The sequence below is a fragment of the Cupriavidus basilensis genome, assembly GCF_029335485.1.
In the GTDB taxonomy this organism is placed as follows: domain Bacteria; phylum Pseudomonadota; class Gammaproteobacteria; order Burkholderiales; family Burkholderiaceae; genus Cupriavidus; species Cupriavidus basilensis_E.
The window spans coordinates 1-40,998 of record NZ_JARJLM010000234.1; the positions used below are offsets into that span (position 1 = coordinate 1).

Genomic DNA, 40,998 nt, shown 5'->3' on the forward strand with positions numbered 1-40,998 from the left:
CGACAGGCCTGCGAACAAGCCGTGCGGCGGCTCGCGCACGCGCCGAAATCTGTTTTGACGCATGGCAATGTTATGCTTTGGGCCTCAATAACTCCTGCGCGCACAGGGCGCGCACCCTGATGGAAATTGCCATATTACTGGCGCTGATCCTGATCAACGGCTTGTTCGCGATGTCCGAGATCGCCTTGATGACGGCCCGCAAGGCCCGCCTTCAGCGACGCATCGAGGATGGCGACCGCGGCGCCATCGAGGCGATGAAGCTGGGCGAAGACCCCACACGCTTTCTGTCGACCGTGCAGATTGGCATTACCTCGATCGGGGTGCTCAACGGTGTGGTTGGCGAATCCACCCTCGCCCAGCCCTTCGGCGTGTGGCTGCAGGGCTTTGGCCTGCAGGCAACCACCGCCGGCTACGTGGCGACCACCATCGTGGTCGCAGGACTGACCTACTTTTCCATCGTATTGGGCGAACTGGTGCCCAAGCGTCTCGGCCAGATGGCGCCCGAATCCATCGCGCGCCTGGTATCGCGCCCGATTTCCTTCCTGGCGCTGGCCTCCACCCCCTTCGTCAAGCTGCTCTCCAGTTCGACCCGGCTGGTGCTGCGCATGCTGGGCGTGAAGAGCGGCCGCGGCCCGGCCGTGACCGAAGAAGAGATCCATGCGCTGCTGGTGGAAGGCTCGGAAGCCGGCGTCATCGAGCAGCACGAGCACACCATGGTGCGCAATGTATTCCGCCTCGATGACCGTCAGCTCACCTCGCTGATGGTGCCGCGCGGCGACGTCGTCTGCCTGGATGTGGAAGTCCCGCTCGAAGAAAACCTGCGCCGCATCGAGGAGTCCGATCACTCGCGTTTCCCGGTGGTGCGCGGCGGCATGCACGACATGCTCGGCGTGGTGAGCGCGCGGCAGTTGCTGGCGCGCCGCCTGCGCGGCGAGCCCACCGACCTGACCGCCGTGCTGCAGACCCCGGTATTCGTGCCGGAGAGCGTGACCGGCATGGAGTTGCTGGAGAACTTCCGCGCCTCCGGCGGCCAGATCGCCTTTGTGATCGACGAGTACGGCGAGGTGCTGGGCCTGGTGACGCTGCAGGACCTGATCGAAGCCATTACCGGTGAGTTCAAGGCCGATGGGGCCGGCGAGGAATGGGCGGTACAGCGTGAAGACGGCTCATGGCTGCTCGATGGCCTGATCCCCATCCCGGAGCTGAAGGATCGCATCGGCCTGCGCCACGTCCCGGAGGAAGACAAGGAGCGCTACCACACGCTGTCCGGCATGCTGCTCCTGCTGCTCGGCAGGCTTCCGCAGACCGGCGACACCGTGCGCTGGGGCGACTGGAAGTTCGAGATCGTCGATATGGACGGCAAGCGCATCGACAAGGTGCTGGCCGCCCGCGTCCCCCCCGAGGATGGCGCCGACGCCGAGACCACCGGCTGACGGGCAAGGGTACGCACGGCGGTTGCCGCGCCCGCGGCGCCGCCGGTTCAGGATTCTTGATCTCCGGCACGCGCCTGCAAATCCGCACTATCCCTGTATCCGCCCTGCTTCGGGCGGCGCCCGCCGTGCCGTATCATCGTGACTGTGCCGTGACATCCCTGAGGCCGGCTGGAGGGTGTACCCCTCCAGCCCCGCAAGGAAGCCACGGCGGTTGCCACGGCCACGGCGTCGCCGGACCGCGGCGCCCATGCTAGCGCGCGGCAAACCACCGCCGCCCACAGGGACCCCTCATGCAGCCTGACGCAGACGGCACTGTCCGCCAGCCAGAGGCGGACTCGCAGGACACAAACGATTTTGCCGCCATGCTGGCGGCGCACCGTCAACAACCCGCCGCCACGCCTCATCTCGTCGTGCTGGTGATTCATCTCGACCGCTTCACGCACGCAAACGAGACGCTCGGCGCGCAGCCGGCCTTGCGCCTGCGCGCGCAAGCGGCGGCACGCATCGCCGCACTGGCGCATCCGGCCGAAATCGCCTGGCTGGGCCAGGCCGACATCGGCGTCATCGTGGCGCTGCCGCCTGGCGGAGCGCCTCCCATGGAAGCCGCGTTGCGCCTGGGGCGTAGCGTGGGCGCCGGCCTGGCGCGACCGTTCCAGCAGGATGGTTTCGAACTGTTCCTCTCCAGCAGTATCGGCGTGGCCATGGACGACCCGGTCAAGCCCGCCGAACGCTGCCTGCATGAAGCGTATGACGCGATGCTGCGCGTGCGCAAACGCGGCGGCGACGGCGTAGCCGGCGACACGGCTGCCGCGTCCCCGCCCCTCGCCACGCCCTTGCTGGCAGCCCTGCCGTACGCCCTCGCCCGCGGGCAGCTCTCGCTGAACCTGCAGGCCCGGGCGTCGCTCGCCACAGCCTGCGTGACCGGCTACACCGTCAGGCTGCGCTGGCAGAGCCCCGAGTTGGGGCGGGTTGCGCCCCAGGACTTCCTGCCTGCACTGGAAGCGCTGGGCCTGATGGGCGATGTCGCCCATTGGCTGATGGAAAATGCCCTGCCCATGCTGGGCTGCACGGGCATCCCCAGCCCGGTGGCGCTGTCTTTTCCGGTTTCCAGCGCGCAATTGCACGGCACCCCCATGATCGACACCCTGCTGCGCACGCTGGAGCAAGAGCAGTTCGACCCCGCCAGGGTCTGCCTGGAGATCCCCGCCGCGGCACTGCCCGCAGGCGATCGGGAGGCCGCCGGCAAGCTGGCGAGGCTGCGGCGCGCTGGACTGCGGTTCGCCTTGAGCGATTTCGCCGAGGCGCCGGACGGCACAGCGACACTGGAGCGGCTGCAACCCGACCTGCTCACGTTCAACGCACGCAGCATCGGCAACGCCGATCAGGCAGGGCCGCCAGGCCAGCGCAATGCCGCCGTGGCCCGGCTGCAGGCGGCTTGCGAGCAGGCGCAGCGCCTTGCTCTGCCGGTTTGCGCCAGGGGGATCGAAACACGCCTTCAGCTTGGTGTGGTGCGCCAGTGGGGGTGCAGCGATATGCAAGGCTACCTGCTGGCCCAACCCTTCCCGGTCCACTGGCTCGCCCAGACGCATGCCGCCATCTGCGCGCGTGCGCGCGAATTGCTTGGCTAGACGGTGTCCTGAGTCTGAATCGGGACACCAGCCCACCTTTGCCTGGCACGAGTGGTTACAAATTGGCGCGCGCCATGCTTCAATAGAGCACGGCCGCAACGGTAGAATTGCGGCGAGATTATTGACCCAAAGGAGTCTGGCGTGAAAAAAGGATGGATCTTCTGCGTTCTGTTTGCCACCTTGCTGGCTGGCTGCAATACCATGGCCGGCCTCGGCCAGGATATCCAAAAGGGCGGGCAGAAGCTCGAAGGCGCTGCCGACCGCAGCAAGTAGCCGCGGCAGCCAGGAAATGCCGGCGGCCATGGGCCCGGCATCGCGCCGGCGGCCCGTCGGCCTGCGCAACCCCGCCGGCAGCAAGGCTGGCTTCGGCAACGGAGCCGCCGCTACAACAGTTCCTCCGGCGTAAACGGCGCCAGCAAGTCGATCCCCAGGCGCCTGGACCATGTCGTGTCCGGCTCGGTGTCCAGCACCACCGCCCTATCCCCCTTGCCATCCACCCACTGCACCGCGCCCCGATCGGACAGGCGCAGCAGGTAGCTGTTGTCGTCGATTGCCCCCGCGAATAGCTGCGCAACCCGGTAGCGCCGGTAGCCGACATGGACGATGGGCGCATCGGTCGCCGCCAGCGGATTGGTCGGCACCCGCAGCTTGACCCCTTGCCTGACCAGCTTCGCCATCCATGCCACCCCCCGGTCGCCCGGGACAAAATACGGGGAGATCAGGATGATCTCCTGGTGCGCATCGCTCGGCATCCGGCCCAGCTCCGCGATCGTGGTATCGATACCCTCCGGCGCCTTGTCGGGCGACGCCTTGTCCGGCGTATCCACCATGCAAGGCGGGATGCACGCGGAGGGGTCCCGCGCCCGGCGTCAGGCCGACTTGCGCAGCGCGGCGGCCTCCTGCGCCAGCGTGCGGATCCGCGCCCAGTCGCCCTTTGCCACGGCGTCCTTTGGTACAACCCACGAGCCGCCCACGCACACTACGTTGGGCAGCGCCAGGTAGGACGGGGCACGGGCCACGTCGATGCCGCCGGTAGGGCAGAAGCGGAGCTGCGCGAAAGGGCCATACAGCGACTTCAGCATCGGCACCCCGCCGGAGGCTTCCGCCGGGAAGAACTTCAGGAACTTGAAGCCGGCCTCCATCGCGGCCATTGCCTCGCTGGCGGTGGCCACCCCGGGCAGCAGCGCCACACCCGCACCCTGCGCGGCCACAGCCAGTGCCGGCGTGAGCCCCGGCGAGACCGCGAACTGCGCGCCGGCGTTGCCGACGGCTTGCAGGTCCGCCGCTGTCAACACCGTGCCTGCCCCAACGCAAGCCTGCGGGAAAGCGGCGGCCACGGCCTTGATGGCATCCAGCGCCACGGGCGTGCGCAGCGTGATTTCCAGCACCGGCAGACCGCCGCCGATCAATGCTTCGGACACATGCAGGGCTTCGTCGACGGAGGAGAACTCAAGTACCGGGATCACCGGCACATTGACAAGGCGTTCGATCAGCGAGGGAGATTGAGTTTGCATGGCAGTTTGTGTTCGGTGAGATCGATGGGTCGATGGGGTCGGGAAAACGTAAGGCTTCAGTTTGCAGGCCAGCATGCGCGGCGGCCCGAGGCCGCCCCGGGCATCAGGCAATACCGTCGCTATCAGGCAATCACGGAAACCGTCTGGGCCATTCGCGCCAGCACGGTTTCGATAAACGGGATCGGAGCCACGGCGCCGTAGCCGGTGGTGGACAGCGCCGCGGCCACGTTGGCATAGCGCGCAGCCTCGAAGGGATCGTCGCCGGCCGCGAGGCGCGCCACGAAGCTGCCGCCGAAGCAATCGCCGGCGCCGGTGGCGTCGAGCGGGTGCACCGGATACGGCGGCACCAGCGAACGGGCTTCCGGGGTCGCCACGTACGCGCCCTCCGCGCCCAGTTTCAGCGCTACCAGGCCGATGCCGCAGTCCAGCAGGTAGTCGGCAATGGCATCGCGGTCATTGAGGCCGGTCAGCACGGTGATGTCGTCCCAGCTCGGCAGGCACACGTCGGTCAGCGCAAAGGCTTCGCGCATGATGCCGCGTGCCCGCGCCAGCGTCCACAGCCGCAGGCGCAGGTTGGTGTCGAGCGTGACCTTGACGCCGGCCTTGCGCGCATGCTCCATCGCCGCCAGGCCCGCATCGCAGGCGCTGGTGCTGATGGCCAGGCTGATGCCGGACACATGCAGGTAGCGCGCCTCGGCGATGGCATGGTGCGGCAGGTTCTCGTGGCTGTAATGACTGGCCGCGGAACCGCTGCGCAGGTAGTCGAAGCGGTGGCCATGCGCGTCGTGGGTGACGAAGTAGACGCCGGTCGGGGCGCCGGCATCGATGCGCACGTGACGGGTATCGACCCGTTCCTGCGTCCACAGCGCCAGCAGCCGTTCGCCGAAGGTGTCCTCGCCCACCGCGCTGATATAGCCGGCGCGCGCGCCTTGCCGCGCAGCGGCGATGCAGAAATTGGAAGTGTCGCCGCCGAACCCCTGCAGGTAGCGGGTGGGATCGTCGGGCTGCTGGTTGAATTCAACCAGCGCTTCGCCGAACGCGAGAATGTCGATGCTCATGGTGCAAGCGCCCCCAGTTGTAGCCGTTGCTGTCATTGCTGTTGCTGCCATTGTCGCTGTCTTCGCCTTGCCGTTGCGCGGCTCAGAAGAACGTCTGCACGAGGTCGATCACGCGCAGGTCCGCGTCGAGCACCGGGATGTGGCGCCACTTGTCGAAGGTCAGGCAGGGATGCGAGATATCGAAGGCGATCATATTGCCCACCTTGACGTCATCGCCCGGGCGGATCTGCAGGTAGGCATGCTGGTCCATCATGCCGGTCACTTCCCAGTGGGCAGGCACCGCCACCGGCGCAGGCGCACCGGGCCGGTACGACTGCGCGGGGATGGGCATGCCGGCATCAAAGGCGGCATCGCGCTTGCCCATGCCGATGATGGCGCGGTCGGGCTCCGGAATCGACTGCACATAGGCCCACAGCTGCAATGCCGGCAACAGCCCCTCGCGCATCTTCTGCGCGACCGGGTTGCTGGCCAGGATGCGTTGCTGCGCGGCGCGGTAGATACCCACATCGTGCGTGAGGTAGCAGCCGGGACGCAGCACGATATCGATCGGCGCGCCGATCTCGGTACGGGCGAACTCCTCCGCCACCACGTCGTACCACGCCGAACCCGCACCCGACATCACCACCGGGCTGCGGCCAAACCGGCCCGCCGCGAAGAGCTCGCGCGTCACCGCCACCGTGCGCCGCAGGAAGTCGCGGATGTCGGCCTCCTCCTTCAACACACCTTCATAGATTTCCACACCCGCCAGGGACAGCACGCCAGGCCAGCGCGCCAATGCCGCCAGCACCGCCGCCTGCTGCGCCGCGTCGCGCACGCCGGTGCGGCCACCGGCCACGCCCAGCTCCAGCAAGACCTGCAGCCGCTGCCCGCGGCCGCTGAAATAGGCGCCGAGCAGGTCCACCAGTTCGGGCGAATCCACCAGGGTGAAGAACTCGAAATCAGGATCGCGCAACAGGTCGGCCACGATCTCCATATTGCGCCGGCCCACCAGTTGGTTGGCCATCAGCACGCGCCGCACGCCATGCGCGTACGCGGCGGCGGTCTGGTGGGCGGTGGCCAGGGTGATGCCCCATGCGCCGGCCGCCAGCTGGCGGGCGAACAGCTTGGGCGCCATGGTGGTCTTGCCGTGCGGCGCCAGCTGCACGCCGTACTCGCCCATGAAGCGGCGCATCCATTCGAGGTTGTGCGCCAGGCGTTCTTCATACAGTACGGCGGCCGGCAGGCTCAGGTCTTCCGCCAGCAGTTGCCAGCCCACCTGGCCGGCGGCATCGGGAGCCAGCGGGGCATCGAGCTTGCCCAACGCCTTGTTGAGCGGATCGATCGTGCCGGTTTGGTACTTTGTTTCACGCATGCTGTCATCACCCTGCAAAAATTCCGATTGACGTAATGATAGCCTTGAATTTACGATATTTCATCCTTGTTATAAAGTAACAATTCTAGCCAAGCACGGGCCACATGCCGATCGGCCCGGGCTGGCGGGGAAACGATGCGAACGGCGGATATCGAGAGGCCGACATCGCCGTTGCGCCCGCCCCTCCCCTTCAAGCCGCCACCCCAGTCCGCCACTCGCCAACCATGTCCGCGCCCTTCGACATCCTGACCCGCATCGCCGAGCGTGGCCCCACGCTGCGCCTGGCCGAGCAGAAAGTCGCCCAGGTGATCCTGCAGGACCTGGCCGGCGCCGCGGCCACCAGCATCAACGAACTGGCACGCCAGGCCGGGGTGAGCGAGGCCAGCGTGACCCGTTTCGCCAAGGCCATCGGCTGCCGCGACGTGCGCGACCTCAAGCTGCGCCTGGCGCAGGCCACCGCGGTAGGCCAGCGTTTCCTGCATGCGCAGAGCGCCCGGACGGCGGAGCCGGCGCCGGCCACGCTGGCCGACAGCATCCACGCGGATATCCTGGACTCTCTTGAGATCAACCGCAAGCTGATCGACCCCGACCATATCGAGCACGCCGCACGCCTGTTGCTGGAGGCGCGCATGGTCTACGCTTTTGGCATGGGTGGCGGCTCGTCCTTCATGGCCGACGAGGCGCGCTACCGGCTGGCCCGCCTGGGCCGTCCCGTGGCCAGCTACCAGGATGCGCTGCTGCAGAAGATGGTGGCGGCCACCTTGCACAAGGACGATGTCGTGCTTGCCTTCTCCGCCACAGGCAACGTGCCCGAGATGCTCGCCAGCTGCGATATCGCCCGCGAATATGGCGCCAGGCTGGTCGCGGTGACCGCGCTGGGCTCGCCGCTGGCGGGCCGTGCCGACGTGCTGCTTCCGGTGCGCACGCTGGAGACCGATTTTATTTTCAAGCCTTCGGCCTCACGCTACGCCATGTTGCTGGTGGTGGACGTGCTGGCCACCCAGCTCGCCCTGCTGCAGCAGGACCAGAGCCAGGACCGGCTGCGCCGGCTCAAATACGTGCTCGACGCGCACCGGGGCAACACGGCCGGACCGGATAGCCCGGACAACCGCCAGCCGCTCGGAGACTGACCATGCCTGAACTGTTCGACACCCTGATCCGCGGCGCGACCGTGCTTGACGGCTCCGGCGCCGAAGCGCGCCTGGCCGACGTCGCGCTGCGCGCCGGCCGTATCGCCCGCATTGCCATGCTGGAGGACGACGCGGAGCGCATCGACCCCGGCAGCGCCGGGCATGTCGTGCAAGGCGAAGGGCTGGTGCTGGCCCCCGGCTTTATCGACGTGCACACCCACGACGACACCAATGTGGTCCGGCAGCCCGAGATGACGCCCAAGCTCTCGCAGGGCGTCACCACCGTGATCGTCGGCAACTGCGGCATCAGCGCCGCGCCGGTGACGCTGCACGGCGAGCCGCCGGACCCGATGAACCTGCTGGGCACCGCCGACGCCTTCCGCTATCCGGACTTCGGCGCCTACGCGGAGGCCGTGCGGGCCGCGCAGCCGGCTGTCAACGTGGCGGCCCTGGTGGGCCATACCGCACTGCGCAGCAATCATATGGACCGGCTGGACCGCACCGCCACCCCGGCCGAGATCGCCGCCATGCGCGCGCAGCTGGAAGAAGCGCTGGATCATGGCGCGCTTGGCCTGTCCACCGGCCTTGCCTATGCCAATGCCTTTTCGGCCAGCACGGACGAAGTGCTGGCGCTGGCCGAACCCCTGGCCCGCGCCGGCGCGCTCTATGCCACGCACCTGCGCAGCGAGTTCGCCGAAATCCTGGAGGCCATGGACGAAGCCTTCCGCATCGGCCGCCACGCCCGCGTGCCGGTGGTGATCTCGCACCTGAAGTGCGCCGGCGTGGACAACTGGGGCCGCAGCGGCGAAGTGCTGGACGCGCTCGAGCGCGCCGAGCGCTGGCAACCCATCGGCTGCGACTGCTATCCGTACACCGCCAGCTCCTCCACGCTGGATATCAAGCAGGTCACCAGCGATTTCGACATCATGGTGACCTGGTCCGAGTCCCACCCGGAGATGGGCGGCCGGCTGCTGGCCGATATCGCGGCCGACTGGGCGCTCGGGCTGGAGGACGCCGCGCGCCGCCTGCAGCCGGCCGGCGCCGTCTACCACTGCATGGAAGACGCGGACGTGGACCGCATCCTCAGCCACCCGGCTACGGTGGTGGGTTCGGACGGCCTGCCCAACGACCCGTTGCCACACCCCCGGCTGTGGGGCGCCTTTCCACGTGTGCTGGGCCATTACGCCCGCGACCGCGAACTATTTCCGCTGGCCGTGGCGGTCAACAAGATGACCGGCCTGTCGGCGGAGCGCTTCGGACTGGCCGAACGCGGCTTCGTGCGCGAAGGCTATTGGGCGGACCTGGTCTTGTTCGATGCCGCCACCATCCGCGACGCCGCCAGCTTCACCGACCCCATGCAGCCAGCCGAAGGCATCGCCGCGGTGTGGGTCAACGGCGAGCTGTCGTGGCGCCAGCGCAAGCCGACCGGCGCGCGCGCGGGCCGTTTCCTCGCCCGCGGCAGGCCCGCCGGCGCGAACGCCGCAGCGTCTGCGCAATAGGGTAACCCGCATCCGGCAACGCGCAGGCAGCCCCGCGCATCCGGCAACAACGCATCTGCAATCTCTTTCAGGAACAGGAGTCCCCATGGATATCAAACGATTTGGCGTGGAAGGCGGTGCCGGCACCGGCGGCCAGCACATGCCCTTTGCCCGTGCCGTACAAGCCGACGGCTGGCTCTACGTGTCCGGCCAGGTGCCGATGGTCGCCGGCGAGGTGATCGACGGCGGCATCGTGCCCCAGACCCACCAGGCCATCAAGAACGTGCTGGCCATCCTGGCCGAAGCCGGCTACGGCACCGAACATATCGTGCGCTGCGGCGTGTGGCTGGACGACGCGCGCGACTTTGCCTCTTTCAACAAGATATTCAAGGAATACTTCGGCGCCAACCCGCCCGCGCGCGCCTGCGTGCAGTCGAGCATGGTGGTCGACTGCAAGGTGGAAGTCGACTGCATCGCCTACAAGAAGCCGGTGGCCTGAGCCATGGCCGGCCAGTCCCGCGGGACAGCCGGCCTGCCAACAATTCCAAAACCGGCCGCCGCCAGCGCGGCCCTTTTCATAGCGGACGCGGGGGAGCCCCGCCGGATTGCCGGCGGACCCCGCACAAAGGAGACAATATGGGCGCCGTAACAGGAACCACACTCTTGCTGTACGCGCTGATCGCCGTGATCGCACTGGTCGTGCTGATCGCGCGCTTCAAGCTCAATCCCTTCATCACCCTGGTGGTGGTTTCCGTGCTGCTCGGCTTTGCCGTCGGCATGCCGATGGGCGACATCGTCAAGTCCTTCGAAGCCGGCGTGGGCGGCACCCTTGGCCATATCGCGCTGGTGGTGGGCCTGGGCACCATGCTGGGCAAGATGATGGCAGAATCCGGCGGCGCCGAGCGCATCGCGCGCACCCTGATCGATTTCTTCGGCGAGAAGAACGTGCACTGGGCCATGGTCACCATTGCCTTTATCGTCGGCCTGCCGGTGTTCTTCGAGGTAGGCTTCGTGCTGCTGGTGCCGATCGCCTTCAACGTGGCCAAGCGCACGGGCACCTCCATGGTGCTGGTGGGTATCCCCATGGTGGCCGGCCTGTCGGTGGTGCACGGCCTGATTCCGCCGCACCCCGCCGCCCTGCTGGCGGTGACCGCGTACAAGGCGGATATCGGCAAGACCATCATGTACGCGCTGATCGTCGGCATCCCGACCGCCGCCATCGCCGGCCCGCTGTTCGCCAAGCTGATGGACCGCTACGTGAAGCTGCCGGACATCAATCCGCTGGCCGCGCAGTTCACCGAAGAAGACGAAAGCGTCAAGGCATCGCACCAGTTGCCCGGCTTCGGCATTACGCTGTTCACCATTCTGCTGCCCGTGTTCCTGATGCTGATCGGCAGCTGGGCTGACGTGATCAGCACGCCCAAGACCTTCCTCAACGACTTTCTCAAGCTGATCGGCAACTCGGTCATCGCCCTGCTGATCGCGGCGCTGGTGAGCTTCTACACCTTCGGCAAGGCGCGCGGCTTCACCCGCGAGAACATCCTCAAGTTCACCAACGAATGCGTGGCGCCCACCGCCATCATCACGCTGGTGGTCGGCGCGGGCGGCGGCTTTGGCCGCGTGCTGCGCGACTCGGGCATCTCCAACGCCATTGTCGATGTGGCCACGGGCGCGCATGTGTCGGTACTGCTGCTGGGCTGGCTGGTGGCCGTGCTGATCCGCATCGCCACCGGTTCCGCCACCGTCGCCATGACCACCGCGGCCGGCATCGTCGCCCCGATCGCCGCCAGCGTGCCGGGCACCCGGCCGGAACTGCTGGTGCTGACCACCGGCGCCGGCTCGCTGATCCTGTCGCACGTGAATGACGGCGGCTTCTGGCTGGTCAAGGAGTATTTCAATATGACCGTGGCCCAGACGTTCAAGACCTGGTCGGTCTGCGAAACGCTGATCTCGGTGATCGCCCTGCTGCTGACGCTGGCGCTCGCCACTGTGGTCTGATCGTCCGGCGGGTTGATCCGTCCGTTCGTCCGCAAAGCGTCGCTGGACGCCTGCCTGGGGGGAGGAGGCACTCGCAGTGCCCCTCCCTTTTTTGCGCATTTCCTTGTGTCGACTACCGGGCGTCATCGTGACCCGTGGTGCTCTTCCGGCCGAGATTGTGCCGAGATGTGCTAATGTGTGCACCGCAACAATCGCTGTTGTCACGCCAGCCGGCAGCCCCGACGCTATCGGGCCGGGTCTCTGGCATGCCTTGTCATCCCGTCCGCGGCCCATGACATGTCACAATTCTTTCTTATTGGGAAGCAGGTAAGGCTTCCCCCCTCAGCGATAGAATCGAGCCCTAACCGGAGGAAAAAAACTATGCCGAAAAAGCCAAGGAAAACCGAGGAAGCCATCCCGGCCACCACCACGGCGCAAGGCCTGATCGCCCTGCTCGACCATATAGCCAACGCCACCGCGCAAGGCCAGCTGGATCCCGAGTTCTCCCGCAAGCTGGGCAAGCGTACCCGCAAGGAAGCCGACAGCCTGATCGAAGCCGAGGCGTTCTCCACCGCGCACGCCGCTGCGGTCAAGGCTGCCCTGGCTACGCTGGAAGAAGCCGTATCGAATAGCGAAGGCGGCCTGCTGGGCAAAGCCGTGAAGCGCCTGCGCGACGCCGACAGGCGCACGGAGGAAGCCGCCAAGTAAGCCACCCCGCCCCCTGGGCGCGGGAACGTTGCACTGCCCCATGCGCTGTGGCTCCACATGCGTGGCACGCACGAATTGCCTCCTATCCGGGGCACATAGCCGGACGCGGTCCGGGCCTTGTGGGGATAGGGGGCGGACAATGGCATCCATCCTTGCGCCGGCAGGTGCGGCAAGAGAGGGAGCGGGCCGTGCACACGGCTCGGTGCGAAGTCAGGGAGCCGTGTCCTGGACAGCGCCGTTCCGGGCCTCACGGCACCAGTTGGATATCGCCCGGAGCCTGCGGCGGCAGCTTGATCGCGAGGACCTTGAACTCGCCGCTGGCCGGTACGGAACCCGCATGGACGGTGCCTTTGGGGATAATGATCAGGTCGCCGGCGTGGATCTGCCGCTGCTCGTTCCCCAGCCAGAATGTGCCGCTCCCCGAAATGACATACTGGATTTCATCGGAGCCCGCATGGGTATGCTTGGGCACATTGCCGGACTGCACCGCGATGGTCCCCGATGGCGTCGCGACCAGGCCCTTTGAACACAGCGTCCCCAAGTTCGGGACCTGTGCGCCGATATCGGCATCGGTCATGGCCGCCACGTCGATGATCTGCGCCGATAACGTCGGAGGCGGCGTCTGCGCCACTGCCGGCGTGGCCAGGCGGGACACAAGAAAACCGCAAGCAAATGCGGCCGGAATGGCAGCAAGAGTGGCAAAGCGACGCATGCTCGTTTCTCCTTTCGTTGTCTGCTGGTGTTGTGCGGTGCAATAGCGGCATGATGGCGCTGCGTTGCCATCGGATTGTCGCACCGGCGAACAGCTTGCCTGAGACCGGGAGAAACCCTGAACGAGAACGGGGGCAGGGCCGCCCCACCCTCGATCCGTCGGGTGAAGCGCTCGGGGGGCGCCGCCTCATTTACAATGCCGGACGTTTCTCGTGTCCTAACCTAGTCTCGGCATCTCAAAAGCAGGGTCTCCATGATCATCAAACCACGCGTGCGCGGCTTCATCTGCGTTACTACCCATCCGGCTGGCTGCGAAGCCAACGTCAAGGAACAGATCGAGTACGTCACCGCAGGCGGACCTATCGCCAACGGGCCCAAGAAAGTGCTGGTGATCGGCGCATCGACCGGCTACGGACTTGCCGCCCGCATCGCAGCCGCATTTGGTTCCGGTGCCGATACCCTCGGTGTGTTCTTCGAACGTCCCGGCAGCGACAGCAAACCGGGTACGCCTGGCTGGTACAACACGGCCGCTTTCGATAAGTTTGCCACGGCGAAAGGCCTGTACGCGAAGAGCATCAACGGGGATGGTTTTTCGGACGAGATCAAGCAGAAGACGATCGACGTCATCAGGCAGGATCTCGGACAGGTCGACCTGGTTGTCTATAGCCTCGCCGCGCCGAGAAGGACGCACCCGAAGACCGGCGAGGTTTTCAACTCGACGCTGAAACCCATCGGCAAGGCAGTCAGCCTGCGCGGCCTCGATACCGACAAGGAAATCGTCAAAGAGTCCGTCCTGGAACCGGCCACGCAAAGCGAGATCGACAACACGGTTGCGGTGATGGGCGGCGAAGACTGGCAGATGTGGATCGACGCGCTACTCGAGGCGGGCGTCCTCGCCGACGGCGCGAAGACTACCGCTTTCACCTACCTCGGCGAAAAGATAACGCACGACATCTACTGGAACGGATCCATCGGCGCAGCCAAGAAAGACCTGGATCAAAAGGTCCTCGGTATCCGCGGCCGCCTGTCCGCCACCGGCGGCGATGCCCGCGTCTCCGTATTGAAAGCCGTGGTCACGCAGGCAAGCTCCGCCATTCCGATGATGTCGCTTTACCTGTCGCTGCTGTTCAAGGTCATGAAGGAGCAAGGCACGCACGAGGGCTGCATCGAGCAGGTCTACGGACTCTACAAGGACAGCCTGTACGGCGAGGCTCCGTGCCTGGATCAGGAGGGGCGCCTGCGCGCGGATTACAAGGAACTGCATCCGGATGTCCAGAGCCGCGTACAGCAACTCTGGAATCAGGTCACCAGCGATAACATCTATGAGCTAACCGATTTTGCCGGGTACAAGAAGGAATTCCTGCGCCTCTTCGGCTTCGAGATCGATGGCGTGAACTATGAGGCCGACGTGAATCCAGACGTGGCGATTCCCAATCTCGTCTAGGTTCAGCCAAACGGCTTGGAGAAATCACACTCCAAGCCGTTTTATTGCCGATGCTCACGGGGCCTTCGCGCAAGCCGGAAGGGCTTCACCCGATGTCCCGTCCCACCAGGGCTGCCGGCGCGCCGGAATCACTTGCTGCGATCGTGGCCGTCGCCGCCCAGCGGATCGACGATGATCATGGTGCGATCCAGTACCCCGCGGTCGTCAAAGTAAGCGCTGAAGTGCGCCGGCTGGTAGGCGCCCACATAGAGCCGGTAGGACCATGCCTCGCGCTTCATGAGCGGATAGTACTGGACTGGCTCGCGCGGCAGGCCAAAACGCTCTGCCACGTCATGCTTGGTCCAGATGCCCGGCCGTGCCTCGTAGATCTCCTTCTCCGTCAGCATCTGACGGAATCTGACCAGGTTTCCGGCGGCGTCGAAATCCGCCGCGTAGACGTCGAATCCGAGCGGCTGCTTCGAGTAGATCCAGCGGCTGGTGCCGCCGGCGAGTTGATAAGTCTCCGTGGGCGCGCCGAAGGTGCCGCGCACGGCGCTTTCCGGGCTGCCTATCATTTTCTGCGCGGTCTGGACTGGCTCCAGGGACGCACAGGCACACAGCGCGGCCGCGGCCAGCGCCGCGCCCATCCATCTGGCTAAGTGATATTGCATGACCATCCTCCAGCATCGACGCGGATCGCGTTCTCGGGGCCAGGAACCCTTTCAGCATAGTTCACGCACGTGCACCTGCCTGCGCGCCCTGCCCCTGAGTAAACGCTTTGGGAGGGGAGAATATTCCATCGCACGGAAACAAGCAGTGCAGGCGCCGCTTGGTGCGCGGAGCAGCAAGCGAACATCGGGCGGCGGCGCAATGTGTTCAGTAGTGTTCGTTTACGTTGCGGAAGGGGCCAAACTTGGCGCGCTGGTATGCCCGTGGTGACTGACCGGCGAAGTGCTCGGGGATGGCAAAACCCTGTGGACGCAATGCCGCATCGGGGTAAAGCTTGGCACGATTCGGGTTATGCCTGCGTGGCGTGGCGTCGTCGTTCACATAAGCAGCGATATCGAGCGCCTCCGCGGCAGTGAGTTGCGGCTTGTCATGGCTGGCTCCCAAGGGCATGGATGCACGGATGTATCGTGCCAGCAACGGCACAGCAAACATATGGCCGGCGTTGTCATAGGTGTCGTCGCCTGTCAGCGGGGGAAACAGGTAGCCACCACCATTGTTGAAATCGGCCTTGCGCTGGCCAGTGGCATCCGCACCATGGCAGGCCTGGCATTTTGTGGCAAACAGCTTTTGGCCGCGCAGTGGGTCGGCAGCGCGCGGCATGGCGTCCATCGGCATCAGCCCTGCCCCGTCCATGGCAGCACCTGGCCGGGTGTCCCGGGCCAGCCAGCGCAAGTAGGCCATGATGGACTGGAACTCAGGGGTATCGGCCAGGATGGGCACGCTGCCCGCGCCAAACATGCCCAATGCCCGTTGCTCCAGCGAGATGATTTTTCCCGACTTGATGTCGAACTTCGGGTAGTCATTGACCGCGTTGACCAGAGGCAGCGCGAACTTCTTGCTGCCGGGCAAGCCCGATGGACCGGCCTGATGGCAGTTGACGCAGTTCAGGCTATTCCAGTTCATGCGCTTGGTTTCATCGGGAGCCAGTTTGCCCACGCGGCGCGAAGTGTTCCGCAGCAGGTCGATGCCGTCGCGGATCTGGTCGCCTTCGGGGCCAGCAGGGATGCGCGCCTCGTCGGGTTCGCGCCATGGCTGCTGCGGCCGTGCGGCATAGCGCGCCAGCAGGACCCGGGCTTCGCTCGCGGGCAAGCTGTCGCCCACGCGATACGGGGTGATATCGAAAGCCTGGGCGAGTCCGCAGGCGCACCAGAACAGCAGAGGCAAAGCTCGGCCCATGTGCTTACTCCGTGAAGTCGTGACAATCGGGGTTGCGTTGGCGCGCGAGCCAAAACAACTTGTCCGGCGCCGGCTCGCTCACCTGAAAGCCAGATTCCTCTGCTCCTCCACCCGCCCTTCCCGGCGCATGAGCTCACCGCGAACCATCCCGCATTCGCCGGCGCGAGATCGATGTCGAGCGCTGGGTCCCTGTTACCCGCCATCGTCGTGAGCGCAGGCGCGCTCAGGTGCCACAATGGCCACGCGATATCTATCGAGCCACGCGGCAATGGGTCAGCTTGATGCTGGGCACAATTGCGCCGGGCAGATAGCCTTCGTTCAAACAGTCGATCAGGAATTCGTTGGACGATTTGAACGCAACGATTTCCTTGTTTGCAAATTTTGACTTCAATGCCTCGCGCGCCTCTACATCAAAGGACGTATCAAATTTGTGCCCATCCGCGGTATAAGCACCGAAATAAGTGGTGGTAGGCGAGGATCCCATGGCGATGACACGGCCGGTAAACGCGATGCGCTTGTGATCAAATCGCTTGGCCGCCGCGACAGGATCCGCCGTATAGGCAGCAATGATCTCGGAAAATTCCATCTTCAATACGGGTGCGTTCAGCTTGCCTTCCGCCTGCGATTGCGCCGGATAAACGGTGAAAAGAAATGCCGCCAGGAGCGCGGAGGTCAGCGCGGAATTTTTGCGTGTCATCGGCTTGAATACCATCATTGTTAAAAAAGACAATATCATATGCCACATTGCTTTTGCTATTTCATTGTCTCGCGGCTACATCCCCTTTATTCGCGCACAACCCTGCTACGCAGCCCCGCCAGGATCAACGATGCCGCCACCCTGGCATCAACGAGCGCCGAATCGATAACAACCCGATTCGTCTTCCATGGCTCATATTCGTGGCGGAGTACCGACGCCCAGGTCGGCAGGACGTGCCCGGGAATATCGGCGCTGCGCCCTTCCACGCGCCTTCGATGTTCCGCCGCATCCGAGCATACGATTTCCACCTCGATCAAGCCCGAAGACGTGCTGGCAGCGACGTCCCGCCATGCCTCGCGAGTGACCGCCAGCGGATTGACGGAGTCCGCCACCACCGTCAGGCCAAGCGCGAGATTGGACCTGGCCAGCTCGTAGGCAACGAGGTAGCCCAGCGGGCCAACCTCCCCGGCAAGCGCGTTTGACGAGTGGAGGGCCTGCTCGATGGTGTCGATGCGTAGATAAACCGCGGAACAATGCGCAACCAGCTCGCGCGCTATAGTGGTCTTGCCCGTGCCTGGCAGACCGCCGAGAACAATCAGCATATTCGTCCTTTGGGTCGTCAAACAACGCCATGAGGGACCTGACGCCCGATCCCCTCATGTGAATCCTAGCCGAACGGCCGTTTGCGGCCGGGCCACGGCAGCGGGGTCAGGGCGGCGCGTGTCCGGCGCGCGGGCCAACCGCCAGCATCGCGCCCACGGTGTGCGCTGCGCCTGCGGCTCCTCGACCAGCAGGTCCTCGAGGCCGGCCGCTGTGGCCTGGGGGCTTGGGGGCATTTCGGATAACCGGTGTGTGGCGCGCTTCAGGTTGCGGCAAAGATCACCGGGACCAAAATGGTGTCGTTGATCAGCGCGCCCTGCCAGACCGCCGGCGAGTAGCGCCAATTCCTTGCGGCATCCAGCGCCGCCTGGTCCAGTGCGCGGCGTCCGCTGGACGTGGCTACCTTGATCCGGATGGGATCGCCGGCGGCATCCAGCCTGATTTCCAGTTCGACCACGCCAGCGGCCTGCGGCTCCAGCTCACTCGCATAGCGCGCCGGATGGCGCTGCTGCGATACCGGGTCCACGCTGGCGCCGCGGTTGGCCACGGGTGGCAGTTCGGCCAGCTTCGCAGCCAGTTCCTCCGCAGCGTGGTTGGCGCCCTCCCAGCGCTTCTGGTCCGACATGAGGCGAAGGCGCAGCCTGGGCAGGAAAACATTCAGTGCGCCCGCATCGTCCATCGTCGTCCGCCAGCGGGCGATCGCAAAGCACGCAACCGCCTCTTTGTCGCGCTGTGCGCGCAGCGCTACCGCACCCAACCCGTCCCAGCCGACGGCACCGCCTGGATTGCCCCACACCGCCTGCTCGAAATACAGGCGCGCAGCCACCGGTTCCTTGTGGAGCAGATGGTACTCCCCAAGTTCAGCGGCCACGAAGGACGCACCGGGATCGCTCGCCAGCAGGTCGCGGTGCTGATCGTAATGCTTTTCGAGTTCAGCCTCCGCGGCGAGGGTTCCGCCCTGCGCTCTCGCCACTGCCATGCGCGCCTCGCGCAGCGTGTTCCGGTAGCTGGCCTGGTCGCGCTTGTATTCCATCAAGCTGCCAGGGGCGCTGACGGGCACCTGCGCTTTCAGGCGCAGCAGATCGAACTGGATGGTATCCAAGCGCCCTGCGGCGACAGCCTCGATGATCCCCCGGATCTCGGCCCGCCCGCTGGCCAGCGATGACGAACGCTCGGCGCGCGCATCGCGGCTCCATTCAAGCGGCAGCGCTGCTTCTGCGGCATCGGGCGCCACAGGCGTGCTCTTGCTGCTGTCCAGGCGCCCGGAAAGCACCAGTGCGCCCACCATGATAAAGATGGAGACCGCGATAACGGCCCCCACGCCCGCGCCGCCGCGGGTCGGCGTGTTAGCGGCGGATGGCGCGACCGGCGCCTGGGCCTGGCCCATCGTTGCCTGGATGGCTTGCGCCAAGGGCTGCGGTACCTGTTGCAGACCTTGTTGCCGGGTGGCGGCCTGCCGTCCGCGCTTGCCCCGGCCAGCCTTGCGCCTGGCGCCAGCCTGCGCGGCAGTGGCAGCCGCTGCTGCGCTGGCGGCCCCGGCGATCAACGCGCCGCGCGCGCAAGCCGCGCAGGCCAGGCCCGCAAAATGCTGGTGCGACGGGTCGGCCCCGCATACCTGCAGGCGCTGGCTGGTGCGCAGCGCATACTCGCACAGAACCCGCGCCCATTCGGCCGGCGCAGGCCGCGTGCCCGGCTGACCGGCGAAGGCGCTGTCGAACATCTGGCGCAACTCCGCCGGCATCTGCGCGTGGCCGCTCACCGGGTTGGGCGAGATCGCCTTGTGCGCGCGCAGGCCGTAGGCATAGTAGCGGCCGCGGATGCGTCCGGGCAGATCGGTGGGAACCTGCGCATTGGCGGGCCGTCCGCTGAACGGATGGATGCCGAAGTTCAGCAACTGGAAGATCACCACCGCCAGTGCGAAGCGGTCCTGTGCTTCCTCGCCCGCGGCGGTCAGCCCGCCGCCCTGCAGTTCCGGCGCCAGGTAGTCGACGGTGAACTGCTGCGCCGGGAAGCGCTCCGACTCGCCCTGGATGCTGAAGCCATCGCAATCCAGCATCGCGATATAGAGCGAATCGCGATAGAAGCGCAGGTTGACCGGCTTCAGGTCCACCACATAGTGATGCTGCTGGTGCAGGGCGGCGATGACCCCGCTCAGGTTGGCGGCCAGCGTGATCTTGGCGCCCAGCCCGGTGGGCAGGCCGGCAGCGCGCGCCTGGCGCTCCTGCAGGATTTCCTCCAGCTCGGCCGTCTGCTGGATATCCAGCGTCGGCATGGCGAAGCCGATAAAGCGGCCGCGGGCGTCCTGCAGCGGCGCCTGCGGCCAGGCGATCTGCACATAGCGCCTGCCGCTCTCGATCTGGTCGGGCAGCTCCGGCGACAGGCGCAGCATCGCGTCGATCTTGCGCCGGTAGCTGGCCAGGTCCATGTGCGCGTGATAGAGCTTGGCCACCTGGGCCGGCGACTCGGCCAACAGGTACACGCTGCCGGCGCCGCCGCTCTTGATCAGCCGCGCCAGCGTCAGGTTGCGCTGGCGGTCCAGCCAGACCTTGCCGCCGCTGCGTGCGCTCATGCGCGCAGCGCGATCAGCAAGGTCTTGTCATCGCCAGTGATGTGGTGCGTGCGCGGATCGTCCAGCGTGGCCGCCAGCGCACGGTTGCCTTCGTCCTCGCCGGCCACCCCGAGCAGATAGCGCTCGACCGGGGTCATGAAGGGCGGGTAGAGCCCCGCATTGCCTTTGCTCATGGCGAATGGCATGGCGCCATCCGACATCAGCACCACACCGCGCAGCGGCTGCCGGATAGGCAGCACCTTGAGCCGTTCGCGCCAGTGCGGCCCGGTCACGAAGTAGGTCTCGTTTGCGTACTCGCCGTTGGCAGGCAGCGAAATATCCGGCACTGCCGTGGTATCGCATGGCTGGGCCACGCCCACCCCGTCGCCGATATGGAAAAAGCTGCCTCGCTCCGGCGTGGCCACCACACCGACCAGCGTGCTGGCATAGTCCGCCAGGCCGGCCCCCGCGGCACGCGCCACTTCCTGCAGCGCATTGCGCGCCAGCCCGATCACACTCGCCACGGCCTGCTCGAACTGATCGCCGGACAGCTCGGGCAACTCCTCGCCCTGCCCCACCCGCGTGGACAGCGCATGCACCACCGACCTGGCAATAAACTCCGCGCCCGCCTGGCTGTAGCGCGCCGAGCCCGCGCCATCGCAAACCACCGCGATCAGCACGTCGCCCACCAGCGCATGCGCGAAAGCGTCCTGGCACGGCACGCCGCGGTCGGCGTGCGACTTGCCCGTCGCCGAAGCGGCAAATATCCGCCAGCTCGTCATTCAGATGGAAACCGTCGACCAGCTGTCGGTGGAAGGCAGTTGCGCCTGTCCGCCCGGCGTGGACTGCGATACGACCTGCATGCTGGCGCTGAGCCAGAGGAACAACTCGCGGAACTGCAAGCCTTTGAGCTGCTTCACGCCACCGGCACCCCGGTTGCTGAACTGCTGGAGTACATCGGCGCTGGCGCCGGCGCCCACCGCGATCGGGAACACCGCCACCTTGTTGGCCTGCTCGGCCCGGCGCGCCTGCGTGGCGCTCGGCTCCCACTGGTCGGTGGGCGCTCCATCCGACATCAGGAACAGCCATGGGCGTGTATAGGCCACGCCGGCCTGGCGGAAACGCAGCTTTTCCTGCTCGATCTCCGCCAGCGCCAGTTCGATGGCCTGGCCAGTGGGTGTCGTGCCGTCGGCCCGCAATTGCGGCGCGCTGAAATCCATTGCGTCGCACCAGTCGCCGGCGATCTCGGCGCTGTCGTAGCCGCCGAACTTCACCACCAGGATGCGGACCCGCTTGCTTGCGATCACATCGGACTTCAGTTCCTGCTCCAGCAGCTTCAGTCCTTCGTTGAGTTGCTGGATCGGCTCGCCGTCCATGCTGCCGGAGCAATCCAGCACAAGCACGAGGGGCGTGCGTTGCTCGGTGTTATCGATCAAGGCAACGTCGGGAATGATCGTTTTCGACATCTTGTTTCCTGCGGCGTTTTCGGCGAATTTTGCATTTTACCAGCCTTATTCGCCACATCGGAAAATGCGGCGGCGGGATGGCCGGCAGCAAGGCCACCAGACCGGGTCACGGTGCCCGGTTCCCCCTGCTCGCACAGGGCTTGCGGCGCGCCCCCGACCAAAGCAGCGCCGGCAGGCCAGACGATGGCAACATGCGGTCGCCAGCTCGCACCTCCGATGGCAAGGCATGCCACGCGGTGTTCGGATTACGATGATGCTGCAGGTGGAAGTTGATGTGATATGGCCAGATGAAAAGCCGCCCAAGCCATCCCACGCGCCACGAATAGGTCCAGTCGCCCCAGCCGGGCGTGACATCCGGTCCGCCGCTGTGCTCTGCAAAGCTGCGAATCTTCTGCAGCAGGACACCGGTGGTGAAGAGCGGCCCGAACCATAGCGCGGCAAGCAGCGCCAGCGTCTGCGCGGAACACAGGCAGGCCAGCATCGCGACGATGGCGCCCCACGCTATCGCCGCGGCCAGCAGCGGGCCGGTCGGCCGGACGAATTGCCCGCCGGCTTTCCGGTAGGCACGCATCGTGCGCAACGTGTTGAGCATCGATGCGTCTCCGAGCAACTGCCTGGCGAGCGCTATCGTATCGAGCGGCCGGAACCGCCACGGCTGGTCTTGATACAGAAAACGGCGCTCGGGATCCAGTGCGGTGCCGACATGCCGATGATGCGCAAGATGCAGGGGCCGATAGAATTCGATCGGCACCGTGCCAGGCACGCCGATCGCGAGGTTGATCAGGAAATCGTTGCTGCGCCGATGCCGGCTCAGATGGTAGTGGGCGGCGTCGTGGTACAGGATGAACAGCGCGTGCTGCCGCGTCGCGATGATGGCAAAGGCCAGCGGATAAAGACGCCAGTCGCCGGCGGCAAGCGCAACGCGCAGTGTCACGACAATGCATAGCCATTCCACCAGGATCATGGCCATCGAACGCAAATCCACCCGCATGCGCAGCAGCACGGCCGTTGCCGTGCCGGCCAGCACGCCCACCGCGGCGCCACAGGCGGCATCGTAGAACAGATGCTGCCCGGTGGTCAGGACGGCCAGCATCAGCAGCGCACTCCATGCCGCGAAGAACCATGCGCTGCGCTCACGCAGCATGGCCAGCAGCACGCTGATCGCCACCGGCAACGCGACATGGCCGCTCGGCAACGCTGCCAGCGGTGAATCGATGCGGTGCAGCCAGGCAAGCCAGCCCGAGCCGGCCACAGGCCAGACGATCGCCGTCGGCCAGAACAGGTGGCTGACGAGACAGGCGATGGCGGCGAGCGCCCCGGCAAAAAAGGCCGGCAGCAACCAGTCGCGCTTGCGGCCGAGCCATACCAGTACCGGCATCACCAGCAGATAGCTCAGATAGAGCGGCACGGTCGCCGGCAGGATCGGCGTCCAGGCATCGAACATGGATGGCGGAACCGTCCGCACCGGCCCCAGCGGGAAATGCGTCACGATGAAATACAGCGCCCCGGACACGAACAGGTAGGCCAGGAGCCATCTCATGGGACTGGCCATGGCCATGGGCATGGTGCCGGCAGGCAGGCGAGTCGGCGGCATCTTCATCGCGGCAAGATCACGGTAATCGGTCGGGTATCATAACAAGCTGTCCAGTCATGCAGAATTCACCCATGCGCCTTCGCGCTACGCCCATTGAACGCGCCGCCTTGAGCGCGGACCAGATCGACCGGATGTTCGCGCTCTACTCGGCGTCATACTGCGATGCCCACCGCGATCTCTTCGATCGGGATCTCTCGGACAAGACCCACTGCATCATCCTGTGCGATACCGAGAGCGTGATCCAGGGATTCTCAACGCTGAAGCTCTACGCCACCACATGGGGCGGAACCCCGCTGCGGGTAATTTTCTCGGGCGACACGATCATCGACCCGGCGCACTGGGGCAGCCAGCAACTCGCCTTCGCATGGATTCGCCTTGCAGGCGAAATCAGCCGGAGCGCGCCCGGCGTACCGCTCTACTGGCTCCTGATATGCAAGGGGCACCGTACCTACCGCTACCTGCGCGCGTTCGCGCATGACTACGCGCCACGCTTCGACGCCGCCACCGCGCCAGACGTCCAGGCGCTGACGGATCATCTGGCGAACCAGCGGTTTGGCGCGGCGTACGACGGCAACACAGGGGTCCTGTCGTTCCCCACGCCGCAGGGACGGCTCACTCCGACGCTGGCGGAAGTGCCCGACGCCCATCGGCGGCTGCCGGACGTCGCCTATTTCCTGGCGCGCAACCCGCGCTATGCGAACGGCGACGAGCTGGTCTGCCTGTGCGAACTGTCGACGGCCAACCTGCGGCCGATGGCGCGCCGCCTGTTCTGCTCCACGTAAGCCGCACGATGCAGATCCGGCGCGCGCAGCCCGCGGACAATCCGCGCATCCTCGATTTCCTGGCGCAGCACGCGATGCAGGGCGCCTTGCCGCTGCGCTTCGATCGCGCGCCGGACTACTTTGCCTTGCATCGCTGCCATGCGGCCGATCACCGGACATGGCTGGCCGAGGGCGAAGGCGGCGACATGAAAGGCATTGCAAGCCTGGTCGTGCGCGACGGATACCTGATGGAACGGGTGCAGCCGGTGGCCTACCTCGGCGACCTGCGCCTGGTCCCTGACCGGATCCTGTCACGCGCATGGATGGAGGAAGTGCGTGCCCGTCTCGCCGGCCTGGAGCATGACGCCGGCGTGCATCATGCCTACTGCTGCATGATCCGGGACAACCGGCTGGCGGCGCAGTCGCTGCTGGGCTCCCGGCGCGCGGACCGCCTTGCACTGTCGCACTGGCGTGGCTACAGCAACGTGTCGGTGTACGGCCGGCGAGGCTGGCGCGGCGCGGCGCGCACCGCCGGTTCGATCCGGGTCGTGCAGGCGCAGCCGCATCATGCCGATGCGCTGCGCCACTTTCTCGACGCCGAATCGGCCCGGCAGCCATTCGGCTGCGTGTTTTCCGAGGCTGAGTTCGGGCGCCGGCTGCAGACCTGGCCCGATTTCGGCATCGGGTCCTTCCTGCTGGCACTCGACGCCCGCGGCAACCTGCACGGCTGCGTCGCGCCCTGGGATGCCGGGCGCATCAAGCGGATCGTGCTGGAGAGGTTCCCGCCATCCATCCAGGCAATCCGTCTTGCCTACAACGCACTGGCGCCGGCTTTCGGCCGGCCCAGGATCGCCGCGCCAGGCGAGCCGCTCCAGGATATCTATCTCACCCACCTGCAAGTGCGGCAACGCGATCCTGCCGTGTTCGCCGCACTGCTCGATGCCGCCTGGGCAGGCCTGCGCAGCCGCTACGCGCTGATGCAGCTCTGCCTGTACGACAACGATCCGCTCTGGCCCGCGATGGCTCCCTACCGCTTGACGCGCCTGCCGATGGACCTGTATACGCTATCCGGCACACGCAACGCGCCGGCGGTCGATCCGGCATCGGCTGCTCCCATACCCGGCTTTGAGATCTATCTCGTCTGACCCGGTCATCCGCCTTGCGAGCCGGGCCTGCCCGCATGCAGCACTTCGGCCAGCGCCAGCCAGAAGCGTCCGGCATCGAAACCCAGCCCGCCCAGCACCGGCTGGCCGTGGTCCAGGTGCGGCAGGCACACCTGCGGCATGCCGGCCAGTACCTGATGTTCGAGATAGAACTGCCCGTCGTGCGCGCAGCCGGGGCGGCGCGCATTCAGCCGCGCATGGTGGGCGTCGAAACGCGAACTGCGCTCGATCGACCAGCTGACCGCGTGCACGCAGTGCAACTCGCGCGGCAGCCTCGCGAGCATCTCCGCGACGCTGGGATCGCGGCGGCTACTGATGTCGCGCGTGCCGTCGGCCACCCAGCGTGTGCGCAGCAAAGGGCGTGCGACGCTGTCCTTCCAACTCGGCCCGCCTGGCGCCGGTGTCGCACCCCAGCCCATGATGTCGTCGACGATCGACGCCGGACCCACCGGCGGCTGAACCAGCGCGACCCCGTCGCAGCGCGCGCGCAGCGCAGGGGCGCCGTCCAGTGCCGCGAGCATGTCGATGCCGCCCTTGCTGTGCGTAAGCGCGACGAACCGCTCACCGCCGCGCAAGCGCTTGTGGAGCGTCGCTGCGATGTGCTTGCCTTGCGCCACCACGCCGCGCGACGAGCGCATCGGCAGCCGCAGCACGCTGTAACCCGCCTGCCGCAGCGCGAGCACCGCATCGCGATGGCAGCGCGGCAACCCCTCTGAGTACAGCCCGGCCACAAGGACCACGACGGTCGCCCGCGGCAGGTCCGTGCGCGCGCGTTTCCAGCAATCGACATAGCGCCCGGTCCAGTCGAGGCCCTCCCCTGCCCGCGCGAACGGCGTAGCCGGATAGTGCTGGCGCCACTCGTCAAAGCCGTGGGGTGTCCAGGACTGCCTTGCTGTCATAGCGGGTCTCGCGTATCGGGCGCTGCGGCGATGGTTTGCCGTTGTCCGTCAAGATGGCGGCGGGCGGCCTCCAGCACCGCCCGGCTGTCGATCCGGTTGGGATGAAACCAAGGGGCGAACCAGAACAGCCACGCCGGCAGCACGCGCGTGAATACGCCGGGATGTACGAACAGCCACCATTGAAGGCGCCCCCATTCGCGCCAGTTGGCGCGTTGCCTGTCACAGGCGGCAAGGCGATACATGAAATAGACCAGATCGATCACGAAATACACCGATACGCCCAGCATCGCGCCGCAGCGAACCAGATACCTGCGCAACGGGTTGGATCCGATTGCCCTGAAGACATCGAACGCGACGGCCTTGTGCTCGGTTTCCTCGATCGCGTGCCATTGCCAGATCGCGGCCATTTCCGGATGGGCGCCGTCGAGCATGTCGGGGTGGCGCAGCAACTGGTCGGCAAGGATGGCGGTATAGTGCTCGAGACACGCTGTCAGCGCCAGCCGCATGGCCGGCGAGGCAACCCGCAGGCTGTTCTGCTGGCGACGCCTGATCAGTGCCTCGAGCTCGTCGACGGGCGCGCCCTGGGCGGCCAGCCGCTGGTTGTAGAGCCGGTGCTCGCGGATATGGGTCGCTTCCTGGTGGATGAAGCCTGCAACATCGGCCGCAAGCGGCGTCCCGGCGGGTATCTCGCCGCGAAAGTGCTTCACGCTATCGATGAAGAACTTCTCGCCGAGTGGAAACATGATGGAGAAGGCATCGAAAAAACGCGTGACATGGACCCAGCCCCGGTACCAGTAGCGCGGCACGGTGGCGTCGAGCGTAAAGCGCAGATCGCGGTGCGGGATGTCGGTGGGCGGCGTCACTGCGCCGGTAGCGCGCGAGCGCTTGCTGAAGAAGCTCATATCGATCGGGTTGCCGGGCGCGTAAGCCGCTTGCCCCATTGCATGCCTGGTTGCTCCAGAAAGCGGTGCGAGAGTGTACCAACGAACAGGATCAGGACCACCGAGCCGAGGCCAGCCGCGGCCAGCCACGGCCCCGGGAGCGTTGCCGGACCGCCGGCGCGCCATAGCATTTCATGGATGACAAGCAGGACGGGAAGGTGGCAGAGATAGATCGAATAGGCACGCTCGCCGAGCCAGCCAAATACCGCCGACAGGCGGCTCATCCGCGCGGCGCCGCGATGGTCGCAGGCAGCCATCCAGACGAGGCCGGCAGCGCTGAGCGCGATGACGCCAATGGGATGGTGTGCCGAGATCAGCGGTGCGCATACGATGCCCACGTACAGCGCAAGCGTGACGGGCGCCACGAGCCCATGCCTGCGCATGATCGCCGCCACGCGCAGCGATGCCGTGCTCCGGCACAGCGCGTGCACCGCTACGCCAAGCACGAGCGCGTCGATGCGCAGGAACCAGCGCAGATCGAACGCATGGAATGGCAGCGCATTGAGCATCAATACGCCCGCAAGCAAAACGATTGCCAGGGTGCGCAGCCGCATGACAAGCAATGCCGTGGCGAGCAGAGCGTAGAACTGCTCCTCGAGCGACAGGCTCCAGTAACTGCCGGTCAGTTGCGGCAGTCCGCACCCCGCGGCCGTGCCGCTGGCGTGGCAATTGGCCCAGAACAGGTTGGCATAGCCGAACGCGCCGGCGATCGCACCGCGCAACTCGGCTGCGGGCTGCAAATGGCCGAATGCGGCCAGGACAAAACCGAGCGCCACGCTGATCGCGAGCCATGTCCAGGCGGCGGGCAGCAGCCGGCATAGCCGCCGGATCCAGAATGCACGCCACATCGCACCATCGATGCGATCGGCAGCGCCGCCGGCCAGCAAGGAGCGGCTGATCACGAAGCCCGATATGGCGAAGAAAAGGTCGACACCACCCCAGAGCGACAGGCTCCCGACCGCGACTCCGGCCTGGGGAAATGCCATCGCGTAATGCTGCATCAGCACCAGCGTGATCGCGATGCCCCGCAATGCCTGAATGCCCGGCAACCTTGGCAAGGCCACCGCGCAACGCGATCCGGCTGCCAGTTCCGGCTCGTGCCGCGGCGCCGCCGGAGCGCTTCCCAGCCCGCGCCGATTGGATGAAACAGATGTATCCGATGTATCCTTCGCGTACATCAAGCCGCCTATCTCCTGTACGCCCACACCCTATATGCAAGACAGCGCCGCGCAATCGCACCGTTTCGACCTGGCTAACCTCATTGTGCTGGCCCTGCAGACCGCAGGATGGGCCGGGACGCTCACGTGGTTGTCCAATACCGGCGCGGGTCCGCTGAAATGGCTGATCCTGATCCCGTTCTGCCTGCTCATGCAGGGCGTATTCTCGATGATGCACGAGACTTTTCACGGCTTCGGGCATCGTCGGAAAAACGCAAATTATACGATGATGTGGTGGGCTTCCACGATGTTTGGCGCCTCTGCCACGCTGATTCACATCAATCACCTCGGACACCACGTACGTAACCGTACGCGTGCCGAGCGGGCCGACTTCGCAAGTCCCGGCGAATCGCTGCTGCGCAAGCGGCTCGAGTACTACGCGGCGATTCTCGGCGGCATCTGGCTCGGCGGATTCATCGGCAGCATCGTGCTGGCGTTGCTGCCGGCCGGCGTCGCGAGCCACTGGTCCAGGCGCGGCGACGACAATACCTACGCTGCTGCGTTCAAGGATTTTTCCTTGCGCGATTTCCGGCGCATCCGCGTCGAAGTGATAGCCGGCGCTGCTGCGTGGTTGCTGGCGGGCGGGCTCCTCGACTGGAAGCCGCTGGTGGTGGCGATCGCCTATGCGGCATTCGCCTTTTCGTGGTCATCGCTGCAATGGGTCTATCACATGCGCACGCCGCTCGACGCGGTCGAGGGTACCTACAATATGCGCGCACCGTTCCTCGTGCGCTGGGCATTCCTGAACTTCAACTACAACCTGACGCACCACCGGCGGCCGGCGCTGCGCTGGCAGCAGTTGCATAGCGCGTCGAACGCGGCCGAAACGCGCCCGCTCTGGTTCGGCTGGCTGCAGATATTCCTGCCGCCGCAACCGCTGCCGGACGATCTTGCGCAACTCGACAAGACCTACTTCTGATGCGCCCGGACCCAAACGACACGCAAGCGGCATGGCGGACGTTCTCCGCTGCCGCGCAACCCGCGCTCGACAGGTGGCAGGCCGCGCTCGAAGCCCCGGCCGCAACCCAGGAACGGGTGCTGGCGCGGCTGCTGGCGGACAACCGCGAGTCGGCGTTCGGGCGCGCGCATGGCTTTGCCCGAATCGCCGGCCCCGCGCAGTTTCGCGAGCGCGTCCCGGTTCACTCCCATGCCGGGCTGCTGCCATGGATCGATCGGGCCCTGCGCGAATCGCAGCCGGTGCTGACCGTGCAGCCTCCGCGCTTCTTCGAGCGCACGAGCGGCAACGGCGCACAGCAGAAACTGATTCCATATACACCGGACTTCCTCGGCGCGATGCAACGCGCACTGACGATCTGGCTGGCGGACCTGTATCGCCAGTTGCCGGAGATCGGCGCGGGACGCGCCTACTGGTCGATGTCGCCGCCCTTGCAGGCGCCGTGCCATGCGCCCAACGGCATCCCGATCGGTTCGGCAAGCGACCTGGACTATCTCGCCGGCAGCCCGGTCGCCGGGCTCGCGCCGACGCTGGTCGTCCCGCCGCTCGCCAACGACGCATCCGCCTGGCGCAGGCAGACGCTGCTCGCGCTGCTGGCCGCGGACGATCTGGCATTCGTTAGCGTATGGAGCCCGACCTTCCTGACCAGCCTGCTGCGCCCATTGTTCGATGCCGGCGATCCGGCGCATGCCGGGACGCTTGCGTGGCTCGACACGGCCCTGCCCGCTCCGCGCCAGGCCGCGCTGCGGCGGGCGCTGGCTGCCGGAACCTGCGACGCCCTGTGGCCGCGGCTCGCCGCGGTGAGCTGCTGGATGGATGGCCCCAGCCAGACCTACGCGGCGCACCTGCGCGAGCGCTTCCCGCATGTACGCTGGCTGCCCAAGGGCCTGTTCGCGACGGAGGGGGTGGTCAGCCTGCCGTTTGGCCATGGCGAGGGCTGTCCGCTCGCTATCGAAAGCCATTTCCTGGAATTCCTGCTCGACGACGGCAGCGTGTGCGATGCCGCCGCATTGCGGCCGGGCGATACCGCGCAGGTCATCCTGACCACCGGCGGCGGCCTGTACCGCTATGCGCTGGAGGACCGCGTGCGCGTCACCGCGCTGGCAGGCCGCACGCCGCGCATCGGATTCGTCGGGCGAGCGGGAGCGCACAGCGACCTGGCCGGCGAGAAGCTGGACGAGGACACACTGGGCGCCGTGCTGGCGGCGACCGTCGACGCGCGCGACCATGCGTGTCTGGTGCCGTGTGCGTCGGCCGAGCCGCCGCACTACGTGCTGCTGGTCGCCAGTGCCGGACAGCGCGACGCCGAAGCGCTGCGCGCATCGGTCGAAGCTGCGCTGACGCGCTCGTTCCACTACGCGCACGCGCGCCGTCTATGCCAGTTGGGACCGCTGCGCGTGCGCCTGCTCGCCGGACCGCCTGCACGGCTTGCCGACGCGCTCCAGCAAGCGGCCGAGCAGACCGGCATCCGCGCGGGCGACGTGAAGCCCCGTATACTCATCAATCGACTTGCCACCGCGAATGCCCTCCTCGCCCTCACCGACGCCTGACATCATGTCGAATCCAGGCCGCGAAACGGACCATATGGCCGCCTGCCGGCCCGCCGCCGCTGCCGCTGCCGCTGAAGAACCCCGCGACGGGTTGCACGAGCAATGGTTCGTCGCCTGCACGAAAAGCGAGTTGCGGCCGGACAAGCCGCTCGGTGTGAAGATCCTCGGCCTTGGCATTGTCCTGTTTCGTCAGCGCAACGGCGACGTAACCGCGCTCATCGACCAGTGCGTGCATCGCGGCACGCGCCTGTCCGCCGGCAAGCTTGCGGACGATTGCCTCGTATGCCCATATCATGGCTGGCGCTACGATGCGCAGGGCCGTGTCGTGCATATCCCCACCATCGACGGCGTGCAGCCCGGGCCCACGCCGGCCGACTATCCGTTCCGCCAGAGGCAGCTCTCCGTGCGCGAGCAGGATGGCTTGATCTGGGTGTATCCCGGTACCGGCGACGCATCCGCAAGGCAGGCATTCCGCATGCCGTTCCATGCGGACCAGCAGTGGCAATCGTATTTCATGGTGAACAGTTTCGATGGCGACATCGGCATGCTGGCGCAGAACTTCATGGACGTGCCGCATACGGTCTTCGTGCACGACGGCATCTTCCGCTCGAGCCGTGGCAGCGCGATGGAAGCAACGGTGGCATTGAAGGCGGAAAGCGTCGAGGTCACCTATCACGATGAACACGACAAGATCGGCATGATGGAATGGCTCACCAATCCGCGCCGCGAGCCGCTGGTCCATACCGACCGCTTCTTTGCGCCCAATGTCACTCGCTGCGACTATCTCTGGGGCAGCCAGTCGGGCTTTCTGATCGTCAGCCAGATCACGCCGATCGACGCGCGGCGCTCGCGTGTCTATACCTACATCGCGTACCGCTTCGCGCTACCGCGCTGGCTGCTGCGCGCGCTGCGGCCACTTCTCCATCTCTACACGCACGTAGTGATCCAGCAGGATGTGCGGATCATGCGGGCACACCGGCAAGGACTCGATAACGCGCCTGGCTTCAAGCCACACAACGTGCGCGCCGACGTGGTGCATGTGGGAATCGAGCGCTTGCTGGCCGCCATCCGGCAAGGAGAAGCACTGCCCGAAGCGGAGCGCGGCGAGAAGCTGATGCGTTTCGAGCTTTAGAGGCTGTTTCAGGCTGGAGCGAAGCGGTGGTGGGTAGGTGCGCGCCCGCAAGCGGTACAAGTGGTACGGCAAGGCCGCGCAACGACGCCAGTATCCTTTTGAGCTGACCTCTGAAGGCGACTTGGGGACCTTGCCCGAGTCTCAGCCTCCCGGCCTGGATGCGTGAAGACGGCTGACCAGATGCCGATGCACCGCAGGCAGATGCTCAAGTGCGAGCGCCGGGTACACGTGATGGACCTGATGAAAGCCGATGTTGCGCGGAAACAGGACCAGTTTCCCCAGCCACCCGAAATGCCAGGTATGGGTCATCGCCCATACCCCTTCCTGGGAGCGCTCGCCGCTCACCACGTGATCATGCTCGATCAGCACGCGATTCGCATTCATGATGCCGCCCAGGATCCACGGCAGCCCGTAATACGCGAAAAACGGCAGCTGCCAGTGCACCACGACCGCAATCGCGAACAGATAAGCCGCGCAATGCGGCAGATCGTTGCGCGCGCACGCAATGATCTCGGGATGATGACGCAGGTCGCGTTTAGCGCGTTCCTGCAGGAAGCCACGCGCATACCATGGACGAAACGCCGGCCAGGCCAGCGCGAGCGGCGCGGTCAGCGCGCGCAATGGCCACCAGATGGGCAACAGGGCCCCGCGCAGCATCATCGCGCGCTTGATCCAGCCGCCGCGCGCGGCAAGGCGATGCAGGTACGGGTCTTCAGGCGTGCAGACCGCGCGGTGATGGCGCAGATGGTGATAGCGCATCGCGGCGATCGTCGAACCGATCGGCCAGCCGGCCAGCACTTCGACGATGGCAAGCGGCATGGTCCTGCGGCGCGACGGCAGGTGGCAGGCATCGTGCAGGATCACGCCGAGCGCCTGCAGGCGTCCCGCGATCAGCAGCACACCCGCGACATACACGACCGGATCGCGGATCAGTGCCATCGCCGTCCAGCACAGCGCGATGACAAGCCAGTCGGTGCACGCATAGCGCACGAGCCGCCACGGCCTGGCGGATGTGGCAAACGGAAGGACCCGGCACAGTTCTGCGGGCGTGGGAAATACGGACATAGCGGATATTCGGTTGGTGGCGGACATAGGCGGCCATGCGCGGCGAGTGCACATGGTAGCCGGAGTTGCGCCGCACCGGTGCAATTGGACGCGGTGGCGTCTCCGCAGGACGCCTTCGGCAAGCCGGGCCTACCCTCCCGTTTTCAGCATCCGCCACAGCGTGGTGCGTCCGATCCCCAGTTGCCTGCTGGCCTCGGCGCGGTTGCCGCCGGCTTGTTCGAGCGCGCGCAGTACGTCGGCCCGTGTCGGCGCTGGCCGCTGCGCATCTTTGCCGCCTGTCGGCGGCTGGTGACGCATTCGCTCGAACTCCGGAAAGACCGCGCGAATCTCCTGCACGGACCCGGCCTGCGGATCAGCAAGGTAGATCGCCGCGCGGGTCAGCAGGTTCTCCAGTTCGCGCACGTTGCCCGGCCATGCATAGCCGTGGAACAGTGGTGCCAGCAGTTCCAGCACGCGTGCCATGATTCCGTCCGGCAGGCCATATTGCGCGATGCTCCGCTTTGCCAGGCGATGCGCCAGTTCGGGGATGTCGCCGCGCCGTTCGCGCAGTGCCGGAAGTTCGATCTGCAGCAGGTTCAGCCGGAAGTAGAGGTCTGCGCGAAACTGGCCTTTTGCCACCAGCCCGTGCAGGTCCCGGTGCGTAGCCGCGATGACACGGACATCGACCGGCGTGGCGCGTCCCGAGCCGAGCTTCATCACCTCGCGCTCCTGCAATACACGCAACAGCCGGCTTTGCAGGGCCGCAGGCATCTCGCCGATTTCATCGAGGAAAATCGTCCCGGTGTGGGCGGTCTCGAACAAGCCTGGCCTGCCCCCGCGCCGCGCGCCCGTGAACGCGCCCTCCTCATGCCCGAACAATTCGCTCTCGATCAAGCCTTCCGGCAAGGCCGCGCAATTGAAGGCGACGAAGGGGTTGCCGCGGCGCCCGCTCGCATTGTGGATGCCCTGCGCGACTAGTTCCTTGCCGGTCCCGCTCTCGCCCGTCAGCAGTATGGTCGCGTCGTGCGCCGCGCCGGCACGCGCGAGGCGCCGCACCCTCTCCAGCGCTGCGGAGCTGCCCGTCAGGTCATCCAGGCCGTGCCGCGCAACCAGGTGCGTCGGACGCTGGGTGGTCCGTAGCGACCGGTCGATCCGCTGCGCGGCCTGCGCGTCCTGCACCGTCACCACCGAGCCGGTGCGCAGGCCATGTTCGACGATGGGCAGGCAGGCCACGATCAGCGCGCGCCCGCCGATGCGCGCGATCCGTTCTTCGAGCGGGCCTTCGGTGCTGATGGATTCGCGCAGAAAGGGCCCCACCGCTGCCGTCAGCTGGCTCGGGATATCCTTGTCGCCCGCCAGGCCCAGCAGGCCGACCATGGCGGGATTGACGGCTTCGAGCTGTCCGGCGTCGTCGAACGCGGCCACGCCATCGCGCAGATGCGCCACGATGGTGTTCAGGCGCACGCGCTTCGACTCCTTGTGCCGGCTGACCCTTGCCAGCTCGATGGAGCGTTCGAAGGCCTCCTCTACCGCCCCGAGGGAGTACAGGAACACGCTTCCGAGGCCCGCCTGCTGCGCAAAGTCGCACGCCATGCCCGGTCCGATGATGACCGTGCAACCCTCTCCGGCAAGCGATTCGACTGCGGTCCGTACCTCGTCGATCGAGCGGTAGGCGCGCTGGAGGAGATCCACCTTCAGCCAGGCCCTCAAGTCGTCGAGTTCCTGCGAAGCCGTCTCATGCAGGATGAGCCCGATCCGTTCTCCCGGCCAGGCCGAAGCGGCTTGCGCGATCGCGCTGAGCACGTCGAAGCCGTTCACCTTGACCATCACCACCGGCACGCTCAGGTGATCGCGCAGATAGGCGCCGTTCGAGCCCGCAGCGAGCACGACATCCACGGTGCCCGCGTCGACGTATGCCTGCAGGGCGGCGACCGCGGCGCCGTACCCTTCCCGCACCGCAAGAATCTTCGCACGGTCGCCATAGCGCGGCGCCACGGTCTCGCACAAGGCCTGCAGGCGGCTGATGCTGACCAGGGCGATGCCGGGCCGATGCGCGTCGTGCCTCGAAACGGAAGTGAATTGGGAAAGCGTCTGCACGAAAGGCATCCTCCAGCTGGACAATGAAACGTTTCTCGAAACGTTTCAAAAAAATAATGGAACATTGTCGCATGGATCAATCGTCGATAAACCGGCATAAGCTATTGATTTATCTTGGAATATGAAGAACCTGGCCACTGGCACGGATTGTGCTGAAAGAGCATTTCCTTAATTCAGAGTCCGGGGGCAAATTGCCATGTCATCTCATTCAGCCATCCGCCGCGCGGCGTTCCGCCGCAAGATCGACGAGCGCAGGGGCCTGCTGGTGCCTGGCGCGTTCAATGCGCTAAGCGCCCGCATCATCGCCGACGCCGGCTTCGAGGCGCTCTACCTGACGGGGGCCGGCGTGACCAATATGTCGTTCGGCCTGCCCGACCTGGCCTTTATCGGCTTGCAAGATATTGCCGAGCATACGGCGCGCGTGCGCGACGCCGTCGATTTGCCGTTGATCGTGGACGCGGATACGGGCTTCGGCAACGCGCTGAACGTACGCCACGCGGTGCGCACGCTCGAGCGTGCAGGCGCGGACGCCATCCAGATCGAGGATCAGGTGCTGCCAAAGAAATGCGGCCACTTTGCCGGAAAGGCAGTGATTTCGACCAGCGAGATGATCGGCAAGCTTCACGCGGCGGTCGATGCGCGGGAAGACAGCAACCTGTTGATCGTGGGTCGCACCGACGCCTGTGCCGGGTACGGCATCGAAGCCGCGATCGAGCGCGGCCATCGCTTCGTCGAGGCAGGCGCCGATGTGCTCTTCATCGAGGCAACCGAGTCGCTCGCCGATATCCAGCGCCTGCCCGCGCTGTTCGATACGCCGCAACTGATCAATGTCGTGATCGGCGGTAAAACGCCGACCCTGCCGCGCGACGAGCTCGGCAGATTGGGCTACGGCATCGTGCTATACGCGAACGCGGCACTGCAGGGCGCAGTACATGGCATGCAGCAGGCGCTGGCCGTGCTGCGCGACCGCGGGCGGCTGGACGAGGATCCGTCGCTGGTCGCATCGTTCAGCGAACGCCAGCGCCTGGTGGACAAGGCGCTGTTCGACCGTCTCGAGCAGCAATACAAGGCCGGCGAAGAATAGCGCCGGAGACCGCCATCGGCCATCGGGCATCGGGTCGAGCGCGCCTCCCGCTGGTCATTCACCGGATGGGAAACGACGCATTCGACGCCAGCTTGTGAAGCACGACCGCATCGTATAGCGCCACCAACGCCTCCCGGATCGCCGCGGCGACGCCCGGGCTCGACACCATGCCGTCTTCGTCAAGCTTTGCACCCAGAAGCGGCAAGGTGACGGATGCCGGCTCGATCAGCACCGCGGCCATGGTCCTCAGGGTCTCGCGCAGCGCCGCGTCGGCATGATAGGCACGAGGGGAGGCGTTGAGTACGGCAACCGGCTTGTTGGCGAAAGGCTCGAAGCCAACCAGCCAGTCGAGCGTATTCTTGATGGTCCCCGTGACGCCGTGCGCATATTCCGGGCTAGCGATAAGCAGTGCATCGGCCTGGGCCACCTGGAAGAAAAGGCTGGCGACAGGCTCTGGATAGCTGGCATCCAGGTCCGGGTTGAACAACGGCAAATCCCCAAGGCCGGTGAATACGGTAACAGATACCTCCGGTGGCGCCAGCCTTGCGGCCGCACGCAGCAACGCGGAATTGATGGAGGCAGCGCGCAGGCTTCCGGATAACGCTAGTACTTTCATATTTCCTGTGTCGGCCAAGCGATGCCGATTGGCGATATGGATTGGAGATGTGGATTGGCTGTACTGATTGTCAGCGGAATCGTCGATCCGAAAGCCACCCGCGGGCGATGGCCGTGGTAGCCTCCGGGCGCTCCATCGACGGAAAATGGCCGCATCCGGCAAGCGCTTCGAAGCGGGCGTCCAGCAGGATTCGCGCCAGCCGCTGCCCGACCTCGATTGGAACGAAGGTGTCGGCCGCCCCCCATATCAGGAGCGTGGGCACCGCCGCCGAAGCCATTGTGCCCCAGTGATCGCGCCTGGTCAGCGCCGCGTCCGATTGCCGTGCGAAGATTTCCGGGCCAACGTCCCGCGCCATCCTGGTGAACATCGCCCGGGAAGCCTGGTCCTCCGACGGAATCGCCTTCTCCGCGAACTCCCGTATCACCACGTCGTGCTCGCCCTGCCGGATTCTTGCGCTGGTCAGGCGCACGCCAGCCGGATCCGGGTGCGCGCCGGGGTTGCAGTTCATCAGCCAGAGGCCGGCCACGCGGTCTGGCGCTTTCGCGCAAATTTCCATCGCGAGGCATCCGCCGTAGGCAGTGCCGGCAAGCAGGAATCGGCCGCGAACCTGGGATAGCAGGCGTTCGGCGCTCGCCGCGAACGATGCCTCGGCAAGCACTGCGGCCATGGGGTCGACCACGTCAGACAGCGCGTCGATTTGCGCTTGATACAAACGCGCGTCGCAGGGCATGGCAGGCAGGAATACCAGGGGAAGCATTGCGGTCGGTGCGAGCATGGCGGCGGAAACGCGATTCTACTGCGTGCGGTCGCCATGCCGCTTCTCCCGGTCGCACGCTCGGGCGAGCCGCCCTCCCCACCCAAGGCGTTCCAGATACCCAACGGCGGCACCGTGGCGGGCCACAAGGTGCAGGTCATCAGCAAGGACACCACCGGCCCCGCGCCAGGCGTGGTCAAGCGGCTGGCGCAGGCGCTGGCGGTACGCATGGAGAAAACCGGCGGCGAACTCTACAACGTGGAATTCGACAAATTCGACAATTTCAAGGATCCAGGCGAGTAGGCTCGGGCGAGCGGCGTGGCCCCCCTCTGCCGCGCCGGCGAGGGGGCGCCTCCGGCTGGCTTCCGGGCATCTGCGGGGCCTGGCTCGCCTGGAATGGGGGCCGCGCGATACGGGCCGGCATCTTCTGCGCCACCTCTGGCAATGCGGCGCCGGTGCCTGCGGCCGGCAGCTGTCCCTTCGCCGCCTCCGATGCCGGCAGGCTGTAGCAAATCCACATTGCGCGCTGCGGCACTTCATTGAAATTGCTGTCGCTGGCCGCCAGTACCCGCGCCCACACCTGCGGCGTGGAACTGCGCCAGACGCCACAGAGCAGGCGCCGGAAACGCGAGTCGCGCCCGGCCTGTTGCTCGATGCGTTCGATAAACGCCGGGCCGTGATATTCAATCAGGTCTTCCAGCTCGCCGGCTGCCAGGGCGGCGAGCACCCTGGGGCTATCGGTGCGCTCCAGTATCTCCAGCACCAGTTGCCATAAACCCTCGGGATCGTTGACGCAGAGCCAGTCGCAGGCCTGCCAGACCCAGAACGAGCGCACTTCGTGCCGGCCGATGGCCGGGTCGTAGCGGCTGTAACGCCTGATATAGGCATTGACCAGCCGTTTTTGCTCATGGGTTTCCATAGTCCCCCGCAACTGCCCGTCAGCAAGATAAGCCCAGCCTGATAAACGATCGCCGCGCTATCGCCGGCGCAGCGCACGCCTGGTATCGATCGCTGGCGATCCCCGGCCATCGCCTGGCCCGGGCTGGCCACGCCGGAACCTGGCTCAGGCGACGGCCAGCAACCTGACCAGCCCACCGTCGTCCGCCAGCAGCTCCGCACTGTTCGACTCGTGCCCCCCTGGCCGGAGCGGGCACCATTGCGCGACGGGTCATGTCCAGTGCCGGATGCGCGCGCTGCTCCACGACGATTCCGCCATGCCGCCCTCGTCCGTGAGCTTGCGGATCACGCGCTGCAATTCCTGAACAATAATAGGCGCCAAACCTTCCATTGGTTCGTTGAGCAATAGAGGGACCGGGTTAACCATGAGGGCAAGGGCTATCGCCTGCCGAAGGTCGACCGTGCCCTGCTCCAGCACGCCGGCACGAATGCAACGATCAGGGCGCGGCAATCGCCACGTAGGCCAGGCCGGCGCCCAGCGCCAGGCAGAGCGGCGAGTACACCCGCGTATCCAGCCGGGCGAACGGCGAGCCGGTGATGCGCTTGAAGAACCCGACCAGCCGGAAATCGCCAACCGCCCTGGCCAGCATCAGCACCGCAACCACGCCAATGGCCCATTGCAACGCTTGCCCGGTGTACGGCGCCGAGGCCAGGCCGGCGCGTGCCCAAACCATGCCGGCGACGGCCGCCAGCGCTGCCGCCACCAGCAGCGTGCCGCCCCGCGAGGGCGTGAAGGCCGGAACCATGTCTGGCCCGGCCGGCCCGCGCGCAGCCTCGGGGGAACGCGGGACGCGCGGGATCGCCGCGTCCTTGCCCAGTTCGCCGCCCAGCACCCAATAAACGTGGATGCAGGCAAGCAGCAGATAGATGCAGGCAATGACGAGAGCGACCATGGCGGCGGGATTCTTATCTGTGAGAAGATGGCTGGCACGACGCCCGTGAGCTTAGACCAGCCGAGCCGGGTGTGCGCGTCCAGTGACGATATGCCGCAGCCCGGCCACCGCCGTCGCCACCGTAGCGCTATCATCCGCGCCCGCAAGCAAGGAGATCGCCATGTCACCCGATCGACGCCGCATCATTGGCCGCAGTGCCCGCCTGGCCGCCGCGCTGGGCCTGGCCTGCGCCGCCTGGCCCGCCGGCTCCCTGGTCGCGGTACCTGCTCCAGCCCCCTGGCGCCGCCCGCTCCCCGGCAGCCGGGACACCCTGCCGGTGATCGGCCTGGGTACGGCCAACACCTTCGATGTCGGCCCGGAACCTGCCGAACGCGCGCCGCTGGCCGAGGTACTGGCCCTGCTGCTGCAAACGCCCGGCGCGGTGATCGACACGGCGCCCAGCTACGGCAGCGCGGAAACCGTCACCGGCGACCTGCTGCAACAGGCCCACGCCCGCGGCAAGGTGTTCCTGGCCACCAAGATCTCGGCCTCCGCCGGCAGCGCGGCGCAGGCGCAGTGGGCGCAGTCGCTGCGTGCCCTGCGCAGCGATACCGTCGATTTGCTGCAGGTACACAACCTGATCGACTGGCGCGGCAACCTGCGCTTTGCGCGCCAGCTCAAGGAACAGGGCAAGACGCGCTATATCGGCATCACCCACTACCGCGAGGACGCGCACGAGGCACTGGCGCAGATCGTGCGCGGCGAACGCCTGGATTTTGTCCAGCTGAACTACTCGGTGGCCGAGCGCAATGCCGAACGCGCGCTGCTGCCGCTATGCCAGGAGCGCGGCGTGGCGGTGCTGGTCAATCGCCCATTCCAGGACGGACGCCTGTTCCGCGCGGTCAAGGACCGGCCGCTGCCCAACTGGGCCGGCGAGATCGATTGCGCCTCCTGGGCCCAGATCTTCCTCAAATTCATCGTCGGCCATGGGGCCGTGACGGCCGCCATCCCGGCTACCGCCAAGCCAAGGAACATGCAGGACAACCTGGGCGCCGGCTTCGGCCGCATGCCGGATGCCCGGCAGCGCGAGCGCATTGCCGCGCTGCTGGCGTGAGGGCATGCCATGGACGGCACCTCGCAAGCGGCGCGGCAAGGCCTCGGCATCCAGCCTGGGGAAGGCGGCGCGCTGGCTGCCGGCTTCCTGTTCTTCTTCTGCCTGTTCGCCAGCTATTTCATGCTGCGCCCGGTGCGGGAAACCATGGGCATCGCGGGTGGTGTGCAGAACCTGCAGTGGCTGTTTACCGCCACCTTCGTGGTGATGCTGGTGGCCATACCCTTCTATGGCCTGTGCAGCGCCCGTGTGCCGCGCCGGCGTTTCGTGCCGTGGGTCTATGCCTTCTTTATCGCCAACCTCGTGGCCTTCGCGCTGGCCACGCGCGCTGCGCCCGACAGCCTCTGGCTGGCGAGGGTGTTCTACGTCTGGCTGTCGGTGTTCAATCTGTTCGTGGTGTCGGTGGCATGGAGCCTGATGGCGGATGTATTCCGGCCCGGCCAGGCACGGCGGCTGTTCGGCCTGCTGGCCGCGGGCGCCAGCGCGGGCGGCCTGGCGGGGCCCTTGCTGGGCGGATGGCTGGTGACGCGCATCGGGCTGACCGGGCTGATGCTGCTGTCGGCCGCGCTGCTGGCCGCCACCCTGCCCGGCGTGGGCTACCTGTTCGGCTGGCGCAGGCGCGCC

40 protein-coding genes and 1 pseudogene are annotated in these 40,998 nt (G+C 66.3%); 18 read left to right on the forward strand and 23 right to left on the reverse strand.

Annotated elements, in window-relative coordinates; translation table 11 throughout:
* Nucleotides 1-119: 119 nt before the first annotated feature.
* The 3 genes from P3W85_RS13490 (at nt 120) to P3W85_RS13500 (ending at nt 3,334) form a co-directional block, all read left to right on the forward strand.
* Nucleotides 120-1,433 (forward strand): hemolysin family protein, encoded by a 1,314-nt coding sequence (locus tag P3W85_RS13490; RefSeq protein WP_035818258.1) that lies wholly within the window; start codon nt 120-122, stop codon nt 1,431-1,433.
* Nucleotides 1,434-1,723: 290 nt separating this feature from the next.
* On the forward strand, nt 1,724-3,061 hold the full coding sequence (locus tag P3W85_RS13495; RefSeq protein ID WP_276265151.1) for a GGDEF domain-containing phosphodiesterase: 1,338 nt from the start codon (nt 1,724-1,726) through the stop codon (nt 3,059-3,061).
* Between the two features lie 141 nt (nt 3,062-3,202).
* Nucleotides 3,203-3,334, forward strand: a complete 132-nt coding sequence (locus P3W85_RS13500; RefSeq protein WP_006163387.1) for an entericidin A/B family lipoprotein — start codon at nt 3,203-3,205, stop codon at nt 3,332-3,334.
* A gap of 110 nt (nt 3,335-3,444) precedes the next feature.
* On the opposite strand, the gene P3W85_RS13505 is transcribed toward P3W85_RS13500, so the two are convergent.
* The 4 genes from P3W85_RS13505 to P3W85_RS13520 all read right to left on the reverse strand — a co-directional run bounded on the left by P3W85_RS13505 (nt 3,445) and on the right by P3W85_RS13520 (nt 6,984).
* On the reverse strand, nt 3,445-3,891 hold the full coding sequence (locus tag P3W85_RS13505; RefSeq protein ID WP_276265152.1) for a hypothetical protein: 447 nt from the start codon (nt 3,889-3,891) through the stop codon (nt 3,445-3,447).
* 39 nt (nt 3,892-3,930) lie between these two features.
* The gene (gene eda, locus P3W85_RS13510; RefSeq protein ID WP_276265153.1) at nt 3,931-4,575 is read right to left on the reverse strand and encodes a bifunctional 4-hydroxy-2-oxoglutarate aldolase/2-dehydro-3-deoxy-phosphogluconate aldolase; all 645 of its coding nucleotides are present in this window, start codon (nt 4,573-4,575) and stop codon (nt 3,931-3,933) included.
* A gap of 122 nt (nt 4,576-4,697) precedes the next feature.
* Nucleotides 4,698-5,633 carry a sugar kinase gene (locus P3W85_RS13515; protein WP_276265154.1) on the reverse strand — a complete coding sequence of 312 codons (936 nt, stop codon included), beginning with the start codon at nt 5,631-5,633 and terminating at the stop codon, nt 4,698-4,700.
* A gap of 82 nt (nt 5,634-5,715) precedes the next feature.
* On the reverse strand, nt 5,716-6,984 hold the full coding sequence (locus P3W85_RS13520) for an amino acid deaminase (protein ID WP_276265155.1): 1,269 nt from the start codon (nt 6,982-6,984) through the stop codon (nt 5,716-5,718).
* 224 nt (nt 6,985-7,208) lie between these two features.
* On the opposite strand from P3W85_RS13520, the gene P3W85_RS13525 reads away from it, so the two are divergent.
* The 5 genes from P3W85_RS13525 (at nt 7,209) to P3W85_RS13545 (ending at nt 12,277) form a co-directional block, all read left to right on the forward strand.
* Nucleotides 7,209-8,114, forward strand: coding sequence for a MurR/RpiR family transcriptional regulator (locus P3W85_RS13525; RefSeq protein WP_276265156.1), 906 nt, complete (start codon nt 7,209-7,211; stop codon nt 8,112-8,114).
* 2 nt (nt 8,115-8,116) lie between these two features.
* Nucleotides 8,117-9,613, forward strand: a complete 1,497-nt coding sequence (locus P3W85_RS13530) for an N-acyl-D-amino-acid deacylase family protein (RefSeq protein ID WP_276265157.1) — start codon at nt 8,117-8,119, stop codon at nt 9,611-9,613.
* Between the two features lie 85 nt (nt 9,614-9,698).
* The gene (locus P3W85_RS13535; protein ID WP_017226075.1) at nt 9,699-10,091 is read left to right on the forward strand and encodes a RidA family protein; all 393 of its coding nucleotides are present in this window, start codon (nt 9,699-9,701) and stop codon (nt 10,089-10,091) included.
* Nucleotides 10,092-10,228: 137 nt separating this feature from the next.
* On the forward strand, nt 10,229-11,590 hold the full coding sequence (locus P3W85_RS13540) for a GntP family permease (protein WP_035809987.1): 1,362 nt from the start codon (nt 10,229-10,231) through the stop codon (nt 11,588-11,590).
* A gap of 360 nt (nt 11,591-11,950) precedes the next feature.
* Nucleotides 11,951-12,277, forward strand: coding sequence for a hypothetical protein (locus P3W85_RS13545; protein ID WP_017226077.1), 327 nt, complete (start codon nt 11,951-11,953; stop codon nt 12,275-12,277).
* Between the two features lie 247 nt (nt 12,278-12,524).
* Here the strand turns inward: P3W85_RS13545 and P3W85_RS13550 are convergent, their stop codons facing one another.
* Nucleotides 12,525-12,989, reverse strand: coding sequence for a cupin domain-containing protein (locus P3W85_RS13550; RefSeq protein WP_276265158.1), 465 nt, complete (start codon nt 12,987-12,989; stop codon nt 12,525-12,527).
* A gap of 252 nt (nt 12,990-13,241) precedes the next feature.
* Between P3W85_RS13550 and fabV the strand changes: the two genes are divergently transcribed.
* Nucleotides 13,242-14,432, forward strand: coding sequence for an enoyl-ACP reductase FabV (gene fabV, locus P3W85_RS13555; protein ID WP_017226079.1), 1,191 nt, complete (start codon nt 13,242-13,244; stop codon nt 14,430-14,432).
* Between the two features lie 128 nt (nt 14,433-14,560).
* Here the strand turns inward: fabV and P3W85_RS13560 are convergent, their stop codons facing one another.
* From P3W85_RS13560 to P3W85_RS13595, 8 genes are all read right to left on the reverse strand, one after another.
* Nucleotides 14,561-15,082 carry a hypothetical protein gene (locus P3W85_RS13560; protein ID WP_276265159.1) on the reverse strand — a complete coding sequence of 174 codons (522 nt, stop codon included), beginning with the start codon at nt 15,080-15,082 and terminating at the stop codon, nt 14,561-14,563.
* A gap of 205 nt (nt 15,083-15,287) precedes the next feature.
* Complete coding sequence (locus tag P3W85_RS13565) at nt 15,288-16,316, reverse strand: c-type cytochrome (RefSeq protein WP_276265160.1); 1,029 nt, start codon at nt 16,314-16,316, stop codon at nt 15,288-15,290.
* 250 nt (nt 16,317-16,566) lie between these two features.
* Nucleotides 16,567-17,061 (reverse strand): hypothetical protein, encoded by a 495-nt coding sequence (locus tag P3W85_RS13570; protein ID WP_276265161.1) that lies wholly within the window; start codon nt 17,059-17,061, stop codon nt 16,567-16,569.
* A gap of 38 nt (nt 17,062-17,099) precedes the next feature.
* On the reverse strand, nt 17,100-17,615 hold the full coding sequence (locus tag P3W85_RS13575; protein ID WP_276265162.1) for an AAA family ATPase: 516 nt from the start codon (nt 17,613-17,615) through the stop codon (nt 17,100-17,102).
* A 260-nt stretch (nt 17,616-17,875) separates the two neighbouring features.
* A complete protein-coding gene (locus tag P3W85_RS13580; protein WP_276265163.1) occupies nt 17,876-20,182 on the reverse strand; it encodes a TonB family protein in 2,307 nt (768 codons plus the stop codon).
* Nucleotides 20,179-20,943, reverse strand: a complete 765-nt coding sequence (locus P3W85_RS13585) for a PP2C family serine/threonine-protein phosphatase (protein ID WP_276265164.1) — start codon at nt 20,941-20,943, stop codon at nt 20,179-20,181. Before P3W85_RS13585 ends, P3W85_RS13580 begins: the two co-directional genes overlap by 4 nt.
* Nucleotides 20,944-21,627: a vWA domain-containing protein gene (locus P3W85_RS13590; RefSeq protein WP_017225053.1), complete on the reverse strand. Its 684-nt coding sequence runs from the start codon at nt 21,625-21,627 to the stop codon at nt 20,944-20,946. It lies immediately after the preceding gene.
* 106 nt (nt 21,628-21,733) lie between these two features.
* The gene (locus tag P3W85_RS13595) at nt 21,734-23,167 is read right to left on the reverse strand and encodes a fatty acid desaturase (protein ID WP_276265165.1); all 1,434 of its coding nucleotides are present in this window, start codon (nt 23,165-23,167) and stop codon (nt 21,734-21,736) included.
* Nucleotides 23,168-23,292: 125 nt separating this feature from the next.
* Here P3W85_RS13595 and P3W85_RS13600 point away from each other — a divergent pair, with 125 nt between their 5' ends.
* Nucleotides 23,293-24,003, forward strand: coding sequence for a hypothetical protein (locus tag P3W85_RS13600; RefSeq protein ID WP_017225051.1), 711 nt, complete (start codon nt 23,293-23,295; stop codon nt 24,001-24,003).
* A gap of 8 nt (nt 24,004-24,011) precedes the next feature.
* Nucleotides 24,012-25,127, forward strand: a complete 1,116-nt coding sequence (locus P3W85_RS13605) for a hypothetical protein (protein ID WP_276265166.1) — start codon at nt 24,012-24,014, stop codon at nt 25,125-25,127.
* Between the two features lie 5 nt (nt 25,128-25,132).
* Here P3W85_RS13605 and P3W85_RS13610 read toward each other — a convergent pair whose 3' ends face one another.
* The 3 genes from P3W85_RS13610 to P3W85_RS13620 are packed head-to-tail and all read right to left on the reverse strand — an operon-like array spanning nt 25,133 to nt 28,043.
* Nucleotides 25,133-26,044, reverse strand: coding sequence for a hypothetical protein (locus tag P3W85_RS13610; protein WP_276265167.1), 912 nt, complete (start codon nt 26,042-26,044; stop codon nt 25,133-25,135).
* The gene (locus tag P3W85_RS13615) at nt 26,041-26,985 is read right to left on the reverse strand and encodes a metal-dependent hydrolase (protein ID WP_017231010.1); all 945 of its coding nucleotides are present in this window, start codon (nt 26,983-26,985) and stop codon (nt 26,041-26,043) included. The genes P3W85_RS13610 and P3W85_RS13615 overlap by 4 nt, the downstream gene beginning before the upstream one ends.
* On the reverse strand, nt 26,943-28,043 hold the full coding sequence (locus P3W85_RS13620) for an acyltransferase family protein (protein WP_276265168.1): 1,101 nt from the start codon (nt 28,041-28,043) through the stop codon (nt 26,943-26,945). Before P3W85_RS13620 ends, P3W85_RS13615 begins: the two co-directional genes overlap by 43 nt.
* A gap of 154 nt (nt 28,044-28,197) precedes the next feature.
* Between P3W85_RS13620 and P3W85_RS13625 the strand changes: the two genes are divergently transcribed.
* The 3 genes from P3W85_RS13625 to P3W85_RS13635 are packed head-to-tail and all read left to right on the forward strand — an operon-like array spanning nt 28,198 to nt 31,839.
* A complete protein-coding gene (locus tag P3W85_RS13625) occupies nt 28,198-29,121 on the forward strand; it encodes a fatty acid desaturase (RefSeq protein WP_276265169.1) in 924 nt (307 codons plus the stop codon).
* Entirely contained in the window at nt 29,121-30,707 is a 1,587-nt protein-coding gene (locus tag P3W85_RS13630; protein WP_276265170.1) for a GH3 family domain-containing protein, read from the forward strand. Before P3W85_RS13625 ends, P3W85_RS13630 begins: the two co-directional genes overlap by 1 nt.
* 4 nt (nt 30,708-30,711) lie before the next feature.
* Nucleotides 30,712-31,839 carry an aromatic ring-hydroxylating oxygenase subunit alpha gene (locus P3W85_RS13635; protein WP_276265171.1) on the forward strand — a complete coding sequence of 376 codons (1,128 nt, stop codon included), beginning with the start codon at nt 30,712-30,714 and terminating at the stop codon, nt 31,837-31,839.
* A 141-nt stretch (nt 31,840-31,980) separates the two neighbouring features.
* On the opposite strand, the gene P3W85_RS13640 is transcribed toward P3W85_RS13635, so the two are convergent.
* Together P3W85_RS13640 and prpR are read right to left on the reverse strand one after the other, a co-directional pair.
* Entirely contained in the window at nt 31,981-32,904 is a 924-nt protein-coding gene (locus tag P3W85_RS13640) for a fatty acid desaturase (protein ID WP_017224604.1), read from the reverse strand.
* A gap of 129 nt (nt 32,905-33,033) precedes the next feature.
* Nucleotides 33,034-34,989 carry a propionate catabolism operon regulatory protein PrpR gene (gene prpR, locus P3W85_RS13645; RefSeq protein ID WP_430869542.1) on the reverse strand — a complete coding sequence of 652 codons (1,956 nt, stop codon included), beginning with the start codon at nt 34,987-34,989 and terminating at the stop codon, nt 33,034-33,036.
* A 187-nt stretch (nt 34,990-35,176) separates the two neighbouring features.
* Here prpR and P3W85_RS13650 point away from each other — a divergent pair, with 187 nt between their 5' ends.
* The gene (locus P3W85_RS13650) at nt 35,177-36,064 is read left to right on the forward strand and encodes an isocitrate lyase/PEP mutase family protein (RefSeq protein ID WP_276265173.1); all 888 of its coding nucleotides are present in this window, start codon (nt 35,177-35,179) and stop codon (nt 36,062-36,064) included.
* Nucleotides 36,065-36,122: 58 nt separating this feature from the next.
* On the opposite strand, the gene P3W85_RS13655 is transcribed toward P3W85_RS13650, so the two are convergent.
* Nucleotides 36,123-36,680: an NADPH-dependent FMN reductase gene (locus tag P3W85_RS13655; RefSeq protein ID WP_017224601.1), complete on the reverse strand. Its 558-nt coding sequence runs from the start codon at nt 36,678-36,680 to the stop codon at nt 36,123-36,125.
* 70 nt (nt 36,681-36,750) lie between these two features.
* Complete coding sequence (locus tag P3W85_RS13660) at nt 36,751-37,437, reverse strand: alpha/beta fold hydrolase (RefSeq protein ID WP_276265174.1); 687 nt, start codon at nt 37,435-37,437, stop codon at nt 36,751-36,753.
* A 54-nt stretch (nt 37,438-37,491) separates the two neighbouring features.
* Here P3W85_RS13660 and P3W85_RS13665 point away from each other — a divergent pair, with 54 nt between their 5' ends.
* Complete coding sequence (locus tag P3W85_RS13665) at nt 37,492-37,737, forward strand: hypothetical protein (RefSeq protein WP_276265179.1); 246 nt, start codon at nt 37,492-37,494, stop codon at nt 37,735-37,737.
* On the opposite strand, the gene P3W85_RS13670 is transcribed toward P3W85_RS13665, so the two are convergent.
* From P3W85_RS13670 to P3W85_RS13680, 3 genes and pseudogenes are all read right to left on the reverse strand, one after another.
* Nucleotides 37,718-38,353, reverse strand: coding sequence for a DUF6869 domain-containing protein (locus P3W85_RS13670; protein WP_276265175.1), 636 nt, complete (start codon nt 38,351-38,353; stop codon nt 37,718-37,720). The genes P3W85_RS13665 and P3W85_RS13670 overlap by 20 nt on opposite strands.
* 144 nt (nt 38,354-38,497) lie before the next feature.
* Nucleotides 38,498-38,776: pseudogene (locus P3W85_RS13675) on the reverse strand (ABC transporter ATP-binding protein); the annotation flags it as partial.
* A gap of 52 nt (nt 38,777-38,828) precedes the next feature.
* Nucleotides 38,829-39,284, reverse strand: coding sequence for a DUF3995 domain-containing protein (locus tag P3W85_RS13680; RefSeq protein ID WP_276265176.1), 456 nt, complete (start codon nt 39,282-39,284; stop codon nt 38,829-38,831).
* Between the two features lie 160 nt (nt 39,285-39,444).
* On the opposite strand from P3W85_RS13680, the gene P3W85_RS13685 reads away from it, so the two are divergent.
* Nucleotides 39,445-40,377 carry an aldo/keto reductase gene (locus P3W85_RS13685; protein WP_276265177.1) on the forward strand — a complete coding sequence of 311 codons (933 nt, stop codon included), beginning with the start codon at nt 39,445-39,447 and terminating at the stop codon, nt 40,375-40,377.
* 9 nt (nt 40,378-40,386) lie between these two features.
* The coding region (locus tag P3W85_RS13690; RefSeq protein ID WP_276265178.1) for an MFS transporter at nt 40,387-40,998 on the forward strand (612 nt) is incomplete at its 3' end.

Excerpts from the sequence above, each read along its gene's own strand:
- P3W85_RS13565 (WP_276265160.1), bottom strand. The coding sequence starts at position 16,316 with ATGGGCCGAGCTTTGCCTCTGCTGTTCTGGTGCGCCTGCGGACTCGCC.
- P3W85_RS13545 (WP_017226077.1), top strand. The coding sequence starts at position 11,951 with ATGCCGAAAAAGCCAAGGAAAACCGAGGAAGCCATCCCGGCCACCACC.
- P3W85_RS13550 (WP_276265158.1), bottom strand. The coding sequence starts at position 12,989 with ATGCGTCGCTTTGCCACTCTTGCTGCCATTCCGGCCGCATTTGCTTGC.
- P3W85_RS13580 (WP_276265163.1), bottom strand. The coding sequence starts at position 20,182 with ATGAGCGCACGCAGCGGCGGCAAGGTCTGGCTGGACCGCCAGCGCAAC.
- P3W85_RS13670 (WP_276265175.1), bottom strand. The coding sequence starts at position 38,353 with ATGGAAACCCATGAGCAAAAACGGCTGGTCAATGCCTATATCAGGCGT.
- P3W85_RS13560 (WP_276265159.1), bottom strand. The coding sequence starts at position 15,082 with ATGCAATATCACTTAGCCAGATGGATGGGCGCGGCGCTGGCCGCGGCC.
- P3W85_RS13600 (WP_017225051.1), top strand. The coding sequence starts at position 23,293 with ATGCGCCTTCGCGCTACGCCCATTGAACGCGCCGCCTTGAGCGCGGAC.
- P3W85_RS13635 (WP_276265171.1), top strand. The coding sequence starts at position 30,712 with ATGTCGAATCCAGGCCGCGAAACGGACCATATGGCCGCCTGCCGGCCC.
- P3W85_RS13575 (WP_276265162.1), bottom strand. The coding sequence starts at position 17,615 with ATGCTGATTGTTCTCGGCGGTCTGCCAGGCACGGGCAAGACCACTATA.
- prpR (WP_430869542.1), bottom strand. The coding sequence starts at position 34,989 with ATGCCTTTCGTGCAGACGCTTTCCCAATTCACTTCCGTTTCGAGGCAC.
- P3W85_RS13660 (WP_276265174.1), bottom strand. The coding sequence starts at position 37,437 with ATGCTTCCCCTGGTATTCCTGCCTGCCATGCCCTGCGACGCGCGTTTG.
- P3W85_RS13520 (WP_276265155.1), bottom strand. The coding sequence starts at position 6,984 with ATGCGTGAAACAAAGTACCAAACCGGCACGATCGATCCGCTCAACAAG.
- P3W85_RS13595 (WP_276265165.1), bottom strand. The coding sequence starts at position 23,167 with ATGAGATGGCTCCTGGCCTACCTGTTCGTGTCCGGGGCGCTGTATTTC.
- P3W85_RS13685 (WP_276265177.1), top strand. The coding sequence starts at position 39,445 with ATGTCACCCGATCGACGCCGCATCATTGGCCGCAGTGCCCGCCTGGCC.
- P3W85_RS13615 (WP_017231010.1), bottom strand. The coding sequence starts at position 26,985 with ATGGGGCAAGCGGCTTACGCGCCCGGCAACCCGATCGATATGAGCTTC.
- P3W85_RS13680 (WP_276265176.1), bottom strand. The coding sequence starts at position 39,284 with ATGGTCGCTCTCGTCATTGCCTGCATCTATCTGCTGCTTGCCTGCATC.
- eda (WP_276265153.1), bottom strand. The coding sequence starts at position 4,575 with ATGCAAACTCAATCTCCCTCGCTGATCGAACGCCTTGTCAATGTGCCG.
- P3W85_RS13640 (WP_017224604.1), bottom strand. The coding sequence starts at position 32,904 with ATGTCCGTATTTCCCACGCCCGCAGAACTGTGCCGGGTCCTTCCGTTT.
- P3W85_RS13650 (WP_276265173.1), top strand. The coding sequence starts at position 35,177 with ATGTCATCTCATTCAGCCATCCGCCGCGCGGCGTTCCGCCGCAAGATC.
- P3W85_RS13495 (WP_276265151.1), top strand. The coding sequence starts at position 1,724 with ATGCAGCCTGACGCAGACGGCACTGTCCGCCAGCCAGAGGCGGACTCG.
- P3W85_RS13535 (WP_017226075.1), top strand. The coding sequence starts at position 9,699 with ATGGATATCAAACGATTTGGCGTGGAAGGCGGTGCCGGCACCGGCGGC.
- P3W85_RS13570 (WP_276265161.1), bottom strand. The coding sequence starts at position 17,061 with ATGTGGCATATGATATTGTCTTTTTTAACAATGATGGTATTCAAGCCG.
- P3W85_RS13490 (WP_035818258.1), top strand. The coding sequence starts at position 120 with ATGGAAATTGCCATATTACTGGCGCTGATCCTGATCAACGGCTTGTTC.
- P3W85_RS13665 (WP_276265179.1), top strand. The coding sequence starts at position 37,492 with ATGCCGCTTCTCCCGGTCGCACGCTCGGGCGAGCCGCCCTCCCCACCC.
- P3W85_RS13525 (WP_276265156.1), top strand. The coding sequence starts at position 7,209 with ATGTCCGCGCCCTTCGACATCCTGACCCGCATCGCCGAGCGTGGCCCC.
- P3W85_RS13540 (WP_035809987.1), top strand. The coding sequence starts at position 10,229 with ATGGGCGCCGTAACAGGAACCACACTCTTGCTGTACGCGCTGATCGCC.
- P3W85_RS13655 (WP_017224601.1), bottom strand. The coding sequence starts at position 36,680 with ATGAAAGTACTAGCGTTATCCGGAAGCCTGCGCGCTGCCTCCATCAAT.
- P3W85_RS13625 (WP_276265169.1), top strand. The coding sequence starts at position 28,198 with ATGCAAGACAGCGCCGCGCAATCGCACCGTTTCGACCTGGCTAACCTC.
- P3W85_RS13530 (WP_276265157.1), top strand. The coding sequence starts at position 8,117 with ATGCCTGAACTGTTCGACACCCTGATCCGCGGCGCGACCGTGCTTGAC.
- P3W85_RS13610 (WP_276265167.1), bottom strand. The coding sequence starts at position 26,044 with ATGACAGCAAGGCAGTCCTGGACACCCCACGGCTTTGACGAGTGGCGC.
- P3W85_RS13505 (WP_276265152.1), bottom strand. The coding sequence starts at position 3,891 with ATGGTGGATACGCCGGACAAGGCGTCGCCCGACAAGGCGCCGGAGGGT.
- P3W85_RS13590 (WP_017225053.1), bottom strand. The coding sequence starts at position 21,627 with ATGTCGAAAACGATCATTCCCGACGTTGCCTTGATCGATAACACCGAG.
- fabV (WP_017226079.1), top strand. The coding sequence starts at position 13,242 with ATGATCATCAAACCACGCGTGCGCGGCTTCATCTGCGTTACTACCCAT.
- P3W85_RS13585 (WP_276265164.1), bottom strand. The coding sequence starts at position 20,943 with ATGACGAGCTGGCGGATATTTGCCGCTTCGGCGACGGGCAAGTCGCAC.
- P3W85_RS13605 (WP_276265166.1), top strand. The coding sequence starts at position 24,012 with ATGCAGATCCGGCGCGCGCAGCCCGCGGACAATCCGCGCATCCTCGAT.
- P3W85_RS13515 (WP_276265154.1), bottom strand. The coding sequence starts at position 5,633 with ATGAGCATCGACATTCTCGCGTTCGGCGAAGCGCTGGTTGAATTCAAC.
- P3W85_RS13630 (WP_276265170.1), top strand. The coding sequence starts at position 29,121 with ATGCGCCCGGACCCAAACGACACGCAAGCGGCATGGCGGACGTTCTCC.